50 protein-coding genes, 1 tRNA gene and 1 riboswitch (2 of these 52 running past the window's edge) are annotated in these 56003 nt (G+C 71.3%); of the genes, 26 read left to right on the top strand and 25 right to left on the bottom strand.

Annotation, left to right across the window (positions count from 1 at the left end):
- A riboswitch (cyclic di-AMP (ydaO/yuaA leader) is annotated at nt 1–113 on the top strand; it begins 43 nt to the left of the window's first position.
- Nucleotides 114–116: 3 nt separating this feature from the next.
- Together ABTX18_RS02555 and ABTX18_RS02550 are read left to right on the top strand one after the other, a co-directional pair.
- Entirely contained in the window at nt 117–1058 is a 942-nt protein-coding gene (locus ABTX18_RS02555; protein ID WP_352120879.1) for a M23 family metallopeptidase, read from the top strand.
- A 238-nt stretch (nt 1059–1296) separates the two neighbouring features.
- Nucleotides 1297–2142, top strand: coding sequence for an SGNH/GDSL hydrolase family protein (locus ABTX18_RS02550; RefSeq protein ID WP_352120878.1), 846 nt, complete (start codon nt 1297–1299; stop codon nt 2140–2142).
- A 14-nt stretch (nt 2143–2156) separates the two neighbouring features.
- Here the strand turns inward: ABTX18_RS02550 and ABTX18_RS02545 are convergent, their stop codons facing one another.
- Genes ABTX18_RS02545 through ABTX18_RS02520 form a run of 6 tightly spaced genes read right to left on the bottom strand, consistent with a single transcriptional unit; the run spans nt 2157 to nt 8324 of the window.
- Nucleotides 2157–3044 carry an STM4011 family radical SAM protein gene (locus tag ABTX18_RS02545; RefSeq protein ID WP_352120877.1) on the bottom strand — a complete coding sequence of 296 codons (888 nt, stop codon included), beginning with the start codon at nt 3042–3044 and terminating at the stop codon, nt 2157–2159.
- Nucleotides 3045–3051: 7 nt separating this feature from the next.
- A complete protein-coding gene (locus ABTX18_RS02540; protein WP_352120876.1) occupies nt 3052–4416 on the bottom strand; it encodes an STM4012 family radical SAM protein in 1365 nt (454 codons plus the stop codon).
- Nucleotides 4413–5237 (bottom strand): STM4013/SEN3800 family hydrolase, encoded by an 825-nt coding sequence (locus tag ABTX18_RS02535; RefSeq protein ID WP_352121151.1) that lies wholly within the window; start codon nt 5235–5237, stop codon nt 4413–4415. The genes ABTX18_RS02540 and ABTX18_RS02535 overlap by 4 nt, the downstream gene beginning before the upstream one ends.
- A 28-nt stretch (nt 5238–5265) precedes the next feature.
- Nucleotides 5266–6408 carry an STM4014 family protein gene (locus ABTX18_RS02530; RefSeq protein ID WP_352120875.1) on the bottom strand — a complete coding sequence of 381 codons (1143 nt, stop codon included), beginning with the start codon at nt 6406–6408 and terminating at the stop codon, nt 5266–5268.
- Entirely contained in the window at nt 6389–7363 is a 975-nt protein-coding gene (locus tag ABTX18_RS02525; protein ID WP_352120874.1) for an STM4015 family protein, read from the bottom strand. The genes ABTX18_RS02530 and ABTX18_RS02525 overlap by 20 nt, the downstream gene beginning before the upstream one ends.
- 7 nt (nt 7364–7370) lie before the next feature.
- Nucleotides 7371–8324 (bottom strand): STM4015 family protein, encoded by a 954-nt coding sequence (locus tag ABTX18_RS02520; RefSeq protein WP_352120873.1) that lies wholly within the window; start codon nt 8322–8324, stop codon nt 7371–7373.
- 173 nt (nt 8325–8497) lie between these two features.
- Here ABTX18_RS02520 and ABTX18_RS02515 point away from each other — a divergent pair, with 173 nt between their 5' ends.
- On the top strand, nt 8498–8824 hold the full coding sequence (locus tag ABTX18_RS02515) for a DUF8820 family protein (RefSeq protein WP_352120872.1): 327 nt from the start codon (nt 8498–8500) through the stop codon (nt 8822–8824).
- Nucleotides 8825–8899: 75 nt separating this feature from the next.
- On the top strand, nt 8900–9901 hold the full coding sequence (locus ABTX18_RS02510) for a DUF6745 domain-containing protein (protein WP_352120871.1): 1002 nt from the start codon (nt 8900–8902) through the stop codon (nt 9899–9901).
- Between the two features lie 109 nt (nt 9902–10010).
- Here the strand turns inward: ABTX18_RS02510 and ABTX18_RS02505 are convergent, their stop codons facing one another.
- Both ABTX18_RS02505 and ABTX18_RS02500 read right to left on the bottom strand, forming a co-directional pair.
- Nucleotides 10011–10601: a TetR/AcrR family transcriptional regulator gene (locus tag ABTX18_RS02505; RefSeq protein WP_503061086.1), complete on the bottom strand. Its 591-nt coding sequence runs from the start codon at nt 10599–10601 to the stop codon at nt 10011–10013.
- 69 nt (nt 10602–10670) lie between these two features.
- Nucleotides 10671–11879: a glutamate dehydrogenase gene (locus ABTX18_RS02500; RefSeq protein WP_352120869.1), complete on the bottom strand. Its 1209-nt coding sequence runs from the start codon at nt 11877–11879 to the stop codon at nt 10671–10673.
- Between the two features lie 345 nt (nt 11880–12224).
- On the opposite strand from ABTX18_RS02500, the gene ABTX18_RS02495 reads away from it, so the two are divergent.
- The 7 genes from ABTX18_RS02495 (at nt 12225) to ABTX18_RS02465 (ending at nt 18779) form a co-directional block, all read left to right on the top strand.
- On the top strand, nt 12225–12665 hold the full coding sequence (locus tag ABTX18_RS02495; RefSeq protein WP_352120868.1) for a PPOX class F420-dependent oxidoreductase: 441 nt from the start codon (nt 12225–12227) through the stop codon (nt 12663–12665).
- A gap of 99 nt (nt 12666–12764) precedes the next feature.
- Nucleotides 12765–14030 (top strand): MBL fold metallo-hydrolase, encoded by a 1266-nt coding sequence (locus tag ABTX18_RS02490; RefSeq protein ID WP_352120867.1) that lies wholly within the window; start codon nt 12765–12767, stop codon nt 14028–14030.
- A gap of 453 nt (nt 14031–14483) precedes the next feature.
- Complete coding sequence (locus ABTX18_RS02485; protein ID WP_352120866.1) at nt 14484–16577, top strand: sensor histidine kinase; 2094 nt, start codon at nt 14484–14486, stop codon at nt 16575–16577.
- A gap of 7 nt (nt 16578–16584) precedes the next feature.
- Nucleotides 16585–17019 carry a roadblock/LC7 domain-containing protein gene (locus ABTX18_RS02480; RefSeq protein WP_352120865.1) on the top strand — a complete coding sequence of 145 codons (435 nt, stop codon included), beginning with the start codon at nt 16585–16587 and terminating at the stop codon, nt 17017–17019.
- Nucleotides 17020–17021: 2 nt separating this feature from the next.
- Complete coding sequence (locus tag ABTX18_RS02475; protein WP_352120864.1) at nt 17022–17393, top strand: DUF742 domain-containing protein; 372 nt, start codon at nt 17022–17024, stop codon at nt 17391–17393.
- A gap of 229 nt (nt 17394–17622) precedes the next feature.
- Nucleotides 17623–18192, top strand: coding sequence for a GTP-binding protein (locus tag ABTX18_RS02470; RefSeq protein ID WP_352121150.1), 570 nt, complete (start codon nt 17623–17625; stop codon nt 18190–18192).
- Nucleotides 18189–18779, top strand: coding sequence for a GAF domain-containing protein (locus ABTX18_RS02465; protein ID WP_352120863.1), 591 nt, complete (start codon nt 18189–18191; stop codon nt 18777–18779). The genes ABTX18_RS02470 and ABTX18_RS02465 overlap by 4 nt, the downstream gene beginning before the upstream one ends.
- A gap of 133 nt (nt 18780–18912) precedes the next feature.
- Here ABTX18_RS02465 and ABTX18_RS02460 read toward each other — a convergent pair whose 3' ends face one another.
- Nucleotides 18913–19815 (bottom strand): transketolase family protein, encoded by a 903-nt coding sequence (locus ABTX18_RS02460; protein ID WP_352120862.1) that lies wholly within the window; start codon nt 19813–19815, stop codon nt 18913–18915.
- Between the two features lie 52 nt (nt 19816–19867).
- Nucleotides 19868–20572 (bottom strand): thiamine pyrophosphate-binding protein, encoded by a 705-nt coding sequence (locus ABTX18_RS02455; protein ID WP_352120861.1) that lies wholly within the window; start codon nt 20570–20572, stop codon nt 19868–19870.
- Nucleotides 20573–20698: 126 nt separating this feature from the next.
- On the opposite strand from ABTX18_RS02455, the gene ABTX18_RS02450 reads away from it, so the two are divergent.
- A tRNA-Pro gene (locus ABTX18_RS02450) sits at nt 20699–20772 on the top strand.
- Nucleotides 20773–21104: 332 nt separating this feature from the next.
- Here ABTX18_RS02450 and ABTX18_RS02445 read toward each other — a convergent pair.
- Nucleotides 21105–22160, bottom strand: coding sequence for a LacI family DNA-binding transcriptional regulator (locus tag ABTX18_RS02445; RefSeq protein ID WP_352120860.1), 1056 nt, complete (start codon nt 22158–22160; stop codon nt 21105–21107).
- A gap of 268 nt (nt 22161–22428) precedes the next feature.
- Here ABTX18_RS02445 and ABTX18_RS02440 point away from each other — a divergent pair, with 268 nt between their 5' ends.
- From ABTX18_RS02440 to ABTX18_RS02425, 4 genes are all read left to right on the top strand, one after another.
- A complete protein-coding gene (locus tag ABTX18_RS02440) occupies nt 22429–23802 on the top strand; it encodes an extracellular solute-binding protein (RefSeq protein WP_352120859.1) in 1374 nt (457 codons plus the stop codon).
- Between the two features lie 22 nt (nt 23803–23824).
- Nucleotides 23825–24757: a carbohydrate ABC transporter permease gene (locus tag ABTX18_RS02435; RefSeq protein WP_352120858.1), complete on the top strand. Its 933-nt coding sequence runs from the start codon at nt 23825–23827 to the stop codon at nt 24755–24757.
- Nucleotides 24758–24759: 2 nt separating this feature from the next.
- On the top strand, nt 24760–25650 hold the full coding sequence (locus ABTX18_RS02430) for a carbohydrate ABC transporter permease (protein WP_352120857.1): 891 nt from the start codon (nt 24760–24762) through the stop codon (nt 25648–25650).
- Nucleotides 25651–25720: 70 nt separating this feature from the next.
- Nucleotides 25721–27544 (top strand): glycoside hydrolase family 2 protein, encoded by a 1824-nt coding sequence (locus tag ABTX18_RS02425; protein WP_352120856.1) that lies wholly within the window; start codon nt 25721–25723, stop codon nt 27542–27544.
- A gap of 76 nt (nt 27545–27620) precedes the next feature.
- On the opposite strand, the gene ABTX18_RS02420 is transcribed toward ABTX18_RS02425, so the two are convergent.
- Entirely contained in the window at nt 27621–28682 is a 1062-nt protein-coding gene (locus tag ABTX18_RS02420) for an RICIN domain-containing protein (RefSeq protein WP_352120855.1), read from the bottom strand.
- Nucleotides 28683–28911: 229 nt separating this feature from the next.
- Between ABTX18_RS02420 and ABTX18_RS02415 the strand changes: the two genes are divergently transcribed.
- Nucleotides 28912–29508: a L,D-transpeptidase family protein gene (locus tag ABTX18_RS02415; RefSeq protein WP_352120854.1), complete on the top strand. Its 597-nt coding sequence runs from the start codon at nt 28912–28914 to the stop codon at nt 29506–29508.
- A gap of 56 nt (nt 29509–29564) precedes the next feature.
- Here the strand turns inward: ABTX18_RS02415 and ABTX18_RS02410 are convergent, their stop codons facing one another.
- Together ABTX18_RS02410 and ABTX18_RS02405 are read right to left on the bottom strand one after the other, a co-directional pair.
- A complete protein-coding gene (locus ABTX18_RS02410) occupies nt 29565–30701 on the bottom strand; it encodes a hypothetical protein (RefSeq protein ID WP_352120853.1) in 1137 nt (378 codons plus the stop codon).
- A gap of 173 nt (nt 30702–30874) precedes the next feature.
- Nucleotides 30875–31798 (bottom strand): LLM class F420-dependent oxidoreductase, encoded by a 924-nt coding sequence (locus ABTX18_RS02405; RefSeq protein WP_352120852.1) that lies wholly within the window; start codon nt 31796–31798, stop codon nt 30875–30877.
- Nucleotides 31799–32005: 207 nt separating this feature from the next.
- Here ABTX18_RS02405 and ABTX18_RS02400 point away from each other — a divergent pair, with 207 nt between their 5' ends.
- Nucleotides 32006–33451 carry a glyceraldehyde-3-phosphate dehydrogenase gene (locus tag ABTX18_RS02400; protein ID WP_352120851.1) on the top strand — a complete coding sequence of 482 codons (1446 nt, stop codon included), beginning with the start codon at nt 32006–32008 and terminating at the stop codon, nt 33449–33451.
- A gap of 64 nt (nt 33452–33515) precedes the next feature.
- Here ABTX18_RS02400 and fusA read toward each other — a convergent pair whose 3' ends face one another.
- Nucleotides 33516–35585: an elongation factor G gene (gene fusA / locus ABTX18_RS02395; RefSeq protein ID WP_352120850.1), complete on the bottom strand. Its 2070-nt coding sequence runs from the start codon at nt 35583–35585 to the stop codon at nt 33516–33518.
- 519 nt (nt 35586–36104) lie between these two features.
- Here fusA and ABTX18_RS02390 point away from each other — a divergent pair.
- Nucleotides 36105–37787 (top strand): hypothetical protein, encoded by a 1683-nt coding sequence (locus tag ABTX18_RS02390; protein ID WP_352120849.1) that lies wholly within the window; start codon nt 36105–36107, stop codon nt 37785–37787.
- Here the strand turns inward: ABTX18_RS02390 and ABTX18_RS02385 are convergent.
- On the bottom strand, nt 37772–38077 hold the full coding sequence (locus tag ABTX18_RS02385; protein ID WP_352120848.1) for a hypothetical protein: 306 nt from the start codon (nt 38075–38077) through the stop codon (nt 37772–37774). The two genes, ABTX18_RS02390 and ABTX18_RS02385, sit on opposite strands and share 16 nt — an antisense overlap.
- An 87-nt stretch (nt 38078–38164) precedes the next feature.
- Entirely contained in the window at nt 38165–39040 is an 876-nt protein-coding gene (locus ABTX18_RS02380) for a DUF2510 domain-containing protein (protein WP_352120847.1), read from the bottom strand.
- A 159-nt stretch (nt 39041–39199) separates the two neighbouring features.
- Between ABTX18_RS02380 and ABTX18_RS02375 the strand changes: the two genes are divergently transcribed.
- The 5 genes from ABTX18_RS02375 (at nt 39200) to ABTX18_RS02355 (ending at nt 43574) form a co-directional block, all read left to right on the top strand.
- On the top strand, nt 39200–39577 hold the full coding sequence (locus ABTX18_RS02375; RefSeq protein WP_352120846.1) for a nuclear transport factor 2 family protein: 378 nt from the start codon (nt 39200–39202) through the stop codon (nt 39575–39577).
- A gap of 123 nt (nt 39578–39700) precedes the next feature.
- Nucleotides 39701–40432 (top strand): FadR/GntR family transcriptional regulator, encoded by a 732-nt coding sequence (locus ABTX18_RS02370; protein ID WP_352120845.1) that lies wholly within the window; start codon nt 39701–39703, stop codon nt 40430–40432.
- 207 nt (nt 40433–40639) lie between these two features.
- Nucleotides 40640–41407 carry a (Fe-S)-binding protein gene (locus ABTX18_RS02365; protein WP_352120844.1) on the top strand — a complete coding sequence of 256 codons (768 nt, stop codon included), beginning with the start codon at nt 40640–40642 and terminating at the stop codon, nt 41405–41407.
- Nucleotides 41404–42945, top strand: coding sequence for a LutB/LldF family L-lactate oxidation iron-sulfur protein (locus ABTX18_RS02360; protein ID WP_352120843.1), 1542 nt, complete (start codon nt 41404–41406; stop codon nt 42943–42945). The genes ABTX18_RS02365 and ABTX18_RS02360 overlap by 4 nt, the downstream gene beginning before the upstream one ends.
- Nucleotides 42942–43574, top strand: coding sequence for a LutC/YkgG family protein (locus tag ABTX18_RS02355; RefSeq protein ID WP_352120842.1), 633 nt, complete (start codon nt 42942–42944; stop codon nt 43572–43574). The genes ABTX18_RS02360 and ABTX18_RS02355 overlap by 4 nt, the downstream gene beginning before the upstream one ends.
- Nucleotides 43575–43621: 47 nt before the next feature.
- On the opposite strand, the gene ABTX18_RS02350 is transcribed toward ABTX18_RS02355, so the two are convergent.
- The 6 genes from ABTX18_RS02350 to ABTX18_RS02325 all read right to left on the bottom strand — a co-directional run bounded on the left by ABTX18_RS02350 (nt 43622) and on the right by ABTX18_RS02325 (nt 51142).
- Nucleotides 43622–45535, bottom strand: a complete 1914-nt coding sequence (locus ABTX18_RS02350; protein ID WP_352120841.1) for a DUF2264 domain-containing protein — start codon at nt 45533–45535, stop codon at nt 43622–43624.
- Nucleotides 45532–46572 carry a hydroxyacid dehydrogenase gene (locus ABTX18_RS02345; protein ID WP_352120840.1) on the bottom strand — a complete coding sequence of 347 codons (1041 nt, stop codon included), beginning with the start codon at nt 46570–46572 and terminating at the stop codon, nt 45532–45534. Before ABTX18_RS02345 ends, ABTX18_RS02350 begins: the two co-directional genes overlap by 4 nt.
- 35 nt (nt 46573–46607) lie before the next feature.
- Entirely contained in the window at nt 46608–47483 is an 876-nt protein-coding gene (locus ABTX18_RS02340; RefSeq protein ID WP_352120839.1) for a carbohydrate ABC transporter permease, read from the bottom strand.
- Nucleotides 47480–48475 carry a carbohydrate ABC transporter permease gene (locus tag ABTX18_RS02335; RefSeq protein WP_352120838.1) on the bottom strand — a complete coding sequence of 332 codons (996 nt, stop codon included), beginning with the start codon at nt 48473–48475 and terminating at the stop codon, nt 47480–47482. The genes ABTX18_RS02340 and ABTX18_RS02335 overlap by 4 nt, the downstream gene beginning before the upstream one ends.
- Before the next feature lie 48 nt (nt 48476–48523).
- Entirely contained in the window at nt 48524–49882 is a 1359-nt protein-coding gene (locus ABTX18_RS02330) for an ABC transporter substrate-binding protein (protein WP_352120837.1), read from the bottom strand.
- Between the two features lie 102 nt (nt 49883–49984).
- A complete protein-coding gene (locus ABTX18_RS02325; RefSeq protein WP_352120836.1) occupies nt 49985–51142 on the bottom strand; it encodes a substrate-binding domain-containing protein in 1158 nt (385 codons plus the stop codon).
- Nucleotides 51143–51281: 139 nt separating this feature from the next.
- On the opposite strand from ABTX18_RS02325, the gene ABTX18_RS02320 reads away from it, so the two are divergent.
- The gene (locus ABTX18_RS02320; RefSeq protein ID WP_352120835.1) at nt 51282–52052 is read left to right on the top strand and encodes a sulfite exporter TauE/SafE family protein; all 771 of its coding nucleotides are present in this window, start codon (nt 51282–51284) and stop codon (nt 52050–52052) included.
- Between the two features lie 92 nt (nt 52053–52144).
- Here ABTX18_RS02320 and ABTX18_RS02315 read toward each other — a convergent pair whose 3' ends face one another.
- Nucleotides 52145–53674, bottom strand: coding sequence for an amino acid permease (locus tag ABTX18_RS02315; RefSeq protein ID WP_352120834.1), 1530 nt, complete (start codon nt 53672–53674; stop codon nt 52145–52147).
- 64 nt (nt 53675–53738) lie between these two features.
- Nucleotides 53739–54746: a hypothetical protein gene (locus ABTX18_RS02310; RefSeq protein WP_352120833.1), complete on the bottom strand. Its 1008-nt coding sequence runs from the start codon at nt 54744–54746 to the stop codon at nt 53739–53741.
- A 332-nt stretch (nt 54747–55078) separates the two neighbouring features.
- Here ABTX18_RS02310 and ABTX18_RS02305 point away from each other — a divergent pair, with 332 nt between their 5' ends.
- Nucleotides 55079–56003, top strand: the 5' portion of a protein-coding gene (locus ABTX18_RS02305; protein WP_352120832.1) for an FGGY family carbohydrate kinase. 506 nt of this gene lie beyond the right edge of the window; the window shows 925 of its 1431 coding nt (coding positions 1–925); its start codon is at nt 55079–55081; the stop codon falls past the right edge of the window.

The raw sequence follows: 56003 nt of genomic DNA, 5'->3' as shown, positions 1-56003 counted from the left end.
GTAAGCCGCCGACCGGGAAACCGGCCGGCTCGGGGTGAAGTCGCGCCAGGCGCGACCGGACATCTCCAGTCCGAACCCGACAGCTCACCTCGCAGGCGCCGGAGAGGGAATCCTTCATGCCCATATCGGGTAAGCACCGCCGTCCCAAGTCCAGCACCATCGCCCGTGGCGTCGTCGCCGCGAGCGCCGGCGGAGCCGTCATCGCGCTTCCGCTGCTCGGCGCCACCGGTGCCCACGCCGCGGAACAGGCGGCTCCGGCCACCTCGAAGTCGGCCGCCGCGCACACCACCCCGGCCACCCCGGTCGCGAAGAAGCAGGCCGGCACCACGACCTACTCCGTGGTCTCCGGCGACTACCTGTCGAAGATCGCCGCCGAGCACAAGCTCAAGGGCGGCTGGGAGAAGCTGTACCAGGACAACCGCAAGGTCGTGGGCGAGAACCCGAGCCTGATCTTCCCGGGCATGAAGCTGACGCTCGGCGGCAAGGCCTGGGGCCACGCCCCGGCCACCTCTACGGGCTCCACCACCCCGTCGAAGGCTCCCTCGAAGGCCCCCGTCAAGACCGAGACGAAGGCCTCCACGACCTCCGCCTCGTCCTCCTCCGACGCCTCGTCGTCCGAGGAGACCTCGGCCCCGGCCGCCCAGAGCAACGACTCCGGTTACGTCCACCCGGTCCCGGGCAACCACACCACCGCCTACCGCGCCTCCGGTTCCAACTGGTCCAGCGGCAGCCACACCGGCATCGACTTCCCCGTCTCCACCGGCACCAGCGTGAAGGCGATCACCTCCGGCACCGTCGTCACCGCGGGCTGGGGCGGCGCGTACGGCAACGAGGTCGTCATCAAGCACGCCGACGGCCACTACTCCCAGTACGGCCACATGTCCTCGCTCTCCGTCTCGGCGGGCCAGACCGTGACCGCGGGTCAGCAGGTCGGCCTGTCCGGCGCCACCGGCAACGCCACCGGCCCGCACCTCCACTTCGAGGTCCGCACGGGCCCGGCGTACGGCTCGGACATCGACCCGATCGCCTACCTGGCGTCGCACGGCATCAACGTCTGATCAGGGCAACACCGGTCCGGTAACCCGGATCGGAGCAATGCGAAGAGGGACGGTGCGCGGCGGCGCACCGTCCCTCTGGCGTCGGCTCCCGCGCCGGGAAGCGGTAGGAGGGCGGCACTTGGCGTCGGCCGCACTTATTCCCCCTTTACCAAAAACTGACCGGGTGGTCTATCTCACCACCCGTCAACCCCGTATTACGGTCGCGTAGGTCACAATCGGCGGTGCAGGATATGCCCTTGTGGCAGACGATTCGAACAACATCCAGCAGGGCGTCACCAACCGACAGGGCGCCATCGAGTCGTACGCGGCGATTGGCGACAGCTTCACCGAGGGAGTCGGTGACCCCGGCCCGGACGGAACCTTCGTCGGCTGGGCGGACCGGTTCGCGGTACTCCTCGCGGACCAGCTCCCGGACCCCGAGGCGCCGACGGGCGGCGCGGACTCCGCACACGGGAACTTCAGGTACGCCAATCTCGCCGTACGAGGACGCCTTCTCGACCAGATCGTCGAGGAACAGGTGCCGCGCGCCAAGGAACTCGCCCCCGATCTGGTGAGCTTCTGCGCCGGCGGCAACGACATCATCCGGCCGGGCACCGACCCCGACGACGTGGCCGAGCGCTTCGAGCGCGCGGTCGCCGACCTGACCCGGTCGGTCGGCACCGTCATGGTCACCACCGGCTTCGACACCCGCGACGTTCCCGTGCTGCGCCATCTGCGCGGCAAGATCGCCACCTACACCGCCCACGTGCGGTCCATCGCCGACCGCTACGACTGCCCGGTCCTCGACCTCTGGTCCCTGCGCTCGGTCCAGGACCGGCGGGCCTGGGACAACGACCGGCTGCACCTGTCGCCCGAGGGCCACACCCGCGTCGCGCTGCGCGCCGCCCAGGTCCTCGGCCTCGACGTGCCGGCCGACCCGGACCAGGTGTGGCCGCCGCAGGCACACCGCGGAACGCTCGAAGTACGCAGGGACGACATCCACTGGGCGCGCGAGTACCTCGTCCCGTGGATCGGCCGGCGACTGCGCGGCGAGTCCTCGGGAGACCACGTGGAGCCCAAGCGGCCCGACCTGCTGCCGCTCTGAGCGGCCCCGCGGCCTCAGTCGCCCCGGGCACCCGGGGCGACCGAGGACAGTGGCGACGCCGGTATGCGCTCCAGCACCCCGCCGGCGAAGACGTCGTACAGCGGCAGTGTCTCCAGATGCACATAACCGATGTGACAGTCGCAGACGGCGAGCGGGCAGGCCTGCGGCCCCAACGCCGCGCGATAGCCGCCGTCGTAGAGATTGCCCCGCTCGGCGCGGACGAAGTGGCAGCGGCGCACCGTCCCGTCACCGTCCACCGAGATCACCGACTCCCCGGTCCGGCAGGGCAGACCCGCCGAGCGGTGCGGATGGCGGCTGTACGGGAACAGCGGGTCGATCGCGGTCCACCTCTCCGCCTCCTCGTCCGTATAGGTGTGGCCCTCGGCGGCGTTGACCCAGAGGTAGACCTCCTCGGGCAGGGCCGCCCGCAGCCGCCGCGCCTCGTCGAGATGACCGTCGAGCCCGACCACGCCCACGCTGTGCCGGACGCCCAGGGACGTCAGTTCCCCGCACCGGCCGAGGAACCGCTCGTACGGTGTCTGGCCCGGGTGGTACGTGCACCACAGCGCGATCTTGTCGCGGTCCGCGGCGCCCGCTGCTGCCAGCCACTGCGTACGGCCGCCGAGGTTCGTCTGGACGGCCACCCGTCGGACGTGTGGCAGCCGGGCCAGCTCGACCACGGCCCGGCGGTACCAGGAGCGGACCAGCGCCTCGCCCCACGGGGTGAACAGCACCGAGATCCGGTCATCGGTCTGCGCGGCCACCCACGCCGTGAAACGCTCCAGCGCGGCCCGGTCGGCCCGCAGCTGCTCCCGGCTGTCGCGCCGCTTGGCGAACGGGCAGTACGGGCAGTCGTAGTCGCACGAGGCGAGCGGCCCGCGGTAGAGAATCGTCAGGTCCATGCGGGGCTCACTTCAGTTCGTACGCGGCCATCGCGGCCCGCACGGCAGGGGAGAAGAGGTCGGGGCCCAGGGCGTCGGAGTGGGCGAGCCCCTCGGGCGACAGGCGCAGCAGTCCGGCGGCCGCCGCGTCCCCGTCGAGCCAGCCCCGCGCCTCGAACCGGGCGAGCTCCTTCGGGAAGTCCTCCGCCGGGTCCGTGCCGAAGCGCTCGCGGTACTCGGACACGCGCAGGCCCACGGCCTGCAGGACGGACTGCAGGAGGTGGCGGCGGCGCGCCTCGTCGCCGTCGGTGAACCGGCCGACCTCGGCGTGCGAGAAGTCCTCGGTGGCCGTGTAGCGGTCGATGATGGACCGCACCTCGCGCATCTCCACCGCGTAGTCGAAGGAGTAGTGCAGTTCCGACGTGTACGAACGGGCGCCGCACCCCAGGCCGATCATGCCGTCCGTCTGGCAGGCGTAGTCGTTGGGGCCATCGGTCCGCGGGGCGTCGGCGCGGCGGAACATCCGCATCGACACCTGCTCGTAGCCGTGGGCGAGGAGGTGATCGCGGCCGGCCCGGTACAGCCGCAGCCGCTGCTCGTCCCAGGCGACGTCCGCGGACGCCGCGTCGGCGGCCCCGAGCCTGCCCAGGCCGGTCAGCGGACGGACGTAGAGCGGGTAGAGGTACAGCTCCTCGGGGCGCCACAGGAGTGCCGCGTCCAGCGAGGTGCGCCAGCTCCTCTCGGTCTGGCCGTCGATGCCGTAGATCAGGTCGATGTTGAGGACCGGGATGCGGCTGTCCCTGATCAGGCCCAGGGCCGCCTCGACATCGGTGCGGCGCTGGGGGCGGACCGCCGCACGGGCCTCGGCCTCGACGAAGCTCTGGACACCGATGCTGATCCTGGTCGTCCCGCGGTCGGCGAGGACGGCCAGCCGGTCGGCCGTCGCGGTCGACGGCGAGGTCTCGACGGACAGCGGCACGGACCGCAGGTCGGCCCCCATGCGCTTCTCCGCGATGTCGCACAGGCGTTCCAGCTCGCCGGCGGTCAGGAACGTCGGCGTCCCTCCGCCGAACGCGGCGGCGGCGAAGCGCACCGGTTCCCCGTCACCCAGCGCGTCCCGCACGGCGGTCGCCTGCCGGTCCAGCGCGTCGAGGTAGCGGGTGGTGAGCTCGTCGGGCGCGCCGATCCGGGTGAAGAGGTTGCAGAAGCCGCAGCGGATCTCGCAGAAGGGTATGTGGAGGTAGAGCGAGAGGGCGTCCTTGCTCTCACCCGCCCACAGGTCGCCCAGTACGGGACGCCCGCCGGGGTGTTCGGAGAGACCCCCGTACGCCGTCTTGTGCGGATAGGCGTAGACGTAACTCTGGTACGGACGAGTGGTGTGCGGACTGGTCATCGTGCGGTGGCCCCCGGTTTTGGTGGTTCGAGGAAGAAATGGGCGTACGGAACGGTCCAGACGGACTCGTGACCGAGCCGGTGACCGGTGTAGCCGTCGTCGCCGTATGCCGTGCCGTGGTCGGAGCAGACGATGGCGAAGGCGCGGCGGCGGCTGCTCGCGGCGGCGAAGAGGCGGCCTATGTGGGCGTCCACGTACTCGAGCGCGGCCGCGTGGGTGGCGCGGCTGTCGCCCGCGTCGCGGGTCGCGCCCGGCCGGTGGAACCAGTTCGGCTGGTGCAGCGCCGACACGTTGACGAAGAGGAACAGCCGCCGGCCGGCCGGGAGGTCCCGGACGACCTGCTCGGCACGGCTCACCTGCGCCTCGAACGAGGTGGGCGAGGCCACGCCGAACTCCGGCTCCCAATGGGCCTCCTGGAAAAGCCCGGGCAGGACGGAGCCGAGCGGCGCCTGCCGGTTGAAGAACCCCACCCCGCCGATGCACACCGTGCGGTATCCCTCCCCGGCGAGGGACGACACCAGGTCCGGGGCATCGAAGACGAAGGTGCGCTCCGCCGTGGTCTCACTTCCGGCGAACCTCGCGGCGAACAGCCGGGGATGCGGCCCCGGGGCGGCCGGTGTGGGCAGGAACCCGGCGAAGATCGCCTGGTGCGAGGCGTAGGTGAAGCTGCCGGGAGCATGCCGCTTCTCCCAGACGCCGCCCGGCAGATGCCGGGCCAGATTCGGGATGCGCCCGGCGGCGGCGAGCTCCGCCGCGACGTCGTACCGCAGGGTGTCCAGGGTGACGAGCAGCAGATCGTGGCTGCCCACGACCTCGCTCATGTCGGGGCCGGTGGCGCCGGAAGGGGGCTCAGGGTGTGGTGCTGACACGGCGGTTCCTTGCTCGGTTCAGTACGGCGGCGACCTGCGCCGCGTAGGTGTCCAGGCCCTCGGCGCCGCTGCCCGGCAGACCGGTCAGCCGCGGCAGGAGATCGCCGAAGGCGTTGACCTCGCCGACGGCGAAGCGCCGCCAGCCGGTGGCCGGCAGCAGATCTACGCCCACGCACAGCGTGTCCGGGAAAACGGCGGCCGCCCGCTCGCAGACGGCCAGCGCCTCGGTCCAACTGCCGCCCGCCGTCTCGACGGCGGCCCGCACCTCGTCGAGATCGCCGCGCGCACCGCCGAGGTGCAGATTGGTCATGGGGGAGCGGCTGGTGCGGACGACCGCGTGGGTCGCGCGGCCGTCGACCACCACGACCCGCAGATCCGCGACCCGGCCGCGCTGCGCGGCCTTGGGCAGCCACCGCTCGATGTGCAGCCCGTCCGGGGCGAGCGCGTCGACGATCGCCGCGACCTCCCGCTCCGTCGTGAGGCGGCGCACCCGGAGCGAGTTGTACAGGCGGCCGGCCGGGTCCCGCTCGACCGAGGTGGCTGCCCTGATCCGGCCCGGACCGGCCGTCTCGACAGCCATCACCCCGGAAGCGGAGGATCCGTGCGCGGGTTTCACGAACACCCGCGGCATGCGGTGGTCCGCCATCAGCGCCCGCACATCCGCCCATCCCCGCACCGGGCGCGCGCCCGGCCCCGACGTCGGCGAGGCCGGCACGGGGACGCCCGCCACGTCCAGGGCACGGTGACACAGGCGCTTGTCGAAGAGCACCGCCATGTCGCCTGGGCCGTCCAGCAGGAGCGCCCCGGCCGTCGTCGCGGCCCGGGCCACCTCACGTACGGCGGAAGTGAACCGCGCGTACCAGAGGGCCGAGCCCTCCACCCGCGTCGGGTCGTCGACCCCGCGCAGCAGGTGGTCGACCTCCGGGTCCTCGCCGGGTGAGTCGATGCGCACGGTCTCCCCGGGCAGCAAGGCCGCCCGCCCTTTCAGCACGTCGAGCCACGGCAGCAGCCGGGCCGGCGGCAGCCCGGCGGCGCGTACCGCGTCCTGGAAGAGGCCGGCCCGGCGGCTGCCGGGATTGCCGACGACCGCCAGACGCGGCGCGCTACTCGCTGACGGCGACATAGCGGGGATCGTCGTCCTCGGGGTCCCAGGCGTCCGCCTCGTCGAGATCGACGTGGACGTCCGCGCGGGCGCACATCTCCCGGACGTGCGACATCACCGGATCGGTGAGGTAGTGGTGGTGCAGATCCAGTGAGGCCAGATGTGTGAGGGGCTGACCGTCGAGAAGGGCCAGGGCGCCCGTGTCGCTGAGCGTTCCCATGGACAGGGCCAGCGACTCCAGTTGCGCGACGACCGGGGCCGAGGCCACCGCCGCGGCGATCTCGTCCTGGATCTCGCTGTTCTGCAGCCCGAGGTGGCGCAGGCGGGGGAGGTTCCCGCCGGAGAGGATCGGCCGCATGTCGTCCACCGTGGCGTCGCCTCCGTACCACGAGGCACCGAACCAGAACTCCAGCCGCTCCAGTGCGGGAAGTTCGCTGGCGCCGACCGCTCGGACGACATGGCCGGGCAGCCCCCCGGATTCGAACCTCAGCGACTTCAGGGCCGGATGCCGCACCGGACGCAGCTGCAGCTTCTCCCTGCCGGGGACAGAATCTCCGCCGCCGCGCACCACCAGTTCCTCCAGGCGTGGGAATGCCTCGATCAGCGACGTGATGTCCGACATCTCGATCCATGACACCTCGCACTCCTCACCGATGACATCGGCGAGGAAGAGTGCGCGCAGCGCCGGGAAGCGCTCCGCGTCGCCGGCGATCAGCTCGGCGACGGGAGCGAAGGAGGTGTAGTGGTCCGGCCACCAGGGGCTGATCAGCAGGCCACGGACCCCGACGGGGTCGACCGCCTCCAGGAAGTGCTGCCAGACCTCAGCGAACGCGGGTCCCTCCCAGCCGCAGCCGAGCCGCCAGGCCACGGAGCCCGCCTCGGGCAGGGCGGCCGGGTCCGGACCGTCCTCACCCGGTTGCGGCAGGGTGAAGACCGGCAGACCGTGGAAGATCTCGGGGTGCTCGATGTCCGTCATCGCGTCCTCACTCCGACGCCGTGACGTACCGGCCCTCGGCGCCGCGGTCGCCCCACGGCTCACAGCGCTCCGACAGATCCACTCGCACTCCGTGCGGCTCCAGCGCCTCCCTGACCCGGTGCTCCATGGGCTCGGTGAGGAAATGGTGGTGCAGATCGAGGACGTCGAGATGGGTCAGCGGCTGGCCCTCCAGCAGCGCCGCCGCACCCTCGTCGCCGAGCGTGCCGCAGGAAAGGTCGAGAGTGCGCAGCCGGGCCACGAGCGGGGCCGAGGCGACGGCTGCCGCGATCTCGTTCTCCACCTCGCTGTTGCGCAGGCCGAGATGGTGCAGGGCCGGGAAGCGCGTCCCCGACAGGAGCGGCGCCAGATCCGCCACCTCGGTGTCGCCCCCGTAGGCGGAGACACCGAGCCAGAGGTCGAGCCGCTCCAGCGCGGGCAGTTCACTGTCCAGCACCCCGCGCACCACGTCCACCGGCAGCCCGCCGGCCTCGATGGTGAGCGAGCGCAGCTTCTCGTGCTTCGTGGCCGGGAAGACGAGCGCGGAACCGCCGCGCACCCCGAACTCCACCAGCGCGGGGAAAGCGGTGAGCAGCGCGGTGACATCGCTCTGCTCGATCCAGGAGATCTCCGCCTCCTCAGCGGTCAGATCCCCGACGAACACCGCTTCCAGCGACGTCAGCCGCTCGGCTGCGGCGATGACGAGACCGATCGGGTACGACGACGTCTCCTCGTACGACTCGCCCCACTGACCGATGATCAGCGCGCGGACACCGGCCGGGTCCACCTCGTCCAGGAACGCGGCGAACTCCTGCTCCCAGGTGCGGTCCTCGTCCTCGTACGGCTCGATCGAAACGCGCCAGGCTGCCGCCCCGGCGGCCGGCCGGGGGCTGTCGTTCTCCCCGGACTGGAAATCGACGGCCGGAAGGCCGAGCAACTCGTGCAGGTGGTCCGCATCGGACATGGCCCTGAGCTCCTGATGACGGCGACGGATTGATGTCCGCAAGGTCTATCAAGGCCCACTGACAACGGGGCGACCGGCCCCGCCCGCCGACGCCACGGCCGATTGTCAGACCCTCGCCGTAGCGTTTTCCACGTGGCCGGCACAGCGGGTGCCGCCGCGGAGGGGAGACGTCTGTGTACCGGCAGGGCGACGTACTGATCATGGCGCTGGAGGAGTCCGCGGTGCCCGCGAATCTCCTGGAGGCGCCGGGCGAACTGCGCGACGGGCGGGGCCGGCTGGTGCTCGCGCTCGGCGAGGTCACCGGCCACGCGCACGCGGTGCCGGGGCCCGGACGGCTGATCCGGGAGGGCGGGGTGTTCGGTCCGATGCTGCTCCACCTTCCCGAGGGCGGACGCGTGGTGCACGAGGAACACGCGGTGATCTCGCTGCCGAAGGGCTGGTTCCGGGTCGTGCGCCAGCGCGAGTACGCACCGGGGGCCGTTCGCATCGTCGCGGACTGAGACCGCAAACGCTCACCCAACCGGAAACACCAGAACACCAGAACACAGGAACACAGGACAGGGGACGGGGAACCGATGCAGTACGTGGACTCTTGGCGGGCCGTGGCGGCGGCGACCGGCGCGGCGGACCGGGCGGCGGCCGAGGACGGGGTGCGGCTCGCCTACCGCAGCGCGGGGCTGGCCGAGCCGGCGGAGTTCGTCTGGGCCGATTCGCCCAGGGCCGCCGTCGAGGCGGTGGAGAAGCTGACCGACCCGGGGCGATCCGTCCGGGACGAGGTGCGGACGCGGCCCTGGGCGGAGGAACGGCGCCGGATGTACGACGAGTTGGGCCCGGCCGGCTGGTCCGCGCTGTGGTCCGCCACCGGCGCCCAGCTCTGGGAGACCACGTCGGCGCTCGCCGACCGGATACGGGCCGGGGTCGTGGCGGACCTCACCGTGCGGCCCGAGGACGAGTCGGACGTCCGGCTGCTCCTCCTCGACGCCGTCCTGGGCCAGCATGACGCGGCCTGGCTCGCCGCCTTCGACGGCCGGGGCGACCGGCTCGACGGACTCGCGGCCGTCGCGAGGAACGCGGGCTGGTGGTGGCCGTACGAACGCGCCGTGGTGATGAGCGAACGCCCCCAGGCACTGCACCGGGACGAGGCGGGCCGCCTGGACAGCGGCGAGGGCCCCGCACTCGCCTACCGCGACGGCTTCGCCCTGTACGCCTGGCGCGGCATGCCGGTCCCCGCGGCATTCCTCGCGGAGCTGGGCGCACTGACGCCTGGGCGGATCCGTGCCGAGGACAACGCGGAACTGCGCCGCGTGATGCTGGAGTTCTACGGGTACGACCGCTATCTCACCGAGTCCGGGGCCGAGCCGGTGCACCGGGACGAGACGGGCGTTCTCTGGCGTATTCCGCTCGACGGGGACGAGGACGTGGTCATGGTGGAAGTGGTCAACTCCACGCCGGAGCCGGACGGGACGCATCGTACGTACTGGCTACGGGTGCCGCCGCGCACCAGGACCGCGAAGGAGGGTGTCGCGTGGACCTTCGGGCTCGAGGGCGAGTCGTACGCGCCGGTGCGGCAGACCTGACGGTCCCGGCAGACCTGACGGCCCCGGCGGGGCAGACGGCACCGAACGGCGGGCCGGCGTCAGGGCGGCGCGGTGTCGGGCCGGCCACCCGTGACAGGCCCTCGATCCGTCAGGCCGTCAGGGCCTTCTGGTCGATGCCCAGTTCACGGGCCAGAGCCTCCTCGGCCCACTCCAGCATCGTGGCGCGGGACAGCGGACCGGCGTACGACGTCATCTGCACCGCCAGTCCGTCCAGCAGAGCGGTCAGCCGCCAGGCGACGGACATCGGGTCGTCGCACTCGAACTCACCCGCGGCCGCCCCCTCTTCGATGACCTCGGCCAGCTCCGCCTTCCACTGCTGGTCGAGATCGCCGGCGACATCGCGCAGCGCCGGGTCGCGGAGGGAAGCGGCCCAGCCCTCGATCCACAGCCGCCAGCCCTTGGCCTGGCCCGTCGGCGCGTACCAGCGCACGGCGGCACGCAGTCGGCGGACCGCGCTGGTGCGCCGGCTCAGCAGCTTGCGCAGATGGGCGAGATCGGCTTCGGCGGCGTGCGCGAAGGCGGCGGCGACCAGCTTCTCCTTGGTGGAGAAGTGGTAGAGCACCAGGGCGTTGCTGACCCCGAGCACGGACGCCACGTCGGCGATCCGCACGGCTGCCACACCCCGTACCTCGATCTGCTCGACGGCAGCGCGCAGGAGCTCCTCGCGTCGCTCCGCCACACCCAACCGCACTCTTGCCACGGCGTCACCCTAACCAATGCCCGGTCCGGGGCGGGGCCGGGCCGTCGGTCAGCGGAACCAGCCGAAGCGGTCGGCCATCACCGGCAGCCGGTCGGCGACGACGGCGTGCGCCGCCGCGCGTGGAGTGCAGCCGTCCGCCGCGGCGCGGGCCAGTACGAGTTCGATGAGGGCGCGCATGGAGCGCCGGATGTGCGTGAAGGCCTCGTCCGGGTCGGCGCCGATGTCGCCGAACAGGGTCCACCACCACCAGGCGTTGGTGCCGGAGTTGACGACCACATCGGGCAGCACCGTGATCCCGCGTGCGGTGAGCAGGGCCTCCGCTTCCGGCAGAACCGGCATATTGGCCGCTTCGACGACCCAACGGGCGGTGATCCGGGCCTGGTTCGTCAGGTCGACGGCGTACGACACAGCCGCGGGAACGAGGATCTCCGCGTCCTGGGCCAGCCAGGCGTCGGCGGGCAGCTCCTGATCGGTGTCGCGCAGTACGCCGCGGTCCACCGTTCCGAAGGCGTCGCGTGCACCGAGGAGCGCCTCGATGTCGAGACCGGCCGGATTCGCGAGGGTGCCCTTCACGTCGGCGACGGCGACCACCCGCAGGCCCGCCCGGGACAGGAACCGGGCGGTCGCCCCGCCCATGGTGCCGAATCCCTGGAGACAGACGCGCGCGTCGCCGTACGCGATCCCCGCCCCGTCCAGTGCGGCGAGTGCGGACTCCGCGACTCCGCAGCCGCCGGCCAGCTCGCCCAGGCCGATGCCGTCGACCTCGAGGGCGAAGGCGTCGGCCAGCCGCCGGCGCGCCGCGGCCTCGTCGTCGAGCAGCGGGTAGACCGCCTGGACGGTGGAGACGAGCCCGGCTTCCGTGGCGGCCCGGTCGACGAGGTCCTGGGTGAGCCCCAGGTCCTCGCCGGTCGTCCAGACGCTCTCCACGTAAGGGCGGACCGCACGCAGATAGCGCACCAGAATCCCGTACGCCGCCGGGTCGCGGGGGTCGCAGTCGATCCCGCCCTTCGCCCCGCCGAGCGGTATGTAGCGCGCCCCGGGCCGGTCCGCGTCGAAGTGGAGCGCCTCGTTCATGGTCATGCCGCGGGCCAGCCCGGCCACCTCGTCCAGGGTGCAGCCCGCCCGCATGCGCAGTCCGCCGCTGGACACGCCGCGCACCAGCCGGTCGATGACGAGGTGCCCCTGCCGGCCCGTGACGTGGTCCGTCCAGGTCAGCGAGATCAACGGGGCGGGCGGGGACACCGGAGATGTCGTCATCGGGGACACTCCTCGGTCGAGGACGATCGGGGCGGGCCCGGGGCGGCGGTGCCGGGGTTCCAGGCATGACAGGGATTTCAGGCATCCGGGGGAACGGACGCGCGGTTGCCGACACCGGTCGACAGCCCTCTACTGAATCGCCAGTCAGTATCGGGAGAGCGGGGCGCCCTGTCAATGAGGCCTGGGCCGCGTCGCCGGTCAGTGGTCGGAGGGCGCCGGGGACTGGCGTCGGCCGCGACCGGCACGGTGTCACCCGGCCCGGCCACCGTGGCCGGAAATGGACGTACGCGGGACGAGTCCGGCCCGATCCGGAATCCTGCGGGCGGGCCGGACGTTGGGTCCGGCATGACGGGATTCGACGCAGAGCAGCAGGAATTGCTTCGGCTGGTCGCCGAGGAGGACGGCGGTGTGCTGGTCACGCTCAGGCGGGACGGCAGGCCGCAGCTCTCCAATGTCAGCCACTTCTACTACCCCGATGAGCGCATTGTCCGCGTCTCGGTCACCGAGGACCGGGCGAAGACCCGGAACCTGTCGCGTGACCCCCGGGCGAGCTACCACGTGACCAGCCAGGACCGCTGGGCGTGGACGGTCGTGGACGGTACGGCCGAGCTCACCCCGGTGGCCGCCGACCCCGACGACGCCACCGTGGAGGAACTGATCACGCTCTACCGCGACGTCCAGGGCGAACACCCCGACTGGGACGACTACCGCAAGGCCATGGTCAGGGACCGGCGCATCGTCCTGCGTCTTCACGTCGAGCACGTGTACGGGCAGCGGCGTGGCTGAACGGGTCCTTCCGGAGTGCCGCCCCGTCGGGTGTTCTGCTCTCGCGCAGTCGTCCACCCTGTCCATAATGAGACGATACCGACTCCCTCAGGAGATCTTGTGACCGGCGCCGCCCCCAAGCTTCCGCTCCGCACCAGGCTGCGCGCCCTGCGTCCCGCAGCCTTCGGGGCCGACCCGGAAGGCGCCCGCATGGAGCGCATCCGCCGCTCCCCCCATTTCTCCGACGGGACGTTTCAGAACCCGGTGGGGGCGAGGATCAGACCGTCGGGATCGGCCCTGGAGTTCGCGAAGGTCTACTTCCGCAAGGAGGAGCGGGTCCTCAGGACGCCGGACGGGACCGTACCCGTGCACGCCACGACTCTCGCCGACCTCGCCGAGCCCCCCGCGTCCGGCCTGCGGCTCACCTGGATGGGGCATTCCAGTGTGCTCGCCGAGATCGACGGCCGGCGCGTCCTCTTCGACCCGGTGTGGGGCGAGCGCTGCTCGCCCTTCGCCTTCGCCGGTCCCAAGCGGGTGCACCCCGCGCCGCTGCCGCTCGGCGCACTCGGCCCGGTCGATGTGGTGGTGATCTCCCATGACCACTACGACCACCTCGATCTGCCGACGATCCGCTCCCTGGCGGACACCGCCACGGTCTTCGCGGTGCCGCTCGGGGTCGGCGCCCACCTGGAACGCTGGGGTGTGCCTGCGGACCGGATCCACGAACTCGACTGGAACGAGTCCACGACCGTTGCGGGAATCAGCCTGACCGCCACGCCGGCGCGGCACTTCTGCGGCCGCGGTCTGCGCAACCAGCAGCACACCCTCTGGGCCTCCTGGGCCGTCGCGGGTCCCGAGCACCGGATCTTCCACAGCGGTGACACCGGGTATTTCCCCGGGTTCAAGGAGATCGGTGCCGAACACGGCCCCTTCGACGCCACCATGATCCAGATCGGCGCGTACAGCCAGTTCTGGCCGAAGGACCGGACGGACAGCAAGCCGGAACCGGGCGCCTGGCCGGACATCCACATGAGCCCCGACGAGGGGGTTCAGGCCCATCTCGACCTTCAGGGCGGCGACCCGTCGGCGGGTGTCATGCTGCCGATCCACTGGGGTACGTTCAACCTCGCCCTTCATCCGTGGGCCGAACCCGCCGAATGGTCCATGCGCGCCACGCAGTTCGCGGGTGTGGCCATGGCGGCCCCGCGACCGGGCCAGCCGTTCGAACCGGCGTCCACTCCGGCCGTCGAGCCGTGGTGGCGCGATGTCGCGGCCGAGCCGGCGCCGGGCTGGGGGAACTGGCCGCCCGTTCACGTACAGCTTCCCGGCGGAGCCAAGGCCGCAGCCCTCCCCGACCGCGACCGGGACCGGGCGCCCCAGACCTGAGCCGGACCCACCCCACGGGCACTCGGTCCTGGGCCGGGCACCCACCCCCGGGACGGGCACTCGGTCCTGAGTCGAGCACCCACCCTGAAACGGCCGCGCCGGCCGTTCCGCGCTGACGGCCGTCCCGGCCGAGGCGCCGGGACGGCCGGCGCAGTGCTGTCCGGGGCCGGGCAGGGCGGCTTTCCGCACGCCCGCCGGTTCCCCGCCGTACAGCAACCGCCCGGCGAAATCGGTCGCTCGTGCGAGAGGTCATACCAGAGCGGGACGGATGGCGGGCAAGTTCCACAACTGCCCGTCGCACCCTCACGCCGGGCGACTACCGTGTGTGCCCGGTGATCAACGGTGGGCTCATATTCTCCGAGCCTGCCCGGCCGCTGACCCGAGAATGACCGACCACCGTAGGTGCCACCACATGAATGCCGATTCCTGGGGCCCCACGTACCGAGGACGCTGATGTCTCAACTTCGCGCACCCGAAGCGCGACCGGAACGACGAGAGGGCGGGCGGCACGGCCGACCGGGTCCCCGTTCCCACTCGGCCGCGGCCAGGCCGCGCGCTGCCCGGCCGTCCCCCGAGGCGCGTATACGCCCCCAACTCCTGCGCACCGCAGTGCTGCCGGCCGTCGCCGTCGCACTGGCCGGCGCCGCGGCCGTCATCTTCACCGCCCGCTCCGGCGGCGCCCCGCCGTCCACCGCGCTCTGGACGGCGCTCGGCGCCGCGGGCGCGCTGGCGCTCGCCGCGATGGTGGCCGCCTTCCTGGCCGCCAACCGGGTCGCCACCACCGTCCTCGGACGCTGTCTGGCCCTGCGCCGTGCCAGCGCGCAGGGCCAGGCCGAGCTGCAACGGGTGGTGGAACAACTCCGCAACGGCGAACCCGTGCCTGCGCGGCGCGCGCCTCAGCCCGCCGCCCCCGGCAGTGACCCCTTCGAACTGCTCGCGCAGGAGATCGGACGCCAGCAGGAGGGAGCCGTGTCCGCCGTCGTCCAGGCGTCCCGGCTGTCCGACCACACCGGCGAGGACCAGAAGGTCGAGGTGTTCGTCAACCTCGCCCGGCGGCTCCAGTCGCTCGTGCACCGCGAGATCCAGCTGCTCGACGAGCTGGAGCACCAGGTCGAGGACCCCGATCTCCTCAAGGGACTCTTCCACGTCGACCACCTGGCCACGCGCATCCGCCGGCACGCCGAGAACCTCGCGGTCCTCGGCGGCGCCGTCTCCCGGCGGCAGTGGAGCAACCCGGTCACCATGACGGAGGTGCTGCGCTCGGCGATCGCCGAGGTCGAGCAGTACCCGCGGGTCAAACTCGTGCCTCCGATCGACGGAACGCTCCGCGGGCACGCCGTGGCCGACGTGATCCACCTGCTGGCCGAACTCGTCGAGAACGCCACGGTGTTCTCGGCCCCGCAGACCCAGGTGCTGCTCCGTGCCCAGCGCGTCACCGCGGGCCTCGCACTGGAGGTGGAGGACCGGGGCCTCGGCATGCCCGGCACCGAGCAGAAGCGGATGAACGCCCTGCTCGCGGACCCCGACCAGGTCAACGTCGCCCGCCTGCTCCAGGACGGCCGGATCGGGCTGTTCGTGGTGGCATCGCTGGCTCGCAGGCACGGCATCGCCGTACGTCTCCAGAGCAACATCTACGGGGGCACCCAGGCGGTGCTCGTCCTGCCGCAGTCCCTGCTCGGCGCCGACGAGGATGTGTCCGCCGATGCCACCGGCGCACCCGCCCCGCCCCTCGGCCCCGTGCATCGCCCCCCGCCCCCGGAGGACACCGCCGGACGCCGCGGTCCGGCCCCCGGTCCGGCCCCCGCCCCCGAGCCGGAGCGACGCCCCCACGTGCCGCAGCAGCAACAACTGCGGCTGCACCAGGGACCGAACCAGGGACCGAACCAGGCACCGCAGCAGACGCCGCGGCAGGGCGAGGGACCGCCTCTCCCGCTGCGCGCCGAGCGCCTCGACCGGCCCACCCCCGCCGACGCGGTCCCCGGCGTCCGGTCCACGGACGACGACTTCCCCGGGCTCCCGCAGGGGACCGGGGCCGTGCGCGGCACGATGGGCAGGCCCCAGCTCCCCAGGCGGGCCAACCAGGAACACCTGGTCCCGCAGCTCAGAGAGGCGCCCGCACCGCGCGCCGAGGAGGAGCACACCCTGCACGACCCAGGTCTGGTGGCGGCCTTCCGGCGCGGCATCGACCTCGCCGAGGCGCGTGCGGAGTCCGAGGCGGAGCCCGCACCGGACGCCACCGGCCCCGGGTCCGGGACATCCCCGGACGCTGGAACGGACAACGGACTGCACGCCGGACCGGACACCGGCGGCCGCGGGGACGCGCGGACCGGCCGGGAGGCCCCGGCGCGGGAACGGGTACCACTGGAGCCGCTCCCGGTCCGCGGCGCCGCCCCGGTGAAACTCCTGCGGGCCGGCTCGTACCACAGCGATCAGGACCCACTCGAAGCGAACGCGAACACCACCCACCCGAACACCACCCACCCGAACACCACCCACCCGAACACCGCCCACGCGAACACCACCAACCTGAACACCACCAAGGAGTAGATGCGCCATGGCAACCGATATGCCGTCCGGTCAGGTCTCGGACCTCGACTGGCTGCTGAGCGGGCTGGTACAGCGCGTTCCGTACACGCGCAGTGCGGTCCTGCTCTCCGCCGACGGGCTGGTGAAATCCCTGCACGGCATGGATGCCGACAGCGCCGACCACATGGCCGCGCTGGCCGCAGGGCTGTACTCTCTCGGCCGGAGCGCCGGGGCCAGATTCGGGGACAACGGCGAGGTCCGCCAGGTGGTGGTGGAGCTCGACTCGACGCTCCTGTTCGTGGCCACCGCCGGCTCCGGCACCTGTCTGGCCGTCCTCGCCGGGCGGAACGCCGACGCCGCCGTTCTGGGCTACGAGATGACGATGCTGGTCAAGAGCGTCCGGCCCTATCTGATGACACCGACGAGACAAGCGGCCGGAGCGCCGGGCGCCGCGGGGCTGTGACCATGCCGGCCACGCAGGACGGGCCGCTGCTCGACGATGCGGCAGGCCGCCTCATCCGCCCCTACACCGTGAGCAACGGCCGTACCCGTCCCACGACCGTGCTCGACCTGCTCTCCCTGGTGATGGCCACCGGGACCGTCCCGCAGACACATCTCGGCCCGGAGCACTCCGTGGCGCTCGGGCTGTGCGGAGGCCCCACCTCGGTGGCGGAGATCGCCGCGCATCTGCGGCTGCCCGCGGTCGTCACCAAGGTCCTCCTCTCGGACCTGGTCGACTGCGGCGCGGTCACCGCGCACCCGCCCGCCTTCCAAGACATGCCCACCGACCGATCCCTGCTGGAGGCAGTGCTCGATGGCTTACGACGACAGCTCTGACGGCTTCGACGGCTCCGCCCCGTACGCGGGTACCGCAAGCCCAGGACACGTCGGCTACGCGGCCGCCCCGGGAAGCGGCGGGTACGCGGACCATGCGGACAACGGAGGGTACGGGGACCCTTCGGACGACGGCGGGCACGACGACCGCGCCGGCACGTCCGGATTCGCCGGCACGTCCGGATTCGAGGAGGCCACCGGCAGCCCCGAGGGCTTCCCCGTCGCGCTCAAGGTGCTCGTGGCCGGCGGATTCGGTGTCGGAAAGACGACCTTCGTCGGCGCGGTCAGCGAGATCGCGCCCCTGAGCACGGAGGAGTTGCTGACCCAGGTCAGTGCGGCGACGGACAGTCTCGAAGGCATCGAGTCCAAGACCTCCACCACCGTGGCGATGGACTTCGGCCGCATCACGCTGGACGAGCAGCACGTGCTCTATCTGTTCGGCACGCCCGGGCAGGAGCGCTTCTGGTTCATGTGGGACGAGCTCTCCCAGGGCGCGCTCGGAGCGGTCGTGATCGCCGACACCCGGAGACTGGAGGAGTGCTTCCCGGCCGTCGACTTCTTCGAACGGCGCGGGATCGGATTCATCGTGGCCGTCAACGAGTTCGACGGCGCCTTCCGGTACGGCCCCGAGGAGGTGCGGGCAGCCCTCGACCTCGCCCCGGCGGTCCCGGTCGTCCTCTGCGACGCACGCATCGCGAGTTCGGGCACCGGTGCCCTGGTGACGCTGCTCCAGCACCTCATCAACGCCACCGCCGAACCCGCGCCAATGGCCGGCCACGGAAGCTACGGAGCCCATCCGTGACGACCCCGCACGCCCTCGGGCGGCTGCTGCTGACACCCGTCGACAGCGACGCCCAGGTCCGGACCCAGCGGCTGCGCAGCCTCGGCCTGGGGGAGCGGGCCGATGCCTCGTTCGACAACTTCGACGCCTTCGCCGACAGGGTGGCCGAAGTGACCGAGGTGCCCTTCTCGATGGTCAACTTCATCGACGGGAACCGCCAGTTCCACGCGGGGCTGCACACCCCGGCGGGCACCTGGAAGGGCTCGGACCTGGGAGCGGCGGCGGCCGGGAGCGGACGCCGAGGGCGATACGTGGCCCTCGACCACGGCTACTGCCCGCACGTCGTCGTCCGGCGCAAGGCGCTCGTCCTGGAGGACGTGTGCGACTACCCGCGCTTCGCCGGAAACCCGGTCGTCGACGACATAGGCATCCGCTCCTACCTCGGGGCGCCGCTCATCGACCGCACGGGCATCGCCCTGGGCGCCGTCTGCGCCGTCGACGTCGTGCCCCGCCCGTGGGGACGGGCGGGGCTGGAAACGATCAAGTCCCTGGCGCAGGAGCTCGTCGGGCACATCCACCAACGGGAGGACAACATCTTCGGACTATGACCGGCGGCCGCCGAACGCTGACCCCCGACCCCCGAACGCTGACCCCCGACCGCCGAACTCCGAACCCCGATCGTCGTCCGGCGGCCGCCGACCCCCGACCGCCGGGCCCGCGCTCGGAGTTCGGCCGTGCGTCTCACACCTTCAGAAACCCGCCGATCCGCTCCCTCAGACCGCGCGGGTCCAGACCGTGCGCCGCGAGGTGCTCGTCCATCTGCCCGTACCGCCGCAGTTCCTCCCGGGCCACGCCGAGACCCAGGATCCGGTGGGGGACGGCGGCGAGCGCGTCGTTGGCGGCGCTCGTCGAGGTCCCCGCCAGGTACGGCTCGACGAGCACGGCATCGGCGGTGGTCCGGTCGCCGACCGCCCGGCGCAGCCCGTCGGCGTCGAACGGCCGCACGGTGGTCGCGTACAACACGGTCACGTCGAGTCCTTCCGTCGCGGCCAGGACGTTGTCGAGCATCGGCCCGACGGCGATCACCACACCCTCCGTGCCCTCACGCACAGTGGCGAAGCCGCCCGTCCCGCCGACCGGGCGCCCGCGGTTATTGGACTGGAGCGACAGGCGCACGTACACCCGCCCTTCCCCTGCCACCGCCTCCCGCAGAAGCGTCTCGGCCTCGTCGGGGTGCCCCGGCACGTGCACGGTCCAGCCGTCCAGGGTGTCCATGAGGGCGACATCGCCGGGCGCCATATGGGTGAACCCTCCGGCCGGCCAGTCGTACGAGGCCCCGGCGCTCACCAGCACGCCGCCGACCCCCTGGTGTCCGAAGTCCAGCTTCACCTGCTCGAACGGCCGCTCCACCAGAAAGCTCGCGAAGGTGTGCACGACCGGCCGCATGCCCGTGAGCGCCATCCCGGCCCCGGCCCCGATGAGCAGCTGCTCGCGGATACCGACATTGACGACCCGGTCGGGATGGTCCCGCTCGGCACGGCCGAATCCGTCCCGGCTGATCTCGGCCAGCACGAGCGCCAGGCGCGGATCCTCGTCGAGCAGCCGCGTGGTGGTGGCGATGAAGCGGTCACGCATCGTGTCCATGGGGGTCTTCCTCTTCTTCCTTCGTACGTGGATGAGCGGACGGCGCGAGCGGTCAGCGCTTGGGGGCGACCCGGGCGACCACGGCCCGCGGCTGTCCGGGGTGCGGCGCCGTGAAGGCCGCGTACAGCGCTTCGTGGTCCCGGCCGTCCACGGACTCGACCGACCAGCCCGCGGTCGTGAACCGCTCGGCGATCCCGCCGGGGCGTCCGTACGTCGCCGAGGCGTTGTCGATCACCACGGCGTGCAGCTGCTCCAGGCCGGCCGGACCGGCGTAGGCGATCGCCTCGTGATTGCTGCCCTCGTCCAGCTCGGCGTCGCCGGTCAGCACCCACACCCGCGGCGCGGTCAGCCCCTGGGCCCGCAGCCCCAGCACGCTTCCCACGGCCAGCGGAAGCCCGTGACCCAGCGACCCGCTGCCGATCTCGGCGCCGGGCACCAGCAGCCGGTCGGGATGGTGGCCGAGCGGCGATCCGTACGAGCCGAAGCCCGCCAGCAGGTCCTCGTCGAGGAAACCGTGAGCGGCGAGGACGGCGTAGTAGGCCATCGGTCCGTGCCCCTTCGACAGCAGGAAACGGTCCCGGTCCGGAGCGTCGGCGGTCTCCGGTGTCACCCGCAGTACCCGGTCGTACAGCACCCACAGTGCGTCGAGGGTCGAGGTGGCGGCTGGTCCGTGCTTCTCGTCGCCGGTCATCAGGCTCATCAGCCGGGGCAACTCGCGGTAGGCGGGTGCCGGTGCGGTGGTCGTCGTGTTCGTCATGCGCTCAGCGTTCAACGTCAAGCGCGGTTGAGGTCAAGGGGCGAAAGGTGTTCGTGACCACCTGCCGAAGTGCGGTATTGTTCTCATGCGCGTTCGGCCAGGGGAAACCCCAGGTCAGGCGGGTATCGGGACGTGGCGCAGCTTGGTAGCGCACTTGACTGGGGGTCAAGGGGTCGCAGGTTCAAATCCTGTCGTCCCGACTGTGCGGAAACGCAGGTCGGAGGCCGTTCTCTCATCCATGAGAGGGCGGCCTTTCGTGCGTTCGGGGTGTGCTGGGGTCGCAAGGCGATCGCCCACCTGGACTGTGAGGTATGGCAGGTCATGGACCGTGACCGGGGGCGCCGGCTTCCTCGGACCGTCGGCGGAGTCGGCCGAGTACCGGATGCGGCCCGAGCGGCCGACCGTCGGGTCAGCAGGAGGCAGCCGCCGACCGGGGGACGGCTCACTGGATCAGCTCGACGTGCGGATGATCCGGGGATGCCGGGCAGACGTGCAGCCCCGGATCAGCTCTCCGAGTGCGGTGCGCGGCCGCTCACCAGGCTCCGGCGCGCCCCGCCGCCCCCTCCGTGCTCTCGCGCAGGACGAGCCGGTGCGCCACGACGCGGTCCTGCGTGCCGCCCGCGTCGTCAGGCAGCGGATCAGGACGCGTGGCCTCGTCGATGCGACGCAGGAGCAGGTGCACCGCCACCCGGGCCACCGCCTCCTTGTCCGGGGCGACCGTGCTCAGCGACGGCACGCTGAACCGGCCGCCCTCGACGTCGTCGAACCCGATGACGGCCACGTCTTCCGGTACCCGCGCCCCATAGGCGTGCAGCGCGCGCAACGCCCCGAGTGCCAGCTGGTCGTTGAGGCACAGCAGTGCGTCCGGACGGACCCCCTCGGTCAGGACCCGGTGCACGGCGGACGCCCCGTCACTCATGTGGAACGCGTCCACCGGCAGCAGGGACGCCGGGTCGTATGGGACGCCCGCTTCGGCCAGCGCGGTGCGGTAACCGCGGGTGCGTGCCTGAGCGGTGCCGACGCAGCCGTCGTCCCGCCCGCCGACGGTGAGGATGTGCCGGCGTCCCAGAGCGAGCAGGTGCTCGGTGGCCTCGCGGGCCGCGCGTTCGTTGTCGATCGCCACATGGTCGGCGCCTGCCGTCAGCAGTTCGCCCAGCAGGACGGTCGGCGGGGGCCCGGCGTGCGCGTGCAGATCCTCCGGCGCGAGGGCGAGCGGGCTGAGGATGACACCGTCCACGAAGTCGGAACCGAAGCCCGCCAGTGCCGCCTTCTCCCGCTCGCGGTCCCCGCCGGACTGGTGGATCAGTACGGTCAGGGAGCGACTTTCGGCCTCGCGGACGACGTGCTGGGCCAATTCGGCGAAGTACGGGACGTCGAGTTCGGGCACCACCAGGGCGATGATGCCCGTCCGCCCACTGCGCAGGTGCCGTCCGGCGAGGTTGATGCGGTAGCCGAGGTGGTCGATGGCCTCCTGCACCACCCGCCGGGTCCGGTCGGACACGTGGATGTAGTCGTTGAGCACGTTGGACACCGTTTTCTCCGACACACCCGCGTGCCGTGCGACGTCCTTGATCCTCGGCCGTGCCACCCGCAACCTCCCCGCCCCTCGGTACCCGCCGAGTCTATGCGGTGCCCTGTGGCGAGCCCGGGACGGCTCCGTGGCAGGGAACGCGGGGGTGTCACCCGCACAGGTAATGGCTCAGCTCTTTACAGCCAATGTACATCGATGTAAAAACAGGTCACCGCACCGGGAGATCCGGCGCGGATCACCTGATGTGCACGGGCGGCCGACGGCTGCCGTGCCGATGGCCCCTGCCGTCGGCCGGGCACGTCGTCCGGCCATCGAAAGGTCAGTGATGAACCCTGCACCCCCTGCCCGAGGGCTGCTTGGCGCCGGGAGCCCCGCTCCGTCGCCGGACATGGGCCGCCGTCGGCTGCTGCGCTACGGGACAGCCGGGGCGGCGGCGCTGCTGGCCGCGGGCCCGCTGGCCGGCTGCGCGTCGCCCGCCCGTGCCGGTGAGGCCTCCGCGCTGAAGGTCTGGGACCTTTTCCAGGGCGGCGACGGCATGCTGATGGACGAGATGATCACGGCCGTCTCGCGGGGGGCCGACGGTTTCGACGTGGACCGGACGATCCTGGACTGGGGCCCGTCGTACTACACCAAACTCGCCATGTCGGCGGCCGGCGGCCGGGCATCGGACGTGGCCGTGCTGCACCTGTCCCGTCTGGCCGGATACGCCCCCGGCGGCCTGCTCGACCCCCTCGACCTGGGCCTCCTTGCCGAATTCGGCGTATCGGACAAGGACTTCGCCCCCGCGGTGTGGAAGCGCGCCCAGCACGACGGCACGGTCTATGCGATCCCGCTGGACGTACACCCCTTCATCGTCTTCTACGACAAGGACGCGGCCGGGAAGGCGGGGCTGCTCGACGCGTCCGGCGACCTGGCACCGATGGGCTCACCCGAAGCGTTCCTGGACGCCGGGAAGAAGCTCGCCGAGGTCACGGGCAAGTCCGGCATCGCCTTCGGGCACGTCACCGACACCGCTCAGAGCTGGCGCCAGTTCGCGGCGCTCTATGCCCAGACCGGCGCCTCCTTCACCCTGCCCGACGGCGGCCCGCCGAAGATCGACATCGAGGCCGCGGTGAAGGTCGTGACCTTCATGAAGCAGCTCTTCGACGGCCGCACGAACCCCAACAACCTCGACTACAACGGCGCGATGGCCGCGTTCATGGACGGCCGCAGCGGCATGATCATGGCGGGGGAGTGGGAGCTGCCGACGTTCCGGAAGTCGGGTATCAAACACCTTGGCGCGGCCCCCTTCCCGCAGGTCTTCGACCGGCCGGCCGTCTACGCCGACTCGCACAGCTTCGTCCTGCCGCACCAGGACGCCCCCGACCCTGCCCGGCGCCGCGAGGCGCACCGGTACATCGCCGAGATCGTCAAGCAGAGCCTGACCTGGGCGAGCGCAGGGCACATCCCGGCCTACCTGCCGGTCCAGGCCCGCCCCGAGTACGCGAAGCTCGACCCTCAGTCCGCCTACGCGGCCGCGGCCGAGATCGCCGTACTCGACCCGCCGAACTGGTTCGCCGGAGCCGGCGGCAACTTCCAGAACCGCATGTGCCAGCCGCTCCAGTCGGCGCTGCTCGGCAACTCCACCGCCGAGCACGCGGTACGGCAGATGGTCCGGGAAGCGGACAACCTGCTGCACCAGCCCAACCCGGTCGCCTGACGACAGCCGAAGGAGCCGCATCGTGACCACCACCGCGCCCGCCGGAGCCCCGGCGCCTCCGCGACTCGCCACCACCCCGCCGGCGCCCAGGCGCCGCCTCTCCCTCACGGGAAGCGGAGGGCTGTTCGTCCTGCCGTTCCTGGTGTTCTTCGGTCTCTTCCTGGTCTGGCCCGTGGTCCAGGGCCTCTGGATGAGCCTCACCGACGCCTCCCTCACCCTGCACGACCCGGAATTCGTCGGCTTGGCGAACTACGCCGAGGCGTTCGGGGACCCGGACGTCTGGAGCAGCCTCGGCAACACCGTCCTGTTCACGGTGATCTCCTGCGTACCGCTCGTCCTGGTGGCCCTGGCCATGGCTCTGCTCGTGCACAGCGGGCTCGCGGGCCAATGGGTGTGGCGGCTGGCCTACTTCGCACCGTACCTGCTGCCTGTCACGGTGGTCACCCTCATCTGGACGTGGCTCTACCAGCCGGACATCGGCCTCGGCAACCAGGTGCTGACGTCTCTGGGACTGGAACCCGTCGGCTGGCTGTCCGACGAGTCGGTGGCGATGTGGTCCGTCGCCGCCCTCACGGTCTGGTGGACGGTCGGCTTCAACTTCCTGCTCTACCTCGCCGCCCTCCAGTCCCTGCCCGTCACCTACGACGAGGCCGCCGCGCTCGACGGCGCCGGCGCCTGGCGGCGGCTGTGGTCCGTCACCCTGCCTCAGCTCCGCCACACCACCGTCCTGGTGGGCATGCTCCAAGTCCTCGCCTCGCTCAAGGTGTTCGACCAGATCTACATCCTCACCAAGGGCGGGCCCAACGGCTCCACCCGCCCGATCCTGGAATACGTCTACGACGTCGGCTTCACCGGATACCGGCTGGGCTACGCATCGGCGGTCAGTTACGTCTTCTTCGCGATCGTCATCGTCGTCTCCCTCATACAACTCCGTCTCTTCCGTCAGGAGCGCTGACCGTGTCCGCCATCTCCGCCCCCGTCCGCCGGCGGCACCGCGAAGAGTCCGGGTCGCCTCTGCTGCTCGGCCACGGACGGCTGCCCCGTGTCCTCGCCTCGACCGCGCTGACCGTCCTCGCCGTCGTCTGGCTGCTGCCCTTCCTCTGGGCGGTCGCCACCTCGGTGCAGAGCGAGCAGGACGTGATGAAGTCGGGTCTGTCCCCGTTCAAGGGAGCCTTCACGCTCTCCGCCTACCGGCAGATCCTGGAGCGTGGCAACGTTCCGACCTGGGCGTTCAACAGCGTTCTGATAGCCGCTCTGGTCACCGCTCTCACCGTGGCCGTCTCGACGCTCGCCGCGTACGGGCTCTCCCGCGGCACCTTCCGCGGGAGGCGCACCCTCCTCGCCGTCACCGTCGCCGCGATCATGGTCCCGCCGCAGCTGCTCATCGTTCCGCTCTTCAAGCAGATGACGATGTTCCATCTCGTCGACACCTACGCGGCCGTCATCCTGCCGCAGGTCGTGGCACCCATGATGGTCTTCATCCTCAAGCGTTTCTTCGACGGCATCCCCCGCGAACTGGAGGACGCCGCCCGCATCGACGGTGCCTCCGAACTGCGGGTCTTCTGGTCGATCGTGCTCCCCCTGTCCCGTCCGATCGTCTCCGCCGTCGCGATCTTCGTCTTCATCGGGGCGTGGAACAACTTCATGTGGCCCTTCATCGTCACCAACGACCCGGATCTCATGACGCTTCCGGTGGGCCTCGCCACCGTCAAGGACGCCTACGGCATCCAGTACGCCCAGGCCATGGCATCCGCCCTCCTGGCCGCCCTCCCGCTGATCGTGATGTTCCTGCTCTTCCAGCGGCGCATCGTCAACTCCGTGGCCACGACAGGCCTCGGCGGCAGCTGACCCGGGCGATTCCGTCCTTCCGCGCGCCGGCCTCCCGGCCGGCCGCCATCACCATTTGACTGGAGCACCTGTGCACACCCCCTCCGTCCCCCGTCCGGAGTACCCGCGGCCGCAGTTCGTGCGTCGCGACTGGCTCAACCTCAACGGGACATGGCAGTTCGAGACCGACCAGGGGGACAGCGGTCTCGAACGAGGACTCCTCGACCGCGACCTCACCGACGAGATCCTGGTCCCCTTCGCGCCCGAGTCCGAGCTGTCGGGCGTCGGCAACACCGACTTCCTGGAAGCCGTCTGGTACCGGCGGCGGTTCACCCCGCCCGCCGAGTGGGCGGGCCGCCGGGTGCTGCTGCACTTCGGCGCAGTCGACCACGACACCACCGTCTGGGTCGACGGCATAGAAGCGGTGCGCCACCGGGGCGGGTTCACGCCCTTCACCGCCGACCTCGGTGACCTCGCCGCGGCCGGCCGCGAGGTGGAGATCACCGTCCGCGCCCGCGACCCGAAGTCCGGACCCCAGGCCCGCGGCAAGCAGGCGACCGAGTACGCCAACCACGACTGCAACTACACGCGTACGACAGGCATCTGGCAGACCGTCTGGGCCGAACCGGTCCCCGACACCCACCTTCGACGCCCCCGTATCACCCCCGACCTGGCCGGCTCCGCCTTCGCCCTGGAACTGCCCCTGTCGTCCAATCGCCCCGGCCATCGGGTGCGCGCCGTTCTCCGTGACGACGCGGGCGAGGTCTGCCGCGCGGAAACGCGGGCCGATCTGGATCTGGCACCCCGCCTGCACATGGCCCTCCCGCAGGACCGGCGCCGCGAATGGAGCCCGGAGGACCCCTTCCTGTACGGCCTTCGGCTCGAACTCCTCGATGCCGAGGGCGAAGTGGCCGACGCCGTCGACAGCTACGCGGGCCTGCGCGCCGTCGGCATCCGGGGCAGGACCGTGCTCCTCAACGGCCGGCCACGCTTCCAGCGCCTCGTCCTCGACCAGGGCTGGTACCCGGACGGCCTGATGACCGCCCCCTCCGACGAGGCCCTCGTCCGGGACATCGAACTGGCCATGGAGGCGGGCTTCAACGGGGCCCGGCTGCACCAGAAGGTCTTCGAGGAGCGCTTTCTCCACCACGCCGACCGGCTCGGATACCTGGTCTGGGGTGAGTTCGGTGACTGGGGCTGCGAGACCGGCGGGTCCTCGGGCGACAACCAGCGGCCCGACGCCTCGTTCGTCGCCCAGTGGCTCGAAGCCGTGGAACGCGACTACTCGCACCCCTCGATCATCGGCTGGTGCCCGCTGAACGAGACGTACCAGAAGCTCCACGACCGCATCACCCAGCTCGACGACGTGACCCGCGCGATGTTCCTCGCCACCAAGGCCATGGACAGCTCCCGCCCGGTGATCGACGCCTCCGGCTACTCCCACCGGGTCCTGGAGACCGACGTCTACGACTCCCACAGCTATGAGCAGGACCCCGCCGCCTTCCGCGCGCTCGTGTCCGGCCTCGCCAAGGGCGAGCCCTTCGTCAACACGCACGAGAGCGGGGCCGCCTACTCGCAGCCGTACAGGGGCCAGCCCTACTTCGTCAGTGAGTTCGGCGGGATCTGGTGGGACCCCGAAGCAGCGGCCGGGCAGTCCGGCAGCGACCGCACCCTCTCCTGGGGCTACGGCGACCGGGTGCGGACCGAGGACGAGTTCCACGAGCGCTTCGCCGGTCTCACCGCCGCGCTGCTGGAGGACCCGGAGATGTTCGGCTACTGCTACACCCAGCTGACCGATGTCTTCCAGGAGCAGAACGGCGTCTACCGCTTCGACCGGAGCACGAAGCTGGACATCGCCCGCATCCGGGAGGCCCAGTCGCGGCCGGCCGCGATCGAGGGGCCGGACGCCGGCTGACGGGGACGGAACCCGCTTGCCCCGCCCGTGCCGCGGGCGGGGCGACCGGGTCTCTCACCGGCCCCTGATCATTTGGTCAGCCGGTAGCCGGCGGCAGTGCGCTTTTGGCCGGTTGGGCCTCGGGGGCCAGGAAGAAGAGCTGGGCGGCGCTGTCGGTGCAGGGCCCGGTGACCGCCACGGCCGACCAGGCGCCGGGATCCGTACCGGAGATGGCGAGGCACTGGCCGTTGTTCGCGGACCGTATCCGGTACGGCGTGACTCGCCCACTGCTCGAGCCGGGCGGGGCGGTCGTGTCGACCCGCTCGAAGGTGAATGCCTGCGTGGTCCGGCTGCTGCGGCAATCGTCCCACGGCGTGAGCATTCCGCTGACAAGCGTCAGGCATCCCCAGCCGTGCTCGGGATGCACCCACTTGACGAAGAAGCGACCGTCGCCGAGTGGTTCGAGTCTGGTGGACGGAGGTGTGGCCCCGGGGCACGGGCGCTGGACAGCGACCGTATCGCCGCCCGGCTCCTGGCCCTCGGTCACGCACAGCCCGGTGGCCCGGGCCGGTCGGATGCTGTACCAACCGGGCGCCGGCTCCTGGGACGAGGGCGCGGTCTCCGAGGGCCCCTTGCCCGAAGCGTCCGGCAGGGCGAGCCAGGAGGCGACGCCCACCAGCAGCACGGCGGACAGCGACACCCACAGGGCGGGCGCCGCGGCACGACGGCGCAGCCGCTTCGGCAGGCCCCCGGGCCCGGGCCGGTCCGCGGAGGGTTCGGCACCGTCCTCCCCGTCGTGGGCGGCCTGCGAAGGGGACGGCAGGCCGGAGCCCTCGTCGGGGGCGGGGGCCTTTTCCGTCGAGTGGTTCGCCGATACCTCTCCCCGGGCGAGGCGGTTACGCGCCTCGAGCCAGGCCTCGGCATGCGCGCCCGCGCCGCAGGCCCGCACGAAGGCATTCAGCATCTGCGGCCGCGGCAGCGCCTGCCTGCGCAGTACGTCCGCGATCGTGCTGCGCGGAAGAACCCGCCCCTCCTGTTCGGCGCGCTCCTCGAGTTGTCGATACGTCAGCCCCGACACCTCCTTGAGGCGCTTCATCATGCCGACGAACTCCTCGACGCTGTCCGCCCGTTCGGGCTCCGCACCCCCCGTGGTCCTCATGGCCCCATCCTTCGTCCTCCGTCCCGGTCACAGCAAGTGCTCTCCGCGCAGCCCGTGCTTTGTCCGAAAGACGGCGGTGACCAGCCCGGACGGGAAGGCGCTGTCCGGGACACCGGGCATCCCTTGCCGGACAGCTCCCCGGGCAAGCAGTGTCTGTGCTGCCGGCGAAGACGGCCGAACGCATAGGGCGAAGCAGCCGAGCCGGCCCCACGCACCCAGGAGTGTTCTCATGCGTAAGTACGCACGGTCCGCACGCATCGTCCCCCTCGCGCTCGCCGCGGTCTGCGTCAGCGGGCTCGGCGCCACCGCCCCGGCGCAGGCGCGCACCGGGGCGCAGGCGTCCGCCGCCAAGGTGAGCGACGCCCATTACCTGCGCTTCAACAAGGGGACGTTCACGAACTCCCGCCTGGAGCTGGTCAAGCGGACCCCCGGCAAGGACAAGGTGATCAAGACGTACAGGGCGGGCTCGGGTCAGGTCAAGGACACCTGTGCCGTCAACAGGGGATGGCTTCCCAACGCCGGCGCGAGCAAGCCGTATGCCATCGAGTGGCACCGCAAGAACTACGACGCCAAGATCAACGGCTTCGTCATCAAGATCTCCGACCGCAAGTGCCACAACGGCACCAAGCGCACCGAGCTGTTCATCCACAGCGAGATGAAGCCGAACGGCAAGAACGGCGTCATCGAGTCCGAGCGCTGGACCAACAGCAAGCCCAACGACTACTACTCCAACGGCTGCATCAAGCTCAACCCGGCCAACATCAAGGACCTGTTCAAGCGCCTGGACTCCCTCGGCTGGCCGAAGAAGCTGTACGTGGTCGACTGACTCTCCCCGGTGCTCCGGCCGTGGTGCCCGGGAGATCCTCCCGGGCACCACCGACATCACACGGCAGGCTGAGCCGTCCCCCTGTGGACCGGGCAGCCGGATGGCCTCGACGGGGGTGAGGCCATCCGGGCTGCCTCGGTCGTTTCCCCCATCTGCTCCAGGATTTCGACCGAGAGCAGGTCCTCCTTGCCCTTGAACGCGTCCGCGACCACCGGATCGGCGGGGAAGACCAGCTCCGCCGAGACATTGTCCTGAACGATCCGGGCGAGGTTGTCGAGCGCGACGAAGACGGGGTCGAGGGGAACCTCGACGGTCGGCAGGTCGATGAGATGGGTGGCGACCTTCGCCGGATTCATGCAACGCCTGATGATGATCGAGGCCTGGTTCAGCTCCGACGTCGTCCAGATCGAGAGCACCACCGTGTACAGGTTCTCCCACGCCTCCTCACCGATCGCGGCCCGCCACCTGCGCATGAGACCTTGCACACCGGAGATCTGCGCCGCGGCCGCGTACCGCATGTTCACGCGGATGCCGGGGTACGTCCTGGCGGAGAACTCCTCGAACGACGCCATGTCGAAAGTGCGGCTTCTCACGGAGTCCCGGATGAACGAGAGAGCTTCGTCGAGGATCCGCGCGCAGGAGCCTTCCAGCTCCGGCGGCAGATCGGCCTGCCCGAGCCGGCGGCGTGCAGTGGCGAGCGTGGCGGCGTACGCCTGCAGCCGGCTGATCCAGCCGTCCGTCCCAGGCCCTTCGAACGCGACCATGCCCAGGTCGTGGGGGTCGATGCGGCCGGCGTTGGGGAGGTGGGGGACCTTGTTGCTCAGATACGCGGCAATGGCGGAGAAGATGCCCTGAGGCACATGGCTGACCGACTTCGCCAGCTCGAACAGCTCGGGCACGGGACGGACCGCCTCCCGCGGGCTCCCGTCACGGATGAGAGTGAACATGCCGCCCGTGGCGTCGTTCTGGACGACGATCACAGGGCTGAGGCGGCTGATCAGATCGGACTTCAGGGCGGCGTAGTTCGCCCGCATGCCGGCGTTGGCCGCTCGGATCGCGTCACGGGCCTGCTGCTCGGCGTCCGCCACGGCGGCGTCCGCACGTGTGGTCGCGGAGACAGGCTGGGCGCCGCCCAGGAGCGTCGCGGCACCGGCCGCCGACACGCCGTCGATGAACCCTCTGCGTGTGACCATTTCCTGCCCCTCCACCCTGCGCGCAGACCGGTGCACGCCGCCGGTGCGGACTGCGTCGCGCAGGATTCCGCGTCCACCGGTCAGTTTCCCGGAGAGACGCACCCTGGGCGGCGGACGCCACGCTCGTCCGCGTCAGGAACCCGGGAGGTGACGCGCACCCGTCCGGCCGGTGCTCAGCCCGCCAGCTCGCCGAGCAGTTCCCACGTGCGCCGCCGGTCGGCTTCTCCGGCCAGGTCCGTCCCCGAGAACACCACCTCGGTCGCCCCCGCGTCCCGGTACCGCCGTACCTCGGCCGCCACGGCCTTCTCGTCGCCGATCACGGCCACGTCACCGGCCCGGGCGGCGCCCGAGAGCTCCACGACCCGTGCGTACGACGGGAACTGCTCGTAGAACGCGAGCTGCTCCGTGGCCGTCCGGCGCGCCGATTCGGTGTCACTCGTGACCACGCCGTGCACCAGGGCCACGATCCGGGGCGCGGGGCGGCCCGCGGCCTCGGCGGCGGCCGTCACGGCCGGGACGATGTGCTCGGCCAGGGCCCGGGGTCCCGCGAGGTAGGGCAGGATGCCGTCCGCCAGCTCGCCGCTGGCCCGCAGCGCCTGCGGGCCCATCGCGGCCACGAGCAGCGGAACGCCGCCCTCCGCCCCCGGCACGCGAGCGGGGAGGGGGGTGGTCGCGGTGAGCAGCTCGCCGTGGAAGTCGGCGTTGCCGGTCTCGGTGAGCTGCCGCAGCGCCGTGAGGAACTCTCGAAGGCGGGCGATGGGGCGCTCGTAGGGGATGCCGAAGGCCGTCTCGGTCAGCGGCTTCGTGCCGAGGGCCAGCCCGAGGTGGTAGCGGCCGTGCGTGGCCGCCTGCGCGGTCTGGGCCTGGCTCGAGACGAGCAGCGGGTGCCGTCCGAAGACGGGGATGGCGGACGTGCCCACCTCCAGGCCGGGCACCTCGCGGCCGACGATCGCCGCGAGCTGAGGAGAATCGGCGCCGAAGGTCTGCCCGAACCAGGCGGACCGCAGCCCCGCGGCGGCGGCCTCCCGGGCGAGCTGCACGGTGGCGTCGATCTGGTTGTCGGATCCGGTCGCGCTGAGCGCTACTCCCACAGTCATGTGAGGGAGAACCACGGGCAGTTGGCGGCACATTCCGGATTCTTCATGGCGACTTCGTGTCTGCCGTGTGAACCCGTTCGAGCTCCGGAGCCGTACGCCGGATGCATAGCCCCGCGCGCCTCTCACGGCCGCCGGAGGACACCGTTGACGTGATCAAAAGAGCATCGGGTTAGCATATGAGCGCCGCCTAGCTCGAAAGATAAACCTGTGACTGTCAATGACGACTCGTTCACCAATTGGATGCACCGCGAGGAGATCGCGGAGTCGATGATCCCGATCATCGGGAAGCTGCACCGCGAGAGGGACGTCACCGTCCTTCTGCACAGCCGCTCCCTGGTGAACAAGTCGGTCGTGAGCATCCTCAAGACCCACCGGTTCGCCCGGCAGATCGACGGCGAGGAGCTCTCGGTCACCGAGACCCTGCCCTTCCTCCAGGCCCTCACCACGCTGGATCTCGGCCCCTCCCAGATCGACATCGGCATGCTCGCCGCGACGTACAAGGCCGATGACCGGGGCCTTTCCGAGGCGGAGTTCACCGCCGGCGCCGTCGCCGGAGCCACGGGAGCCAACAAGATCGAGCGCCGTGAGTCGCGCGATGTCGTGCTGTACGGCTTCGGCCGCATCGGCCGTCTGCTGGCCCGGCTGCTCATCGAGAAGGCCGGCTCGGGCAACGGCCTGCGGCTGCGCGCCATCGTCGTCCGCAAGGGCGGGGGCCAGGACATCGTCAAGCGCGCCTCGCTGCTGCGCCGGGACTCCATCCACGGGCAGTTCCAGGGCACGATCACCGTCGACGAGGCGAACAGCAGGATCATCGCCAACGGCAACGAGATCCAGGTGATCTACTCCGACGACCCGACGTCGGTTGACTACACGGCGTACGGCATCAACGACGCCATCCTGATCGACAACACCGGCAAGTGGCGCGACCGCGAGGGCCTCTCCCGCCACCTCCGCCCGGGCATCGACAAGGTCGTCCTGACCGCCCCCGGCAAGGGCGACGTCCTCAATGTCGTGCACGGCGTCAACCACGACATGATCAAGCCGGACGAGCAGATCATCTCCTGCGCCTCCTGCACCACCAACGCGATCGTCCCGCCGCTGAAGGCGATGGCGGACGAGTACGGCGTCCTGCGCGGCCACGTGGAGACCATCCACTCGTTCACCAACGACCAGAACCTGCTGGACAACTACCACAGCTCCGACCGCCGCGGCCGCTCCGCGCCGCTCAACATGGTCATCACCGAGACCGGTGCCGCCTCCGCCGTCGCCAAGGCGCTCCCCGATCTCGAAGCGACGATCACGGGCAGCTCCATCCGGGTGCCGGTTCCGGACGTCTCGATCGCCATCCTCAGCCTGAAGCTCGGCCGCGAGACCACGCGCGAGGAGGTCCTGGACCACCTGCGCGACGTATCGCTGACCTCGCCGCTCAAGCGCCAGATCGACTTCACGACCGCCCCCGACGCGGTGTCGAGCGACTTCATCGGCTCACGCCACGCCTCCATCGTCGACGCCGGACCCACCCAGGTCGACGGCGACAACGCGATCCTCTACCTCTGGTACGACAACGAGTTCGGCTACTCCTGCCAGGTCATCCGGGTCGTGCAGCACGTCTCCGGGGTGGAGTACCCGACGTACCCCGTACCGGTTCACTGATCCGGCGGTCCCGGACGTGACCAGGGCCGGTCCTGCCCGTCGAGGGATGGGACCGGCCCTGCCGCTAACGCGCCGGCACCGGGGCCGGGGCGAAGCCCGTGGCCCGGGTGGTGAACGTGCCCCGGCCCTGCGTCCGGCTGCGCAGCCGTGTCGCGTAGCCGAACAGCTCGGCCAGCGGCACGGTCGCGGTGATCACCGACGCGCCGGTGCGTGCGGTGGAGCCGGACACGCGGCCGCGCCGCGCGGCGAGATCGCCGAGCACCCCGCCGACGGCCTCGTCGGGCACCGTCGCCGTGAGCTCGACCACCGGCTCCAGCAGCACCATCGCGCTCGCGCGCAACGCCTCACGCAGCGCGAAGCGCCCGGCCGTGCGGAACGCCATCTCCGAGGAGTCCTTCGGATGGGTGGCGCCATCGGTCAGCGTCACCCGCACCCCGGTCACCGGATGCCCGCCGATGGGGCCCTCCAGCAGCGCGTCACGGCAGCCGGCCTCGACCGCCCGGACGTACTCCTGCGGAACCCGGCCGCCGACGACGGCCGAGCGGAAGACGAACTCCGCCGCCTCGTCACCGGTGGCCTCCCACGGTTCGACGTCGATGACCACATGGGCGAACTGCCCGGCCCCGCCGTCCTGTTTGACGTGCCGGTACACCAGACCGGACACCCCGCGGGCGACCGTCTCCCGGTAGGCGACCTGCGGCCGCCCGACCCGGACCTCCAGCCCGTGGGCGCGGCGGATCTTCTCCGCGGCCACCTCCAGATGCAGTTCGCCCATGCCCGAGAGCACGGTCTGACCCGTCTCCGGGTCCGTCCGCACGGCGAGCGACGGATCTTCCTCGACCAGCCGTACGAGCGCCGCCATCAGCCGCTCCGTGTCGGTGCTCCGGCGGGCCTCGACCGCCACCGACACGACCGGATCGGCCACCGTCGGCGGTTCGAGGACCAGCGGGGCGTCCGGCGCGCTCAGCGTGGCGCCGGCCCGGGCGGCCTTGGGACCGATGACCGCGACGATGTCACCGGCCACCGCCGCGTCGACGTCGACGTGCCGGTCCGCCTGGACCCGCAGGATCCGGCCGATGCGTTCGCTGCGCCGGGCGCCGACGTCCAGCACCGTCTCTCCCTTCCGGACCGTTCCCGAGTACACCCGCAGATAGGTCAGCCGGCCCGTCGGCGTCGCGTTCACCTTGAACGCGAGCGCGGCGAACGGCGCCGCCGGATCTGCGGCCCGCTCCTGGACCCCGTCGCCGAGCGCGCCCCGTACGGGCGGCACGTCCAGCGGGGAGGGCAGATACGCCACGACGGCCTCCAGCAGCGGCTCGACACCCCGGTTGCGGTACGCCGAACCGCACAGCACCACGACGCCCTCACCGGTACGGGTCAGGTCGCGGAGCGCCCCGGCGAGCGTCCGCCCGGAGAGCTCCGACCGTGAGCAGAACTCCTCCAACGCGGCCGGGTGGAGCTCGGCGACCGTCTCCTCCAGCCGCCGCCGGCGCCGCCGCGCCTCGTCCCGCAGCTCACCGGGTACGTCCCCTTCCTCGTACGTGTCGTGACCGTCGGCCCAGACGAGCGCCCGCATGCGGAGCAGATCCACCACTCCGGCGAACCGCTCCTCCCGGCCGATCGGCAGCTGGACCACGAGCGGGACCGTGTGCAGCCGCTCCCGGATCGAGGCGACCGCCGTGTCGAGATCGGCGCCGGCCCGGTCGAGCTTGTTGACGAACGCGATGCGGGGCACGCCGTGCCGGTCGGCCTGGCGCCACACCGACTCGCTCTGCGGTTCCACCCCGGCCACCGCGTCGAACACGGCGATGGCACCGTCGAGCACCCGCAGCGAACGCTCGACCTCGTCGGCGAAGTCGACGTGCCCCGGGGTGTCGATCAGGTTGATCCGGTGGCCCGCCCAGGTGCAGCTGACGGCGGCGGCGAAGATGGTGATGCCGCGGTCGCGTTCCTGGGAGTCGAAGTCGGTGATGGTCGTCCCGTCGTGAACCTCGCCGCGCTTGTGGGTGGTGCCCGTGGCATAGAGGATCCGCTCGGTGACGGTGGTCTTGCCCGCGTCGACGTGGGCGAGGATGCCCAGATTACGAACGTCGCTGAGGGAGCTGGTGAGTTGACGGTGCAGTTCGGTACGCACGGTCCGTGGCCTTTCGGATGATCCGGAAGAAGACGGCGCGATGCCCGGACGAGCGGCTGTTCATGTAGCCGCGGCACCTGCTCCTGCCGTCCACCGAGTGGCGCGCAGGGGCGCGCCTGGATGGACGGTCCGTCAGAAAGCGGAGGAAGATCAGGTGTTCGTCGCGGGTGTCCGGGGCCGGCCGCGCAGCCGGCGCCGGGCGGAGGTGGACACCAGGATCACCTCGTACCGCGACAGGGGCACGACGACAGCGGTGCGGTAGCGCACGGCAGGTCTCCCCTCATGGTCACGGTGCGCGCCACCCGTGGAGCACCGGGGCGCGATGTCGTGGTGAGTCTAGGGAACGGGGGACGGGCGGGGGAACCGCTTTTTCCGCACGTGGCGCTGCTGTTGCGGTCCGGTGACGGATGCGAACCGCTGCCGGCGCAACCATGCGGCGCGCCCAGCCGTCACCCCTTCGACCGCCGAGTTTCGAGAGGGGGGAGCGCCATGGGTGCTGTCCGGATGATTTTGCCGGCTGTGCGACAGGCCGTCGGGCGGGACGGGCGCCGGGCGGGCGGGATGCTGTTCGCGGCAGTGCTGCTCAGGTGCTCGTCGCCGCGCTGGGTGTTCGTACGGCCCCAGCCGCTCGAGCGTCGGATCGCCTGGGGCGCAGAGGCCATCGCCGTGTGCCGGGCGGCGGTGGCCTGCGAGCGGCCAGGCGCCGCCGAACTGCTGGCCCGTGCGCTCGTGCTCCAGGCCGGCCTGCTGCTCGATTCCCGACGGTACGAGGAGGCGCTGGCCGCGGCCGAGGAGTCGCTGAAGGTCCCGGACGCTCATATCTCCTCGGCGCAAGAAGCCTACGGTCTCCTGATGTGCACCCTCGCGCTGGGCCATCTGGACCGGACCGACGAGGCACTCGTGACTACCCGGGACACCGTGGACGCGTACCGGTATGCGAAACCCCGGCGCGCCGACCGGTCCATGGGGAGCATGGCCTGGGCGCTGCGCGCGGACGCATGGGTCCTCGGCCGGTCCGGACGCACGGCCGAGTCCGTCGAGGTCTACCTCCACTGCGTCGACCTCCTTCGGAAACTGTCCCTGTGGCAGCAGGCGTTCCGGTCGCACGTGCTGTACTGCAGGGTGCTCGCCGAACTCACCGGCGGGCTGCGGGCGCTCGGCCGGTTCGAGGAGGCCGTCGAGGCGGGCAGCGACGCCAGGGAACGCGTCGGGGCACTCGTGCCGTGGCTCTACCCGGAAGCACAGGCGATGCGCGCCGGGTTGCTCGTCGATCTGGCATGGTGCCACTACGCCACCGATGACCTTCCCCGGGCACGGAGCACCGCCGAGGAGGCCGTGGCCCGCTGCCGGATGGTGCGCGGCAGCGACCCGGCGGTCGGTGATCCCCTGCTCGCTCTTGCCCTGGATGGTCTGGCCCACTTCCTCGGCCGGCTCGGCAGTCATGTCGAGGAGCGGGCCGCATGCGAGGAACTGGTCGGTCTGTACGAGGTGTTGGCCGCCAACGCCCCTGACGCCCACGAGCCCGGACTCGCCGATGCTCTCGATCGCCTCGCCCTGTGTCAGACGCGCGACGGTGAGAACGCCGCTTCCGTGGCCGCCACCGAGCGCTGCGTGGAGCGCTACCGCCGCGCCGCCGGACGCGAACCTCTGTTGCACGAACCGGAGCTGGCCCGGACGCTGGCCAACCTCTGCGTCCGGCAGAGCGGGATACGCGCATTCGACGGCGCGGTGGCCTCCGGGGCCGAAGCGCTGGAGCTCACCCGTCGCCTCGCCGAGGCCGACGGGGAGACGTATAGGACGCTGGTCGCCGACCGGTTGCGGATCCTCGGCCGGGCCCGCTATCGGGTGGAGGACGACGAAGGGGCCGCAGCCGGCTTCGAGGAGGCCGAGTCGCTGCTGCGGGAACTGATGGAGGAGGTCCCGGGGACGTACGAGAAGGGGCTCGCCGCCGCACAGTCGGAGCTCGCCCTGGCCCTGGGTGCCGCCGTCGACTCCCACCTCGACGCGGGCCGCACGGACGATGCCGTGACGGCCCTGCGCCGTATCAGGGCACTCACCGGGCGCTCGGCGCTGACCGATGTCCACGCGGCGTGCGTCAACGCCTTCGCCCGGGCGCGCGACCGGGACGCCGAAGGCACCGGGCGGATCTGGTCGCGGGAGACGGGGGAGCCGTGGCCCTCGTTCGTCTACCGGCTCGGCTGAGTGAGAGCCCGGACCGCGTGCGCGGCGCGGCGCGCACCGCGCCGGGTCCGGGGGGTCAGCGTCCCGCACCGGCGTAGCGCGCTCCTGCCGCAGCCCCGCCACTCGGCGGGGGAGACCCCCGGACCGTGACCGGTGCGGGTGATCAGCGCGTTCACCGGCGTCAGCGGGTCCAGGGCCAGGGTGGTGCGGGCCAGCAGGACCCCGATCACCAGCGGGGCGAAGGTGACGGCCAGCGTGGTGCCGGTGCTGGTCATCTGCTGCAGGCGGGGGCGTGGTGCGTCGGAAGCCATGACCCCATTCCAGCAGCGGGGGACCGGTAGGGGACCGGGTGGCGTACTCAGTCCGGGCGGCCCGGGTACTCACCCGGGCCGTGCGGGCTATGCGTTGGTGCCCGGGCCGGAGCCCGTGCCCGAGGCGGCCTTGATGCCCTTGGTGATGTCGTCCAGCACGGACAGGCCGGGCGCCTTGGCGTTGATGTCGAAGCCGGAACGTACGACGATCAGCATGTCCTCGGCGTGCGGCGAGGGGAACGCCAGCGATTCCACGTATCCGTCGTCGCCGTTCTTCGTGACCACCTTCCAGCGCACCCGGTAGCCCTGCTGGCCGGCCACCGTGACCGCCTCGGACTTCAGTTGCTCGTGCGAAGTGATGCCGCCGTAGATCTTCTCGCCGTACGACTCCTCGGCATTGGTCGCGATGTCCTTCTCGGCCGTGGCCTTCGCGGTCGTGGTGGTCAGCTTCAGCGCCGCGGCCGGTGCGGAGAACACTCCGCCGCGTACGCACTTCTCCCCGCTGTCCCCGGGGCAGGCGTACGTACCCGTGGTCACACCGGCGCCCATGCCCGACTCGCCCGTCCAGCCGTCGGGGACGGGGATGCTGATGCCGCTGGCCAGGTCCGTCGCGTAGCCGTCCTCCGTCTGAGGCTGCTGCTCGGGGGTCTCGCCGCCGCTGCCGCCCGGTGCGCCGGGCCGGCGGCTGGGATCCGGGGACGGCGAGGCGGACTGCGCCGTCGCGGTGTTCCCGGTCGCGCCGGAGTCGTCCGTCAGCACATACACACCGCCGCCGATGGCGGCGAGGACCACCACCGCCGCGGTGATGCCGGCGCCGATGCGTATCCGGCGGCTGCGGAGCGCGGCCGGTGGCATGCGGAGCTGATCGGTCCACTGAGTGCCGTCCCACCAGCGTTCCTGGAGGGGGCCAAATCCTGTGTACCCGGGGTCTGGATGCCAGCCGGGCGGGCTCGTCTGCGTCACGGCAGCCACCGTAGCCGGGTTGCGTGAGAATCATATGAACCGGATGAACGGGCGGAGGCCGATATCGCGCGCCGGGTGCCTTTTTGCGCCCGTCCGCACCGGGCGAGGGCGGAGGAACGGGTTCGTGCGTGTTCCGAGGTCTTCGCCTAGGGTCCACGCATGAGACCGAGCAACGAGGAGGAACGGTCCGTGCGGGCCGCTGTCGAGGGCGAACTGAGGCTGCTCGATCCGGGCGTGCGCGCCTCGCCCGACGCGGTGACCGAACTCCTCGACCCGGAGTTCACCGAGTTCGGCGCCTCCGGGAGGCGCTACGACAGGACGTCGATCCTGGCCGTCACATCCGCCGTGGACGAGAGCGCCCGCGAGCCGACGGTCGCCACCGGGATGTCCGGTGTGCTGCTGGCCCCCGGCCTCGTCCATCTGACGTACGTCTCCGAGAGCGACGGCCGTCGCGTCACGCGCAGTTCGCTCTGGCGGCGGCGGGATGCGCAATGGCAGCTGTACTTCCACCAGGGGACGCCCGCCGGCCCGTCGTGATCTGCCGCATCCGGACCCGCGCGCCAGGTGAGTGGTCCGACCACATGCTATGTGTGACATAGTGGGAGATTCGGAAAAGAGCGGTCGGCAACGGAACGGCTCCGGCCGGGCAGGGGGTGGCGGATGCCCGCGGAATGGCAGCCCGTACGGCAGTCGCGGACACATGAGCTGGTGCTCCAGACCATCGAGCAGCGGGTGTTCGCCGGTGATCTCAAGGCCGGCGACCGGCTGCCGCCCGAGCGTGAGCTCGCCCCGGTCCTCGGCGTCAGCCGGTCGGCCCTGCGTGAGGCGCTGCGGGTGCTGGAGACGATCGGGGTCCTGGTGGCCCAGCCGGGCCGGGGGCCGGACGCCGGGGCGCGCATCGTCCGCAACCCCGACGACGCGCTCGGGCGGCTGCTCCGGCTGCATTTCGCCCTCGGCAGCTACAGCCTGGAGGACATGCTGGAGGCGCGCATCGTCCTGGAGCGGTCCAGCTTCGAGGCCGCCGCGCGGCACGCCTCCGAGGAGGACCTGGACGAGGCCGAGGCCTTCGTCGTGCGAATGGGGGAGCCGGATGTCGACGTGGCCGAGTTCAACGACCTGGACACCTGCTTCCATGTCCGGATCGCCCGCAGTTCCGGCAATGAGCTGACCTCCACGTTGACCTCCGCCGTCCGTGAGTCGGTCCGCCCGCTGATCCTGCGCGCCCTGGAGGCGGCCGAGGACTGGCCGGCCACCGCCGCCGCGCTCAACGCGGACCACACCGAGCTGCTCCGCCTCGTGCGGGCGGGCGACGGTCCGCGGGCCGCCGATGTGGTCGAGGCGCACATCCGGGGGCTGCACGGGACGCTGGTCGACGACAAGATCATCATCTGAGCTGCTCGCATCCTGTCCTGAGCCGTCGTGGCATACCTGTCCGTGGGTGTCGCGACGGCTTTTGCGTGGGTGGCGTCGGCGTCGGTGCCACCCTTTCGCCGGGGCCGTCCTCGTTCCCGTATCGGCGTGAGCGTAGTATGGTCGGACCATAGAGCGCGCGAACATTACACGCGGAACATCACGCCGAGAATTGATCGGGGAGACCTCATGCGCATCGGGCTCTTCGCCACCTGCCTGGGAGACACGCTCTTCCCGGAGGCGGTGAAATCCACCGCGGTGCTGCTGGCCCGCCTGGGCCATGACGTGGTGTTCCCGCCGGGGCAGACCTGCTGCGGACAGATGCACGTCAACACCGGCTACCAGCGTGAACCCGTCCCGCTGGTGCGCAACTTCGCCGAGCAGTTCGGTGATGCCTCCATCGACGCCGTCGTCATGCCGTCGGGCTCCTGCGCCGGCTCGGTCCGCCACCAGCACGAGATCGTCGCCGAGCGCTACGGCGACGCGGCCCTGCGCGCGGGCGTCGCCACGGTGAAGGCGAAGACGTACGAGCTGTCGGAGTTCCTCGTCGACGTACTGGACGCCACCGACGTCGGCGCGTACTTCCCGCACCGCGTCACGTACCACCCCACCTGCCACTCCCTGCGCATGCTCCGGGTCGGTGACAAACCGCTGAGGCTGCTGCGGGCCGTCGACTCGATCGACCTGGTCGAACTGCCCGAGGCGGACGCCTGCTGCGGATTCGGCGGCACCTTCGCCCTGAAGAACGCCGACACGTCGACCGCGATGCTCCAGGACAAGATGCGCAACATCACCACCACCGACGCCGCCGTCTGCACCGCCGGCGACTCGTCCTGCCTGATGCACATCGGCGGCGGGCTCTCCAGGATCAAGTCCGGCACCCGCACCCTGCACCTGGCCCAGATCCTCTCCGCCACCCGCACCTCGCCGCACGTCCTGACGGAGGCCGCCCGATGAGCAGCACCTTTCTCGGCATGCCCGCGGCCCCGCCCCGCTCTCCGTACGGGACGGGCAATCTGCGCGGCGACCGGAAGTTCCCCGAGGCCGCCCACGACGACCTGGGCAACGCCCAACTGCGCCGCAACCTCGGCAAAGCCACCCACAGGATCCGCGCCAAACGCCTGAACGTCACCGGCGAGCTGCCCGACTGGGAGGGGCTGCGCGACGCGGGATCGGCCATCAAGACCGACACCATGAACCGGCTCCCCGAGCTCCTGGAGGAGCTGGAGCGCAAGGTCACCGAACGCGGCGGCACCGTTCACTGGGCCCGCGACGGCGGCGAGGCCAACGAGATCGTCGCGCGGCTGATCAAGGAGACCGGCAGCAAAGAGGTCATCAAGGTCAAGTCGATGGCCACCCAGGAGATCGGCCTCAACGAGCACCTCGAATCCCTGGGCATCACCCCGCACGAGACGGACCTCGCCGAGCTCATCGTGCAGCTCGCGCACGACAAGCCCTCGCACATCCTGGTGCCCGCCATCCACCGCAACCGCGACGAGATCCGGGAGATCTTCCTCAAGGAGATCCCGGGCGTGGACCCGTCCCTGGACAACGTCCCCGCGCATCTGGCGGCTGCGGCCCGCGCCTATCTGCGCGAGAAGTTCATGACGACGAAGGTCGCCGTCTCCGGCGCCAACTTCGGCATCGCCGAGACCGGCACGCTGTCCGTCGTCGAGTCGGAGGGCAACGGCCGCATGTGCCTGACCCTGCCCGACACCCTGATCACCGTCATGGGCATCGAGAAGGTGCTGCCCCGCTACCAGGACCTGGAGGTCTTCCTCCAGTTGCTGCCGCGCTCCTCCACCGGCGAGCGGATGAACCCGTACACCTCGATGTGGACCGGGGTCACGCCCGGCGACGGACCGCAGACCTTCCATCTGGTGCTCCTCGACAACGGACGCACCGCGGCCCTCGCGGACAGGATCGGCCGTGAGGCGCTCAACTGCATCCGCTGCTCTGCCTGTCTCAACGTCTGCCCGGTGTACGAACGCGCAGGCGGCCACGCCTACGGATCGACGTACCCCGGACCGATCGGCGCCGTACTCACCCCGCAACTCGCGGGCATGCACGCCGCGAAGGACGATCCCAACAGCTCGCTGCCCTTCGCCTCCAGCCTGTGCGGTGCCTGCTTCGACGCCTGCCCGGTCAAGATCGACATTCCCTCGCTGCTCGTGGAGCTCCGCCACCAGCACACCGAGCAGTCCGGCACCACGGCCGAGAAGCTGGCCATGAAGGCGGCGGCCGGAGTGATGAAGAGACCGAAGCTGTTCACGGCCGCGCAGAAGGCGGCAGGACTCGGCCGCGTCGTCGCCGGACGGGACGGGAGGATCTCGCGGCTGCCCCCGCCGTTCAACGGCTGGAGCGACAGCCGCGACACGCCCGCCCCACCCAAGGAGACCTTCCGCTCCTGGCTGGCCTCGGCCGATGGCGCGGCGACCATGCGCGCAGCCGCCGACGAGTACACGGACAACCAGCAGCAGGAGGAGGAGAAGTGACGACCGCTCGCGAAGCCGTGCTCGGCCGTGTCCGGGACGCCCTGGCCCTGGCACCCACCGCCGCCACGCCGATCCCGCGCGCCTACCGCACCGGGCGCACGCTCCCCGACGAGGAGCGCCTCGCGCTGTTCACCGACCGGCTCGTCGACTACAAGGCCCAGGTCCACCCCTGCACCGCCGACCGCACCGCCGAGGTTGTCGCCGAGGTCCTGCGGGAGCGCGGAGCTCGCCGGATCGGAGTGCCCGCCGGCCTCGACCCGCAGTGGCTCACCGCCTACGACGGCGAGGTCCAGCAGGACTCGGCGGATATCCCCGCACCGCGGCTGGACTCGCTGGACGGAGTCGTCACGGCCGCGGCCGCCGGTTGCGCCGAGACCGGCACGATCATCCTGGACGGTTCGCCCGACCAGGGCCGGCGGGCGCTGTCCCTGGTGCCGGACCTCCACGTCTGCGTCGTCGATCTGTCGGCCGTGGAGGTGGGCGTACCCGAGGCGGTGGCCCGGCTGGTGCCGGAGCGGCCGACGACGCTGATCAGCGGCCCTTCCGCCACGTCCGATATCGAGCTCGAACGGGTCGAGGGCGTGCACGGCCCGCGCACCCTCGCCGTCGTGATCCGCACGGACGCCTGACAGAGCGGGGGGCGCGCCGGTGCGCGCCCCCGCCCCCGCGCACGGCGTCACCCGTGCGCGACTGCCACGGTCGCGCCGCCGAGGACGATCCGGGTCGTCGCCGAGTCCTCGGCCCAGCACACCTCGACGGCGTCCCCGTCGACGTTCACCCCGCTCACCACCGCGTCGAGCGCGTCCGCTCCCGGCTCCGCGCTCAGCGAGGCGAGCGCCACCAGGAGCACGGTGCCCTCCGCGTCAGCGGACAGCCGGGGCAGCAGCGCCCAGCGCGTGTACGCCGTCCCCTGCGGGGCCCGTACCTCGTCCCGGGACTCCCAGCCGTGCAGACCGTGCAGCGCGGACGTCACCGAGGACTCGGGGCCCGTCGCCCAGCCCGTCTGCTCCACCCGGGCACCGTGCGGCGCGCCCAGCACCCGGTGCACGCGGAGTTCGTACCGGCCACGGACCACGGTCACGCTCTCCACCCGCAGACCCGGCACCATCGGCGCCCCGCCCGTGAACACCGGCCGGTGCCAGGACGCCGCCCAGCCCCAGCCCCAGCCCTCGCCGCCGCCCGCGCCCAGTGGGCGGATGGCCCGGCGGCCGCTGCGGGTGCCGGCGACGACGACGGCCAGGTGGTTGTCTGCCGTGTTCGCCCGCGCGGTCGGACCGGTCACCGTCGAGTACGCCTGACGGCTGTACAGCGGGTCGTCCTCCACCGCCGACTCGCCCTCGTGCGGCCGGACATGGTCGCTGCCGTGATTGTGCAGCCGTACGATCCCGTCCGCGCGCGTCGACTGGACGAGGAGCCCCGGCGCGGGCAGCGCGAGCACCCGGTCCGGTCCCTCGCTCGGCGCCGGCTCCTCGGTGGCCGTCCACAGCGGGTGGTCCGCCGGGGCCAGCAGGGAGACGAAGGCCTTGGACGCCCAGTACGGGGAGGCCGGGGCCGAGTAGGGCTGGAGCGTCGCCTCGTGCGGGCCGTGCCAGCCCAGGCTCAGCAGGCCGTCCGTGCCGGTCGCGCCCCGGTCCAGGAAGTAGCGCAGCGACCCGCTGATCACCCGGCGCGACGCCCCCGGAGTGAGCGGGGTGTCTCCGGTCAGCGCGCCGAGCCCGACCGCCGCACCGGCCGCGAACCGGTAGGTCAGCGACCGTCCGAAGTGGGTCGGGGCCCCGTCCCCGCCGAACAGCAGCCCGAAGCCTTCCAGGTGCTCGCGCAGCCGGGCCCCGTAGTGCGCGGCCAGTTCGGCGTCGCCGGAGAGATGGGCGTCGAGCACGGGATAGAGGTGCAGCGCCCAGCCGTTGTAGTGGTCGAAGGCGCGGCTGTCGCCGTCCGCGTACCAGCCCTGGCCGCGGTACCAGCTCTCCATCAGGTCCTGCGCCCGCTCGCGGGCCCGGGCCGTCTCCGCGTCCCCGCGGCCCACCGAATCCAGGAACCCGGCCACCGAGTAGGGGAAGAGGTACCAGTTGTTCGGCGCGGGGGTGTGGCGCAGGGCGCCGCGCAGCCATTCCTCAGCACGGTCCTGCACGGCAGGGTCCAGCCGGTCCCAGAGCCACGGCCGGGTCACCCGCAGCCCGATGGCGACCGAGGCCGACTCCACCATGGGCTGGCCGAAGACGGTGTGGTCGAGGATCTGCGGCCATGACTCCGCGTCGTCCCGGCCGGGCGTACGGGTACCGGCCGCGAGCCCGTCCGCGTACCGGTCGAGCCAGCCGTGCGGGTCCTTGCCGTCCGCGCCCGCCACCCGGAAGGCGGCGGCGAGGAACGTGCGCGCGTAGCCCTCCAGACCGTCGGAGCGGACCCCGGAGGCGGACGGCCGCCCAGGCAGGTCGAGGAGCGCGCCGCCGGGGGTGGCCCACCGCCAGGCGGCCTTCAGCAGCCCGTCGGCGGTGGCCTCCCAGTGCGCACGGGTGTAGCCGGTGAACGGGCTCGCGGTCCGGTCGTCGGCGGGGAGTTCCAACGGTGAGTTCGGGTGCGGATCGGTCATGCGAGAAAAGCCAGCCTTTCGCGTTGTACGGGATGGGCGAAGCCGTCGCCCGCGGCCCAGCGTCCGGCCTCGCCCACCGCCAGGTCGACGAGCCGCTGCCATTCGTTGCCCTGGGAGCCCGCGAGGTGCGGGGTGATCAGCGCGTTCTCGCACTCCCACAGGGGGTGGCCGGCCGGCAGGGTGTCGGGGTCGGTGACGTCGAGGACCGCCCGGATGCGGTCCAGGGCGAGGACGTCGACGAGCGCGTCCTGGTCGACGACGGCGCCCCGTGAGGTGTTGAGCAGCACCGCGTCCGGGCGCATGGACATGAGCAGTTCACGGCTGACGAGTCCGCGGGTAGCGGGCAGCAGCGGCGTGTGGACGCTCACCACATCGCTCCGCTCGAAGAGTTCGCCGAGCCCGACGGGCCGGACGCCGAGCGCGGCGGCCTCCGCCTCGGAGACGTACGGATCATGCAGCAGCACCCGCAGGTCGTACGGGCGCAGCAGCTCGATGACCCGGCGGCCGATGAGCGAGGCGGAGAGGATACCTACGGTCCGACCATAGTTGCCTACGACCGATGAGGTGGTCAGCCAGTCGTCGCGGCGGCGCTCGGACCGGTAGGCGCGGGCCCGCTCCAGGACCCGCTTGCCGGACAGCAGGATCATCGCGACGGTGTACTCCGCGACAGGGAGCGCGTTGGCGGCCGCGGCCGATGACACCTCGATGCCGCGCTCCCAGCAGGCGTCGGTGATGTGCCCGCGGACGCTGCCCGCGGTGTGCACCACGGCCCGCAGGCGGGGAGCGGAGGCCAGGGCCACCGCGTCGAGCGGCGGACAGCCCCAACCGGTGACCAGGAGTTCCGTGTCCGCGAGCACGGCACGGGCCCGGTCGGTGGTGAAGTCGTCGAGTACGGGCAACGGCGCGAGGTCGCACACCTGCGAGAGCGCGGCCAGCGACCGGGCGTCGAGCAGCGCGGACGCGGTGCCCGGCTGCATGGCGACGGCGGCGCGCGGCCGTCGTCGTCCGGTGGGCGCGAGGGGGATGGTGCCGGTCATTCTTCTCCTGATTTCGGAGGGGGTACGCGGTACGGCTACTTGACGGCGCCCGCGGTGAGCCCCGACTTCCAGAAGCGCTGGAGCAGCGCGAAGGCGAGGATCAGCGGCAGGACCGCGAGCAGCGAACCCATGATCACCACGGGGTAGTACTCGGGTGAGACGGTGGCGGCGCTGTTCCACGTGTACAGGCCGAGGCTGACGGGATAGAGGTCCTGGTCCGAGAGCATCACCATCGGCAGGAAGAAGTTGTTCCAGATGGCGGTGAGCTGGAAGAGGAACACGGTCACCAGACCGGGGCCCAGCATCCGCAGAGCGACCCGGAAGTACGTGGTCAGCTCGCTCGCCCCGTCGACGCGGGCCGCTTCGAGCACCTCGTCCGGTACGTAACCCTGGCTGAAGATCCGCCCGAGGTAGACGCCGAACGGATTGAAGAGCACGGGTATGAAGACAGCCCAGAACGTGTTCACCAGTCCGGTGCCCGACGCCATCAGATACAGCGGCAGGGCCAGCACGGTCTGCGGCACCATCACCGCGGCGAGCACGAGACCGAACAGCTTCTCCTTGTGCGCGAAGCGGTACTTGTCGAAGGCGTACCCGCAGGCGATGCTGATCAGCGCTCCGAGCGCGGCGCCGAGGACCGCGTACAGCAGGCTGTTGCCGTACCACCGCGTGTACAGACCGCCGTCCATCGCGAACAGGTCCTTCAGGTTCTGCCCGAAGGAGAAGTGGTCGAGCGAGAGCACGTCGCTGCCGAACAGCGCGTCGCGGTCCTTGGACGCGGCGAGCACCAGCCACAGCACCGGCAGCAGCGTGTACAGCACGGAGATGCCGACGACCAGATTGACGACGGACCGGCCAAGGAGGCGGGGCCGCAGGACGGCGGCGGTGCGGGTGGGAGCGGTCGCGCTCATCGGGCGTCCTCCCCGGCTGCGGCGGAGCGGTTGGTCCAGCGGGTCACGCCGTAGGAGAGCGCGATCGTGCAGACCAGCAGGACGACCGAGGCGGCCGCGGCCAGACCGTAGTTGTTACGGGTGAAGGCGGCGTCGTAGATGTACATGCTGGGCGAGAAGCGCGAGCTGATCATGGGCGTCGACTGGCTCAGCAGCATCGGTTCGGTGAACAGCTGGAGCGCGAAGATCAGGGTGAACAGGGCGACCATCACGACCGATGAGCGCACGAGCGGCGTCTTGATCCGGAGGGCGATACGGACGGGGCCGGCGCCGTCGACGACGGACGCCTCGATGACCTCGCGGGGCACGGCCTGCAGGGCGGCGTAGAAGACCACCATGTTGTAGCCGAGGTTGCTCCACAGGGCGATGTTCACGATCGACGGCACGACCGTGTGCACGCCGAGGAAGTCGATCGTGAGATCGGCCTTGCCGAGCAGGTCGATGACCGGGCTCAGCCCGGGCGTGTAGAGGTACAGCCAGATGATGGCGGCGATGATCCCCGGCACGGCGTGCGGCAGGAAGAGTCCGAGCTGCGCCCAGGAGCGCAGCCGCACCACGCCGGAGTCCAGCAGCAGGGCCAGTGCGAGCGCGGCTGCCACGATCAGCGGGATGTAGATCACGCAGTACAGGACGACGGTGCCGAGACCGCTCAGGAACGTCGGGTCGGTCAGTACGGCGGCGTAGCTGCGCATCCCGACGAAGACGGTGCGCTCCGGGCCGAAGCCGAGCCCCGGCTGGTCGTCGCTGAAGAAGCTGAGCCAGACGGCGGTCCCGACGGGGATCAGGAAGACCGTCACCATCAGGACGAAGAAGGGCGTCATCAGGGCGCCGGCCGCGCCGAGTTCACGGCGGCGGGCCGACTTCCGCCCCGTGCGCGGGGACGTGGTGGGTGCCGGCGCCGCCGCGGAGACGCTCACGGGGGCGGACGCCGGCGTGGTGACCGGGATGGTCATCGGTGTCACCTGCCTCTCTGCTGCAGGGAAAGGGGGACGGACTGCGGCTCAGCTGCTGTGCTCGGTGGTGGACAGGCCCAGCGCCTTGAGATCCGGCATCGTGCCCCGCTGGGCCGCGCGCACGGAGTCGAGCACCGACCCCTGGCCGCCGCCCACCCGGGCGAAGCCGTCCTGCATGACCTTCAGCGTGGCGGTCATCCGGGGCCCCCAGGTCCAGCCGTCCCGGATCTTGTGGGCTTCCCGCTCGAACAGGGTGTAGATGTCCTGGCCGCTGTAGTAGGCGCGGTCGAAGGCCTCACGGCCGACGGCGACGAGACCGGGGGCCGCCGGGTACTGGCTGCTGGTCCCGCTGGAGAGCCGGGCGCGCAGCGCGTCGGGGTGCGAGACCTGCCACTCGATGAACTCCAGCGCGGCCTCCGGATGCCTGCTGCTCCTGGTGACTGCGAAGGTCGACCCGCCGTGCGTGCCGAGCGCGGCGTCCCCCGCCTTCCACTGGGGGAGCGGAGCGACGGCCCATGTGCCCTTCTGGCCGGGCCGGGCGTTCATCTGCGCCCCGGCGTCCCAGGCACCGCTGAGCCGGACCAGCACCTGGCCGTTGCTGACCTGGGCGTCGTACTGCCTGCTGTCCACGGGCGTCATGAAGACCAGGTCCTCGTCGATCAGCCGCTGCCAGTACGCGGCCACGCGGCGGGTCGGCTCGTCGGTGAGCGAGACGTTCCAGGCGCCGTCGCGGGTGTCGAACCACTGGCCACCGGCCTGCCAGGAGAATCCGGCGAACTGCGGCGCGCCGTCCGTGGCGAAGGCCGCCAGCCGCCGGCCGGGCGCCTTGCCGCGTACGGTACGGGCCGTCGCCTCGAACTCGTCCCAGGTGCGTGGCACTTCGATGCCGTACGTGTCGAAGAGGTCGGTGCGGTAGTGCATCACCATCGGTTCGACGTCGAGCGGGATGCTGAAGACGCGCTTCTCGAAGGTGGTCAGCCCCAGGGCCTGCGGCAGGAGCTTCGACCGCAGGCCGTCGCTCACCATGTCCGTGAGGTCCGACGCGACTCCGTCGATGGCGAAGCCGGGGACCTGGGGGTACTCGATCGTCGCGACGTCGGGAGCGTTGTCGGCCCGGGAGGCGTTGCTGAGCTTCGCGTATCCGCCCTGGCCCCCGGTGGGTATCTGCTGGAAGTCGACCTGGATCGTGTCGTGCGTCCGGTTGAACGCGTCCACCACCTCCTGGCTGCCGCGCAGGGCGGACCAGAAGGTGATGTGCGTGGTGTTGCGGCCGGACTTCCTGCCGGTGGTCGTTCTGCTCGTGCTGCTCGCCCCTGACGCTCCACCGCTGCATGCGCTCAGCGCGCCCGCCAGCGGTAGTGCGGACATCGTGGCGAGTACGGACCGACGGCTCTGTCGACCGGACATGGGCGCCTCCCGCGGCTCCTGAATGAGGACACGGGGAATCCTGATCGGCTGATCGATAGCGGTCAATAGATCGCTCAGAAGAAAAACAAAGCGGTCAAACGCTCAGTCCTGGGTGAGGGTGACCTCCTGTGCCGATCCGCGGACCTTCAGCTCCGGCAGCAGCTCCGTCCTGCGCACCGGACCGGCCGCCCCGGGAGCCCCCGACAGCCGGTGCAGCAGCAGTTCGGCGGCGGCCCGGCCGATGTCCGCCTTGGGCGGGGCCACCGCGGTCAGCGGAGTGCTGCCCAGTGCCGCGACCACATCGTCGTACGCGACCACCGAGCAGTCCCGCGGCACCTGCACCCCGCTCTCCGCCAGGCGCTGCACCAGCATCAGCGCGTCCACATCGCCGTGCAGCACGGCAGCCGTCGCTCCCCGCTCCCGCAGCAGCGCGGCGAGATCGAGCGGATCACCTTCGCTTCGAGGCGCCCCGCCGCCCTCGTACCCCGCCTCGGAGGGGCCGGGGCCGGGCACCGCGTCCGGCGAACTCAGCACCACCGCCCAGTCCTCCACCTCTGGCCGGCCCTCCGCGACGGACGCGAAGGCGGCCCGCACCGTACGGGCCGTCGGGCTGTCGTCGCGGGCGGCCAGCACGATCCGGCGGTGCCCGAGCGACACCAGGTGATCCACGGCGAGGTGGACTCCGTACCAGTGATCCGAGCAGACCGAGTCCAGGGCGTGCAGGGCGCTGCCCGGCCGGGGTCGCCGCTCCATCAGCACGGTCGGCACCCCCACCTCCGCCAGCCAGCCGTAGTCGAGCTCCTCGGAGAGGGCGTTGCGCCACCGCGGGGCGATCAGCAGCCCGCGCGCGCCGTCCGCCAGCGCCCGTTCCACCAGAGGCCGTTCGGCACCGGCGGACTGCGGTGCGATGTGCAGGGCGATGCGGATCCCGGCCTCCTCCAGGACGGTCCGGGCGCCGTGCAGTGTCTCGTACAGATACGAATGCCGCTCCGGTACGACCAGGGCGACCGCGCCCCCGTCGCCGGCCGGGTCGCCGTCCCTGGGCGCGGGCACCGCCGGCGGCCCCGCAGGATCGCGCACCGGACGGGCCACGCCGTGGCCGCGCCGCAGCCGCCCCGCCCGGGCCAGCTCCTCCACATCCCGCCGCACCGTGACCACGGACACGTCCAGTTCGGCCGCGAGGGCGCTGACCTTGACCGGGCCGCGCGACTCCACCACCGCCAGGATTCGCCGACGCCTGAGTTCAACCGGCTCCCGCATGCTGCTGGCCCCCTCGCCCTACCGCTGCGCGTTGTGCGTTTGAACGCTTCATGTGAGCGCTTGGAGCGCAGCATAGCCATGGGCCCGGCCAGGGCCCGCTCAAGGCCGGAAGATCGTAGGTATTACCATCTGACCCGGCATGGACACCCTCACCCTCTGGCAACTGGCGGCACTGGCCGCGGCATCCGCACTCGTCGGCTTCTCCAAGACGGCCGTCAGCGGTGCCAACACGATCAGTCTCGCGGTCTTCGCGGCGGTGCTGCCCGCCCGCGAATCCACCGGAGTGCTGCTCCCGATCCTCATCGCCGGTGATGTCCTCGCCGTGCTCACCTACCGGCGCCATGCGCACTGGCCGACCCTGCTCCGCCTCTTCCCCGCCGTCGCCGTCGGCGTGGTGGCGGGCACGCTGTTCATGATGTGGGCGGGCGACGCCGCCGTCCGGACCTCGATCGGCGCGATCCTGCTCTTCATGGCCGGGGTCACGGTCTGGCGGCGCCGAACCGCGGACGTGGGTGCGGAGCCGGCGGCCGGTACGGGTCCGCCCACCGCCGCCGAACGGCTCAAGGCGCGGTCGTACGGAGTGCTCGGCGGTTTCACGACCATGGTCGCCAACGCGGGCGGCCCCGTCATGTCGCTTTATCTGCTTTCCGCGGGCTTCCGCAAGCTCGGCTTCCTCGGCACGTCGGCGTGGTTCTTCCTCATCGTCAACACGTCGAAGGTGCCCTTCAGCGTGGGCCTCGGGCTGATCGACGCCCGGTCACTGCTGCTGGACGCCTGCCTGCTGCTGTTCGTCCTTCCGGGCGCGTGGATCGGCCGGAAGTGTGTGGACCGGATAAACCAGCTGCTCTTCGAACGCCTGGTTATCGGGGCCACCGTGCTGGGCGGCCTGCAACTGCTCGTGAACGCATAGGTCCTGTCCGACCCTGATCCGCCGGGCAGGGGCTGGGCCCTTCCGGATCGAAGCGATCCGGAAGGGCCGGCAAGCGGACGGGACATCGCCGCTCAGACGATGTCCTCCTCGATCTCCGCCTGCTGGCGCGCGCTTCCGTACGCCGACGGCGTGCCGTACGAGCCACGGGCGACGAACCACCACACGGTGGCCAGGACCAGCACGGCGACCAGCGCGATCGACGCGTAGTTCATCGAGTCGACCGTCACCGGGGACCTCTGCGGCAGCAGGAACAGCACGGTCACGAGCGCGACCCACACCACAGCGATCCAGCCGACCGGCTTCGACCACCGGCCCAGGTGCCACGGCCCGCGCTCGAAGCGGTCACCCGCGCGCAGCTTCAGATAGATCGGGATGGCGTAGGCGGGCGTGATCCCGATGACGTTGATCGCGGTCACCGCCCCGTACGCGGTCGCCGAGTACAGCGACGGAAGGGCGAGCGCTCCGGCGACGACGACCGACAGCCACACCGCGTTGACCGGCGTCTGCGTGCGGGCGCTCACCTTGCGCCAGAGCGAGGACCCAGGCAGCGCGTTGTCGCGGCTGAAGGCGAACACCATCCGGCTGGTGGCGGCGACCTCGGCGTTGCCGCAGAACAGCTGTGCGGCGATGACGATCAGCAGCATCGCCGTGGCGCCGGAGGTTCCCAGCGCGTCGATCAGGATCTGGGCCGGAGGGACGCCGGTGGCGCTGTTCTGGGTGCCCACGTAGTCCTGGATGGCGAACGTCAGCCCGGCGAGCAGTACGAAACCGGCCAGCCAGGAGACCCAGATCGAGCGGACGATGCCGCGGGGCGCAGAGACCGAGGCGTCCGAGGTCTCCTCCGGCAGGTGGGCGGAGGCGTCGTAACCGCAGAAGGTGTACTGCGCGAGCAGCAGACCGATCGCCGCCACGTAGATCGGATTCTCCCAGCCGGTGTCATTGACGAACTCGGTGAAGACGAACGACGGCGACTGGTGGTGCGAGGGCACGATCGCGAGCACGGACACGATCACCGCGACACCGGCCAGGTGCCACCACACACTGATCGAGTTGAGCACGCTGACCAGACGGACGCCGAAGAGGTTCAGGACGGCGTGCAGCAGCAGGATGCAGAGGAAGATGATCATCGTCTTGCCCGGCGTGGGGGTGAAGCCCCACTGCAGGTTCATCAGCGCACCGGTGAACAGCGCGGCACCGTAGTCGATGCCGGCGATCGCCCCGAGCAGCCCGAGCAGATTCAGCCAGCCGGTGTACCAGCCCCACTTGCGGCCACCGAGCCGGTCCGCCATGTAGTACAGCGCCCCGGACGTCGGGTAGGCGCTGGTGACCTCGGCGAGCGCCATGCCGACGCAGAGTACGAACAGACCGACCCCGGCCCAGCCCCAGAGCATCACCGACGGCCCGCCGGTGGACATGCCGAAGCCGTACAGGGTCATGCAGCCGGACAGGATCGAGATGACGGAGAAGCTGATGGCGAAGTTGCCGAAGCCGCCCATGCGGCGGGCCAGCACCGGCTGGTAGCCGAGTTCGCGCAGCCGCTGTTCCTCGTCCTTGGGCGGGACGGCCTCGGCGCCCTTCCGGTTCGAGGTGGATATGGACATGGGGAGACCTCCGTGAGCGGTAAGGGGAGAGGGGAAACAAAAACAGGGACGTGCGGGTGCGAGGTCAGCCGTGCGGCCCCCGGCCGGGGTCGCGGGCGGCGGCGAGGGCGCGGGTGCGGGCGCGCAGGAACACTTCCTCCGCGCCGCCGGGCTCCTTGGGCGAGCGGGTGCGGGACGCCCAGGGAAGCGAGGTGAAGTACGGGCCGAGCTCCTGGAACACCGGTGCGGCCTCGGCGAAGCGGAGCGCCCCCCAGAGCGCGTGTGCCAGATGGTTGAGATCGAGCAGGGTGCGGGTGGCGGGCGGTGTGCGCCGGAACCAGATCTCCAGGGCGCGCAGGGCCTCGCGTTCCGCGTCCTCGGTGACCCAGTGCAGGTCGAGCGCCTTCTCGTGGCCGTGCTCACGGCGGTAGCGCTCCACCCTCACGTACAGCGGCAGCACATGGAGCGCCGATCCGTCCGGCGCCGAAGAGGCCGCCCACTGAACGAAGTTGACCGCCTCGGAGAGCGACCCCCCGGCCTGGCGCGCGTACACGAACTGGAGCATGCGGTGATAGGCCTCGCGGTTGTGCGGATCGCGCTTGTCGGCCTCCGCCAGCAGACCCCACGGCCCGGGGAAGAGCATGGGCCCCGGCGGATGCAGCCGGTGCTCCTCGAGGCGCTGGCGCTCGTCCAGCTGGGAGAGGGCCAGCAGACACACCCACGGCACCGGGTCCTCCGGCGAGGCGTGGGCGGCCGAACGGCATGCCTCCCAGGCCTCCTGCCAGAGCTCCTGCCCGCTGGGATGGTCCGCGCGGCGGGCGCGGACCGCCCGCTCCACGGCGACCCGCGCGCGCATCACGGCAGCAGCGACGCTGCGCGGCTCCTCCGTCAGCCAGGCCTGAACCGCGTCCGATCCCGCGGCGACGGCCCCGAGCACCTGGGTCCGCTGGGTCCACAGGGTCCAGTCCGGGGTGCTCTCCAGCAGATCCCGCATGGAGATCCATCGCCCGGTACGTAAGTCCTGTAACGCGGAGCGGAGTTCGTTGTCGTGGCCGGCCGGATGGTAGACCGGCCGGAAATCACTGTTGGCCATGGACGTGCTCGGGACATGGTGTCGGTCTCATCGATCCTCAGGACGTGGGGGGTGAAGCAGCGGTTGAAAAGTGAACCGCTGTAAAGCGTCCGGTTGTTGCTCGGCTTCCTGCTCGGCGGTGAGTGTAGAGCCCTGCGCGCCGAACTCCCGAACGAATCGTGGATCTTCTTCAAGTAGCGTCTGCAAACAGGAGGTTGAGCTCCCGTGCGGGGTACTGGACACAGGTCTTGCGGGTGCTTGACGTAACCGCTGGGCTGCACCACCCTGAATTCCCGCGACCGAAGATCACGATTCCGTTCAAGCCCGTGGGCTTGCGTACCGCTGGAGACCCGATGACAGGCCCGGTACTCGCCGTGGACCAGGGCACCTCGGGGACGAAGGCGCTGGTGATCTGCCCCGAGCGTGGCGTGATCGGTTCCGGTTCAGCTCCGGTGCGCCCGCGGTACGGCCCCGGGGGAGCCGTCGAGGTGGACCCCGCGGAGCTCCTCGGCTCGGTCCTCGACGCCGGGGCGCGGGCCCTGGCCGAGGCCGCCGAACCGGTCGTCGCCGTCGGGCTCGCCAACCAGGGCGAGACGGTCCTCGCCTGGGACCCCGGCACGGGGAAACCGCTCACCGACGCGATCGTCTGGCAGGACCGCCGGGCCGAGCGGCTGTGCCAGGAACTCTCCGCGCACGGCGAAGAGTTGAGACGTCTCACCGGGCTCCCACTGGATCCCTACTTCGCCGCACCCAAGATGGCCTGGATCCGCCGCGAACTGACCCGGGAAGGCGTCGTCACCACCAGCGACTCCTGGCTGGTCCACCGGCTCACCGGTGCGTTCGTGACGGACGCGGCCACGGCCGGGCGCACCCAGCTGCTCGACCTCGATCACGCCGCATGGTCACCCGCCGCCCTGGACGTCTTCGGCCTGGGCGACGAGCGGCTGCCGGCCGTGGTCGACGCGGCCGGGGCGTTCGGAACGACGACCGCGTTCGGCGGCGAACTCCCGCTCACGGGCCTCCTCGTCGACCAGCAGGCCGCCCTGCTGGCCCAGGGCGCGCTGGAGCCGGGAAGCGCCAAGTGCACGTACGGCACCGGCGCGTTCCTCCTCGCCCAGACCGGACCCGTACCCCGCCGAAGCTCCACCGGCCTGGTCAGCTGCGTGGCCTGGCGGCTCGGCGGGCGCACCAGCTACTGCCTGGACGGGCAGGTGTACACGGCCGCCTCCGCGGTCCGCTGGCTCACCGACCTCAAGGTGATCTCCGGAGCCGCCGACC

Source organism: Streptomyces sp. NPDC096323, assembly GCF_040302845.1.
Taxonomy (GTDB): domain Bacteria; phylum Actinomycetota; class Actinomycetes; order Streptomycetales; family Streptomycetaceae; genus Streptomyces.
Note: the sequence above shows the minus strand (reverse complement) of the source record. Positions and strands in the feature narration are given on the sequence as shown.

Bases quoted from the DNA above. Each gene is read 5' to 3' on its own strand.
- ABTX18_RS02475 (WP_352120864.1), top strand. From the start codon at position 17,022: ATGCCGGCCACGCAGGACGGGCCGCTGCTCGACGATGCGGCAGGCCGC.
- ABTX18_RS02525 (WP_352120874.1), bottom strand. From the start codon at position 7,363: ATGACGGACATCGAGCACCCCGAGATCTTCCACGGTCTGCCGGTCTTC.
- ABTX18_RS02510 (WP_352120871.1), top strand. From the start codon at position 8,900: ATGCAGTACGTGGACTCTTGGCGGGCCGTGGCGGCGGCGACCGGCGCG.
- ABTX18_RS02540 (WP_352120876.1), bottom strand. From the start codon at position 4,416: ATGACCAGTCCGCACACCACTCGTCCGTACCAGAGTTACGTCTACGCC.
- ABTX18_RS02555 (WP_352120879.1), top strand. From the start codon at position 117: ATGCCCATATCGGGTAAGCACCGCCGTCCCAAGTCCAGCACCATCGCC.
- ABTX18_RS02375 (WP_352120846.1), top strand. From the start codon at position 39,200: ATGAGACCGAGCAACGAGGAGGAACGGTCCGTGCGGGCCGCTGTCGAG.
- ABTX18_RS02345 (WP_352120840.1), bottom strand. From the start codon at position 46,572: ATGACCGGCACCATCCCCCTCGCGCCCACCGGACGACGACGGCCGCGC.
- ABTX18_RS02420 (WP_352120855.1), bottom strand. From the start codon at position 28,682: ATGAGGACCACGGGGGGTGCGGAGCCCGAACGGGCGGACAGCGTCGAG.
- ABTX18_RS02545 (WP_352120877.1), bottom strand. From the start codon at position 3,044: ATGGACCTGACGATTCTCTACCGCGGGCCGCTCGCCTCGTGCGACTAC.
- ABTX18_RS02410 (WP_352120853.1), bottom strand. From the start codon at position 30,701: ATGGTCACACGCAGAGGGTTCATCGACGGCGTGTCGGCGGCCGGTGCC.
- ABTX18_RS02360 (WP_352120843.1), top strand. From the start codon at position 41,404: ATGAGCAGCACCTTTCTCGGCATGCCCGCGGCCCCGCCCCGCTCTCCG.
- ABTX18_RS02340 (WP_352120839.1), bottom strand. From the start codon at position 47,483: ATGAGCGCGACCGCTCCCACCCGCACCGCCGCCGTCCTGCGGCCCCGC.
- ABTX18_RS02315 (WP_352120834.1), bottom strand. From the start codon at position 53,674: ATGTCCATATCCACCTCGAACCGGAAGGGCGCCGAGGCCGTCCCGCCC.
- ABTX18_RS02370 (WP_352120845.1), top strand. From the start codon at position 39,701: ATGCCCGCGGAATGGCAGCCCGTACGGCAGTCGCGGACACATGAGCTG.
- ABTX18_RS02520 (WP_352120873.1), bottom strand. From the start codon at position 8,324: ATGTCCGATGCGGACCACCTGCACGAGTTGCTCGGCCTTCCGGCCGTC.
- ABTX18_RS02480 (WP_352120865.1), top strand. From the start codon at position 16,585: ATGGCAACCGATATGCCGTCCGGTCAGGTCTCGGACCTCGACTGGCTG.
- ABTX18_RS02385 (WP_352120848.1), bottom strand. From the start codon at position 38,077: ATGGCTTCCGACGCACCACGCCCCCGCCTGCAGCAGATGACCAGCACC.
- ABTX18_RS02415 (WP_352120854.1), top strand. From the start codon at position 28,912: ATGCGTAAGTACGCACGGTCCGCACGCATCGTCCCCCTCGCGCTCGCC.
- ABTX18_RS02365 (WP_352120844.1), top strand. From the start codon at position 40,640: ATGCGCATCGGGCTCTTCGCCACCTGCCTGGGAGACACGCTCTTCCCG.
- ABTX18_RS02455 (WP_352120861.1), bottom strand. From the start codon at position 20,572: ATGACGAACACGACGACCACCGCACCGGCACCCGCCTACCGCGAGTTG.
- ABTX18_RS02460 (WP_352120862.1), bottom strand. From the start codon at position 19,815: ATGGACACGATGCGTGACCGCTTCATCGCCACCACCACGCGGCTGCTC.
- ABTX18_RS02530 (WP_352120875.1), bottom strand. From the start codon at position 6,408: ATGTCGCCGTCAGCGAGTAGCGCGCCGCGTCTGGCGGTCGTCGGCAAT.
- ABTX18_RS02320 (WP_352120835.1), top strand. From the start codon at position 51,282: ATGGACACCCTCACCCTCTGGCAACTGGCGGCACTGGCCGCGGCATCC.
- ABTX18_RS02310 (WP_352120833.1), bottom strand. From the start codon at position 54,746: ATGGCCAACAGTGATTTCCGGCCGGTCTACCATCCGGCCGGCCACGAC.
- ABTX18_RS02330 (WP_352120837.1), bottom strand. From the start codon at position 49,882: ATGTCCGGTCGACAGAGCCGTCGGTCCGTACTCGCCACGATGTCCGCA.
- ABTX18_RS02405 (WP_352120852.1), bottom strand. From the start codon at position 31,798: ATGACTGTGGGAGTAGCGCTCAGCGCGACCGGATCCGACAACCAGATC.
- ABTX18_RS02335 (WP_352120838.1), bottom strand. From the start codon at position 48,475: ATGACCATCCCGGTCACCACGCCGGCGTCCGCCCCCGTGAGCGTCTCC.
- ABTX18_RS02440 (WP_352120859.1), top strand. From the start codon at position 22,429: ATGAACCCTGCACCCCCTGCCCGAGGGCTGCTTGGCGCCGGGAGCCCC.
- ABTX18_RS02325 (WP_352120836.1), bottom strand. From the start codon at position 51,142: ATGCGGGAGCCGGTTGAACTCAGGCGTCGGCGAATCCTGGCGGTGGTG.
- ABTX18_RS02495 (WP_352120868.1), top strand. From the start codon at position 12,225: ATGACGGGATTCGACGCAGAGCAGCAGGAATTGCTTCGGCTGGTCGCC.
- ABTX18_RS02485 (WP_352120866.1), top strand. From the start codon at position 14,484: ATGTCTCAACTTCGCGCACCCGAAGCGCGACCGGAACGACGAGAGGGC.
- ABTX18_RS02535 (WP_352121151.1), bottom strand. From the start codon at position 5,237: ATGAGCGAGGTCGTGGGCAGCCACGATCTGCTGCTCGTCACCCTGGAC.
- ABTX18_RS02350 (WP_352120841.1), bottom strand. From the start codon at position 45,535: ATGACCGATCCGCACCCGAACTCACCGTTGGAACTCCCCGCCGACGAC.
- ABTX18_RS02500 (WP_352120869.1), bottom strand. From the start codon at position 11,879: ATGACGACATCTCCGGTGTCCCCGCCCGCCCCGTTGATCTCGCTGACC.